This is a genomic window from Enterobacter sp. HK-058-C-ECC (genome assembly GCF_047531125.1).
Classification (GTDB): Bacteria; Pseudomonadota; Gammaproteobacteria; order Enterobacterales; family Enterobacteriaceae; genus Enterobacter; species Enterobacter quasiroggenkampii.
On record NZ_JBLKCH010000017.1, the window covers coordinates 1 to 55,233 of the forward strand.

Annotated in this window: 64 protein-coding genes and 1 pseudogene (1 of these 65 only partly in view); 8 read left to right on the plus strand and 57 right to left on the minus strand. The window is 55.6% G+C overall.

The window, feature by feature from the left end; genetic code table 11:
• Positions 1-549 precede the first annotated feature (549 nt).
• Both repA and tap read right to left on the minus strand, forming a co-directional pair.
• Positions 550-1,425 carry an incFII family plasmid replication initiator RepA gene (gene repA, locus ACMWJS_RS20995; RefSeq protein ID WP_024191793.1) on the minus strand — a complete coding sequence of 292 codons (876 nt, stop codon included), beginning with the start codon at positions 1,423-1,425 and terminating at the stop codon, positions 550-552.
• Positions 1,406-1,483, minus strand: a complete 78-nt coding sequence (tap, locus tag ACMWJS_RS21000) for a RepA leader peptide Tap (protein WP_011201829.1) — start codon at positions 1,481-1,483, stop codon at positions 1,406-1,408. The genes repA and tap overlap by 20 nt, the downstream gene beginning before the upstream one ends.
• 79 nt (positions 1,484-1,562) lie before the next feature.
• Between tap and ACMWJS_RS21005 the strand changes: the two are divergent.
• A pseudogene (locus ACMWJS_RS21005) lies at positions 1,563-1,666 on the plus strand (replication protein RepA).
• 35 nt (positions 1,667-1,701) lie between these two features.
• On the opposite strand, the gene ACMWJS_RS21010 reads toward ACMWJS_RS21005, so the two are convergent.
• From ACMWJS_RS21010 to traM, 34 genes are all read right to left on the minus strand, one after another.
• A complete protein-coding gene (locus tag ACMWJS_RS21010; protein WP_008324932.1) occupies positions 1,702-1,980 on the minus strand; it encodes a replication regulatory protein RepA in 279 nt (92 codons plus the stop codon).
• A gap of 151 nt (positions 1,981-2,131) precedes the next feature.
• The gene (locus ACMWJS_RS21015; RefSeq protein ID WP_016589852.1) at positions 2,132-2,677 is read right to left on the minus strand and encodes a phospholipase D family protein; all 546 of its coding nucleotides are present in this window, start codon (positions 2,675-2,677) and stop codon (positions 2,132-2,134) included.
• A 147-nt stretch (positions 2,678-2,824) separates the two neighbouring features.
• Positions 2,825-3,616 (minus strand): DsbA family protein, encoded by a 792-nt coding sequence (locus ACMWJS_RS21020; RefSeq protein WP_414747512.1) that lies wholly within the window; start codon positions 3,614-3,616, stop codon positions 2,825-2,827.
• Positions 3,609-4,334 carry a fertility inhibition protein FinO gene (locus ACMWJS_RS21025; protein WP_414747513.1) on the minus strand — a complete coding sequence of 242 codons (726 nt, stop codon included), beginning with the start codon at positions 4,332-4,334 and terminating at the stop codon, positions 3,609-3,611. The genes ACMWJS_RS21020 and ACMWJS_RS21025 overlap by 8 nt, the downstream gene beginning before the upstream one ends.
• A gap of 66 nt (positions 4,335-4,400) precedes the next feature.
• On the minus strand, positions 4,401-5,138 hold the full coding sequence (traX, locus tag ACMWJS_RS21030; RefSeq protein ID WP_414747514.1) for a type-F conjugative transfer system pilin acetylase TraX: 738 nt from the start codon (positions 5,136-5,138) through the stop codon (positions 4,401-4,403).
• Between the two features lies 1 nt (position 5,139).
• Positions 5,140-10,380, minus strand: a complete 5,241-nt coding sequence (gene traI, locus ACMWJS_RS21035) for a conjugative transfer relaxase/helicase TraI (protein WP_414747515.1) — start codon at positions 10,378-10,380, stop codon at positions 5,140-5,142.
• Positions 10,380-12,554: a type IV conjugative transfer system coupling protein TraD gene (gene traD, locus ACMWJS_RS21040; RefSeq protein ID WP_414747516.1), complete on the minus strand. Its 2,175-nt coding sequence runs from the start codon at positions 12,552-12,554 to the stop codon at positions 10,380-10,382. The genes traI and traD overlap by 1 nt, the downstream gene beginning before the upstream one ends.
• Before the next feature lie 370 nt (positions 12,555-12,924).
• Entirely contained in the window at positions 12,925-13,650 is a 726-nt protein-coding gene (gene traT, locus ACMWJS_RS21045; RefSeq protein ID WP_060446836.1) for a conjugal transfer complement resistance protein TraT, read from the minus strand.
• 75 nt (positions 13,651-13,725) lie between these two features.
• Entirely contained in the window at positions 13,726-14,223 is a 498-nt protein-coding gene (locus ACMWJS_RS21050) for a hypothetical protein (RefSeq protein WP_414747517.1), read from the minus strand.
• A gap of 18 nt (positions 14,224-14,241) precedes the next feature.
• Positions 14,242-17,064 carry a conjugal transfer mating-pair stabilization protein TraG gene (traG, locus tag ACMWJS_RS21055; RefSeq protein WP_414747518.1) on the minus strand — a complete coding sequence of 941 codons (2,823 nt, stop codon included), beginning with the start codon at positions 17,062-17,064 and terminating at the stop codon, positions 14,242-14,244.
• On the minus strand, positions 17,064-18,437 hold the full coding sequence (gene traH / locus ACMWJS_RS21060; RefSeq protein WP_032637297.1) for a conjugal transfer pilus assembly protein TraH: 1,374 nt from the start codon (positions 18,435-18,437) through the stop codon (positions 17,064-17,066). Before traH ends, traG begins: the two co-directional genes overlap by 1 nt.
• Positions 18,437-18,982, minus strand: coding sequence for a type-F conjugative transfer system pilin assembly thiol-disulfide isomerase TrbB (trbB, locus tag ACMWJS_RS21065; RefSeq protein WP_414747519.1), 546 nt, complete (start codon positions 18,980-18,982; stop codon positions 18,437-18,439). Before trbB ends, traH begins: the two co-directional genes overlap by 1 nt.
• Positions 18,972-19,220, minus strand: coding sequence for a type-F conjugative transfer system pilin chaperone TraQ (gene traQ / locus ACMWJS_RS21070; protein ID WP_008324126.1), 249 nt, complete (start codon positions 19,218-19,220; stop codon positions 18,972-18,974). The genes trbB and traQ overlap by 11 nt, the downstream gene beginning before the upstream one ends.
• A 16-nt stretch (positions 19,221-19,236) precedes the next feature.
• A complete protein-coding gene (gene traF, locus ACMWJS_RS21075) occupies positions 19,237-19,986 on the minus strand; it encodes a type-F conjugative transfer system pilin assembly protein TraF (protein WP_045379415.1) in 750 nt (249 codons plus the stop codon).
• 30 nt (positions 19,987-20,016) lie between these two features.
• The gene (gene trbE / locus ACMWJS_RS21080; protein ID WP_165723321.1) at positions 20,017-20,205 is read right to left on the minus strand and encodes a conjugal transfer protein TrbE; all 189 of its coding nucleotides are present in this window, start codon (positions 20,203-20,205) and stop codon (positions 20,017-20,019) included.
• A gap of 31 nt (positions 20,206-20,236) precedes the next feature.
• Positions 20,237-22,081, minus strand: a complete 1,845-nt coding sequence (gene traN / locus ACMWJS_RS21085; protein WP_414747520.1) for a type-F conjugative transfer system mating-pair stabilization protein TraN — start codon at positions 22,079-22,081, stop codon at positions 20,237-20,239.
• Positions 22,078-22,707 (minus strand): type-F conjugative transfer system pilin assembly protein TrbC, encoded by a 630-nt coding sequence (trbC, locus tag ACMWJS_RS21090; RefSeq protein ID WP_414747521.1) that lies wholly within the window; start codon positions 22,705-22,707, stop codon positions 22,078-22,080. Before trbC ends, traN begins: the two co-directional genes overlap by 4 nt.
• A 16-nt stretch (positions 22,708-22,723) precedes the next feature.
• Positions 22,724-23,710, minus strand: a complete 987-nt coding sequence (traU, locus tag ACMWJS_RS21095) for a conjugal transfer pilus assembly protein TraU (protein WP_032637387.1) — start codon at positions 23,708-23,710, stop codon at positions 22,724-22,726.
• A 2-nt stretch (positions 23,711-23,712) separates the two neighbouring features.
• Positions 23,713-24,360 carry a type-F conjugative transfer system protein TraW gene (gene traW, locus ACMWJS_RS21100; RefSeq protein WP_414747522.1) on the minus strand — a complete coding sequence of 216 codons (648 nt, stop codon included), beginning with the start codon at positions 24,358-24,360 and terminating at the stop codon, positions 23,713-23,715.
• The gene (trbI, locus tag ACMWJS_RS21105; protein ID WP_011201813.1) at positions 24,360-24,707 is read right to left on the minus strand and encodes a type-F conjugative transfer system protein TrbI; all 348 of its coding nucleotides are present in this window, start codon (positions 24,705-24,707) and stop codon (positions 24,360-24,362) included. Before trbI ends, traW begins: the two co-directional genes overlap by 1 nt.
• On the minus strand, positions 24,704-27,334 hold the full coding sequence (gene traC, locus ACMWJS_RS21110; RefSeq protein ID WP_414747523.1) for a type IV secretion system protein TraC: 2,631 nt from the start codon (positions 27,332-27,334) through the stop codon (positions 24,704-24,706). The genes trbI and traC overlap by 4 nt, the downstream gene beginning before the upstream one ends.
• Positions 27,327-27,893 (minus strand): conjugal transfer pilus-stabilizing protein TraP, encoded by a 567-nt coding sequence (gene traP / locus ACMWJS_RS21115; RefSeq protein ID WP_011201812.1) that lies wholly within the window; start codon positions 27,891-27,893, stop codon positions 27,327-27,329. Before traP ends, traC begins: the two co-directional genes overlap by 8 nt.
• Complete coding sequence (locus ACMWJS_RS21120) at positions 27,883-28,287, minus strand: hypothetical protein (RefSeq protein ID WP_284963586.1); 405 nt, start codon at positions 28,285-28,287, stop codon at positions 27,883-27,885. Before ACMWJS_RS21120 ends, traP begins: the two co-directional genes overlap by 11 nt.
• A complete protein-coding gene (locus ACMWJS_RS21125; protein WP_016674194.1) occupies positions 28,271-28,456 on the minus strand; it encodes a hypothetical protein in 186 nt (61 codons plus the stop codon). The genes ACMWJS_RS21120 and ACMWJS_RS21125 overlap by 17 nt, the downstream gene beginning before the upstream one ends.
• Positions 28,457-28,459: 3 nt before the next feature.
• Positions 28,460-28,684: a TraR/DksA C4-type zinc finger protein gene (locus ACMWJS_RS21130; protein ID WP_016674195.1), complete on the minus strand. Its 225-nt coding sequence runs from the start codon at positions 28,682-28,684 to the stop codon at positions 28,460-28,462.
• A gap of 119 nt (positions 28,685-28,803) precedes the next feature.
• Positions 28,804-29,343, minus strand: coding sequence for a type IV conjugative transfer system lipoprotein TraV (gene traV, locus ACMWJS_RS21135; RefSeq protein WP_414747524.1), 540 nt, complete (start codon positions 29,341-29,343; stop codon positions 28,804-28,806).
• Between the two features lie 21 nt (positions 29,344-29,364).
• Complete coding sequence (traB, locus tag ACMWJS_RS21140) at positions 29,365-30,759, minus strand: F-type conjugal transfer pilus assembly protein TraB (protein ID WP_414747525.1); 1,395 nt, start codon at positions 30,757-30,759, stop codon at positions 29,365-29,367.
• The gene (gene traK / locus ACMWJS_RS21145) at positions 30,746-31,489 is read right to left on the minus strand and encodes a type-F conjugative transfer system secretin TraK (RefSeq protein WP_202762246.1); all 744 of its coding nucleotides are present in this window, start codon (positions 31,487-31,489) and stop codon (positions 30,746-30,748) included. Before traK ends, traB begins: the two co-directional genes overlap by 14 nt.
• Positions 31,476-32,042 (minus strand): type IV conjugative transfer system protein TraE, encoded by a 567-nt coding sequence (traE, locus tag ACMWJS_RS21150; protein WP_016247535.1) that lies wholly within the window; start codon positions 32,040-32,042, stop codon positions 31,476-31,478. Before traE ends, traK begins: the two co-directional genes overlap by 14 nt.
• Positions 32,043-32,056: 14 nt before the next feature.
• Positions 32,057-32,362 (minus strand): type IV conjugative transfer system protein TraL, encoded by a 306-nt coding sequence (gene traL, locus ACMWJS_RS21155; RefSeq protein ID WP_045911931.1) that lies wholly within the window; start codon positions 32,360-32,362, stop codon positions 32,057-32,059.
• 150 nt (positions 32,363-32,512) lie between these two features.
• The gene (traA, locus tag ACMWJS_RS21160; RefSeq protein WP_058610053.1) at positions 32,513-32,863 is read right to left on the minus strand and encodes a type IV conjugative transfer system pilin TraA; all 351 of its coding nucleotides are present in this window, start codon (positions 32,861-32,863) and stop codon (positions 32,513-32,515) included.
• 57 nt (positions 32,864-32,920) lie between these two features.
• Entirely contained in the window at positions 32,921-33,145 is a 225-nt protein-coding gene (locus ACMWJS_RS21165; protein ID WP_008324165.1) for a TraY domain-containing protein, read from the minus strand.
• 53 nt (positions 33,146-33,198) lie between these two features.
• Positions 33,199-33,921 carry a PAS fold family protein gene (locus tag ACMWJS_RS21170; RefSeq protein ID WP_414747526.1) on the minus strand — a complete coding sequence of 241 codons (723 nt, stop codon included), beginning with the start codon at positions 33,919-33,921 and terminating at the stop codon, positions 33,199-33,201.
• Between the two features lie 188 nt (positions 33,922-34,109).
• Positions 34,110-34,502 (minus strand): conjugal transfer relaxosome DNA-binding protein TraM, encoded by a 393-nt coding sequence (gene traM, locus ACMWJS_RS21175; protein ID WP_008324167.1) that lies wholly within the window; start codon positions 34,500-34,502, stop codon positions 34,110-34,112.
• Positions 34,503-34,933: 431 nt separating this feature from the next.
• On the opposite strand from traM, the gene ACMWJS_RS21180 reads away from it, so the two are divergent.
• The gene (locus ACMWJS_RS21180; protein ID WP_414747527.1) at positions 34,934-35,410 is read left to right on the plus strand and encodes a transglycosylase SLT domain-containing protein; all 477 of its coding nucleotides are present in this window, start codon (positions 34,934-34,936) and stop codon (positions 35,408-35,410) included.
• A 46-nt stretch (positions 35,411-35,456) separates the two neighbouring features.
• Here ACMWJS_RS21180 and ACMWJS_RS21185 read toward each other — a convergent pair whose 3' ends face one another.
• The 17 genes from ACMWJS_RS21185 to ACMWJS_RS21265 all read right to left on the minus strand — a co-directional run bounded on the left by ACMWJS_RS21185 (position 35,457) and on the right by ACMWJS_RS21265 (position 46,945).
• On the minus strand, positions 35,457-35,987 hold the full coding sequence (locus tag ACMWJS_RS21185) for an antirestriction protein (RefSeq protein ID WP_414747528.1): 531 nt from the start codon (positions 35,985-35,987) through the stop codon (positions 35,457-35,459).
• Between the two features lie 626 nt (positions 35,988-36,613).
• Positions 36,614-37,330 (minus strand): N-6 DNA methylase, encoded by a 717-nt coding sequence (locus tag ACMWJS_RS21190; RefSeq protein WP_414747536.1) that lies wholly within the window; start codon positions 37,328-37,330, stop codon positions 36,614-36,616.
• A 156-nt stretch (positions 37,331-37,486) separates the two neighbouring features.
• Entirely contained in the window at positions 37,487-37,699 is a 213-nt protein-coding gene (locus ACMWJS_RS21195) for a hypothetical protein (protein WP_032648903.1), read from the minus strand.
• Positions 37,700-37,838: 139 nt separating this feature from the next.
• The gene (locus ACMWJS_RS21200; RefSeq protein WP_125885552.1) at positions 37,839-38,183 is read right to left on the minus strand and encodes a hypothetical protein; all 345 of its coding nucleotides are present in this window, start codon (positions 38,181-38,183) and stop codon (positions 37,839-37,841) included.
• A 46-nt stretch (positions 38,184-38,229) separates the two neighbouring features.
• Positions 38,230-38,523, minus strand: coding sequence for a hypothetical protein (locus ACMWJS_RS21205; protein ID WP_414747529.1), 294 nt, complete (start codon positions 38,521-38,523; stop codon positions 38,230-38,232).
• A 53-nt stretch (positions 38,524-38,576) separates the two neighbouring features.
• Positions 38,577-38,951, minus strand: coding sequence for a hypothetical protein (locus ACMWJS_RS21210; RefSeq protein WP_165723305.1), 375 nt, complete (start codon positions 38,949-38,951; stop codon positions 38,577-38,579).
• 645 nt (positions 38,952-39,596) lie between these two features.
• Entirely contained in the window at positions 39,597-39,971 is a 375-nt protein-coding gene (locus ACMWJS_RS21215; RefSeq protein ID WP_040218564.1) for a hypothetical protein, read from the minus strand.
• Positions 39,972-40,032: 61 nt separating this feature from the next.
• The gene (locus ACMWJS_RS21220) at positions 40,033-40,356 is read right to left on the minus strand and encodes a hypothetical protein (RefSeq protein WP_057069613.1); all 324 of its coding nucleotides are present in this window, start codon (positions 40,354-40,356) and stop codon (positions 40,033-40,035) included.
• Positions 40,353-41,081 carry a plasmid SOS inhibition protein A gene (locus ACMWJS_RS21225; protein WP_414747530.1) on the minus strand — a complete coding sequence of 243 codons (729 nt, stop codon included), beginning with the start codon at positions 41,079-41,081 and terminating at the stop codon, positions 40,353-40,355. Before ACMWJS_RS21225 ends, ACMWJS_RS21220 begins: the two co-directional genes overlap by 4 nt.
• On the minus strand, positions 41,078-41,509 hold the full coding sequence (gene psiB / locus ACMWJS_RS21230; RefSeq protein ID WP_032637363.1) for a conjugation system SOS inhibitor PsiB: 432 nt from the start codon (positions 41,507-41,509) through the stop codon (positions 41,078-41,080). Before psiB ends, ACMWJS_RS21225 begins: the two co-directional genes overlap by 4 nt.
• Positions 41,510-41,551: 42 nt before the next feature.
• Complete coding sequence (locus ACMWJS_RS21235; RefSeq protein ID WP_414747531.1) at positions 41,552-43,561, minus strand: ParB/RepB/Spo0J family partition protein; 2,010 nt, start codon at positions 43,559-43,561, stop codon at positions 41,552-41,554.
• A gap of 66 nt (positions 43,562-43,627) precedes the next feature.
• Positions 43,628-43,858, minus strand: coding sequence for a DUF905 domain-containing protein (locus tag ACMWJS_RS21240; protein WP_325896852.1), 231 nt, complete (start codon positions 43,856-43,858; stop codon positions 43,628-43,630).
• Positions 43,859-44,317: 459 nt separating this feature from the next.
• Positions 44,318-44,692, minus strand: coding sequence for a hypothetical protein (locus tag ACMWJS_RS21245; RefSeq protein ID WP_414747532.1), 375 nt, complete (start codon positions 44,690-44,692; stop codon positions 44,318-44,320).
• Positions 44,667-45,173, minus strand: coding sequence for an antirestriction protein ArdA (locus ACMWJS_RS21250; RefSeq protein WP_414747533.1), 507 nt, complete (start codon positions 45,171-45,173; stop codon positions 44,667-44,669). The genes ACMWJS_RS21245 and ACMWJS_RS21250 overlap by 26 nt, the downstream gene beginning before the upstream one ends.
• 401 nt (positions 45,174-45,574) lie before the next feature.
• Positions 45,575-45,991, minus strand: a complete 417-nt coding sequence (locus ACMWJS_RS21255; RefSeq protein ID WP_032635058.1) for a DUF1380 family protein — start codon at positions 45,989-45,991, stop codon at positions 45,575-45,577.
• 55 nt (positions 45,992-46,046) lie between these two features.
• On the minus strand, positions 46,047-46,271 hold the full coding sequence (locus ACMWJS_RS21260) for a hypothetical protein (protein WP_041907514.1): 225 nt from the start codon (positions 46,269-46,271) through the stop codon (positions 46,047-46,049).
• Positions 46,268-46,945 (minus strand): DNA methylase, encoded by a 678-nt coding sequence (locus ACMWJS_RS21265; protein ID WP_414747534.1) that lies wholly within the window; start codon positions 46,943-46,945, stop codon positions 46,268-46,270. Before ACMWJS_RS21265 ends, ACMWJS_RS21260 begins: the two co-directional genes overlap by 4 nt.
• 498 nt (positions 46,946-47,443) lie before the next feature.
• Here ACMWJS_RS21265 and ACMWJS_RS21270 point away from each other — a divergent pair, with 498 nt between their 5' ends.
• From ACMWJS_RS21270 to ACMWJS_RS21285, 4 genes are all read left to right on the plus strand, one after another.
• Positions 47,444-47,644, plus strand: coding sequence for a hypothetical protein (locus tag ACMWJS_RS21270; RefSeq protein ID WP_032637350.1), 201 nt, complete (start codon positions 47,444-47,446; stop codon positions 47,642-47,644).
• 189 nt (positions 47,645-47,833) lie between these two features.
• Entirely contained in the window at positions 47,834-48,685 is an 852-nt protein-coding gene (locus tag ACMWJS_RS21275; protein ID WP_045265524.1) for a ParA family protein, read from the plus strand.
• Positions 48,686-48,979, plus strand: coding sequence for a hypothetical protein (locus tag ACMWJS_RS21280; protein WP_025760326.1), 294 nt, complete (start codon positions 48,686-48,688; stop codon positions 48,977-48,979).
• A 53-nt stretch (positions 48,980-49,032) separates the two neighbouring features.
• Positions 49,033-49,221 (plus strand): hypothetical protein, encoded by a 189-nt coding sequence (locus ACMWJS_RS21285; RefSeq protein ID WP_032637347.1) that lies wholly within the window; start codon positions 49,033-49,035, stop codon positions 49,219-49,221.
• 54 nt (positions 49,222-49,275) lie between these two features.
• On the opposite strand, the gene ACMWJS_RS21290 is transcribed toward ACMWJS_RS21285, so the two are convergent.
• From ACMWJS_RS21290 to ACMWJS_RS21305, 4 genes are all read right to left on the minus strand, one after another.
• On the minus strand, positions 49,276-49,908 hold the full coding sequence (locus ACMWJS_RS21290; protein WP_320744741.1) for a hypothetical protein: 633 nt from the start codon (positions 49,906-49,908) through the stop codon (positions 49,276-49,278).
• A gap of 207 nt (positions 49,909-50,115) precedes the next feature.
• Positions 50,116-50,628 carry a hypothetical protein gene (locus ACMWJS_RS21295; RefSeq protein WP_264957205.1) on the minus strand — a complete coding sequence of 171 codons (513 nt, stop codon included), beginning with the start codon at positions 50,626-50,628 and terminating at the stop codon, positions 50,116-50,118.
• Positions 50,629-50,763: 135 nt separating this feature from the next.
• Entirely contained in the window at positions 50,764-51,213 is a 450-nt protein-coding gene (locus ACMWJS_RS21300; protein WP_032635063.1) for a hypothetical protein, read from the minus strand.
• A gap of 249 nt (positions 51,214-51,462) precedes the next feature.
• Positions 51,463-53,292: a hypothetical protein gene (locus tag ACMWJS_RS21305; RefSeq protein WP_320723667.1), complete on the minus strand. Its 1,830-nt coding sequence runs from the start codon at positions 53,290-53,292 to the stop codon at positions 51,463-51,465.
• A gap of 571 nt (positions 53,293-53,863) precedes the next feature.
• Between ACMWJS_RS21305 and ACMWJS_RS21310 the strand changes: the two genes are divergently transcribed.
• Together ACMWJS_RS21310 and ACMWJS_RS21315 are read left to right on the plus strand one after the other, a co-directional pair.
• Complete coding sequence (locus ACMWJS_RS21310) at positions 53,864-54,454, plus strand: hypothetical protein (RefSeq protein ID WP_228704953.1); 591 nt, start codon at positions 53,864-53,866, stop codon at positions 54,452-54,454.
• Between the two features lie 86 nt (positions 54,455-54,540).
• Positions 54,541-55,233: the 5' portion of a tyrosine-type recombinase/integrase gene (locus tag ACMWJS_RS21315; protein WP_086551381.1), read on the plus strand. Its footprint extends 18 nt past the window's final position; the window shows 693 of its 711 coding nt (coding positions 1-693); its start codon is at positions 54,541-54,543; its stop codon lies off the right edge, out of view.

The window sequence follows — 55,233 nt, forward strand, 5'->3', positions numbered from 1 at the left end:
GGGGCGGTCTCGCTTTTCAGTGGTGGGTCCCGGCTCAGGTGTCGCCGTTGTGCACGGTCTGCCGTTCTGATTGTTTTGTATGTTGTAACTATATTCTCGCGACAGCGCCCGTTGCGAAGCGACGGGACCAACCTATGCAGTCTCCGAACCGGCGCGGACGTGAGTCCGCTGCAAGGGCGGGCATTTTCAGGAGCCTGTTCACAGGTCAGGCGACGAACAGGTTATATATTTATATGAATTAAATAAAAGATATTTAAAAGAAGTACAGAGCAGGTTTTTAAAGGAAACCACGCACTTTGAAATCTGGTCGGCTGGCGCTCTGTAAGCATAACGGTTGTAACCTTATGGAAAGGTCCCTTGCAGTTATTTGTGGGTAACTGAATTCAGCGACCGGAAATGATGCTGGCGAGGCAATTTCTGGCCATTCTGATGGCGGAATGGGATGAATGGCAGGAAGGACGGGCGTCATTTCGTGCAGAAAACAGTCAACGGGGGACTGCAGACGAGCGAAACCCTCCGGCGCCAGCCGGATTTTTCACACAGGAAGGGTTATATGGGGACGGTGGCCAGCCGCGTGTAGTTGTTACCACGCGACATCAGCATGCGCTCTTTCACGCGCCGCTCCAGCTCACGCTGGAGAGCATCCCTGTCGCCGACGAAACGCCCTTTGGCGTAGTCACGCGTCAGCTGCTGTTTCACCAGCGTCACAATGTCCTTACGGGCTCTGTCCGCGTCACGTCGGGCGCGGGCGCGCTTCAGGCCATGCTGTTTACGTTCGGACTGGTAGCTGCGGAACCGTTCGCGCACAAACCGCCAGGCCTTCGCTATCAGCTCGTCCATCTCCAGCGGCTTCAGGTTCTGCTTCTTACGCTGCTGATTCTCCCATTCCACACGGCTGCGCCTCGCGGCCACAACGGCCACGTCAGAGACGTCGAGCGCGGAGAACAGTGCCGGCGTGAAGGTGATATCGGTCGGGATATTGCAGCCAATCTGCGGGTCATACTCGGTCTGATAGGTAATCAGCCCCAGCTCCGCCATAAACGTCAGCGCCCGCGTGGCACGGGTGATGGACAGATTACCGCTTTTCGACTCGGTGGCGAGACCGCACTCGATGGCCAGATTGGTGATGGAGCGCTGAACGCGGTTGGCCAGCGGGTCATAGTGGAAACACAGCCCCTGGAGCAGGGCATCGATGGCCCGGCGGCGCAACAGTGGCGGCATCCGGTGACGTTTACCCAGCGAGCGTAAGAACGCCACATGGATGGAAAAGTCAAAACGGGACGTGAAGCCTTCGGCTTTCGCCATCAGCTTACGACAGAACGGCAGGGTCTTTTTGCCTTCACGCGGCGTGAATGCCGGGTTCGGGTTTTTGACCTGACGGTAATGGGAGAACAGGGTCTGGGCGTCAGTCACACCTTCCCGCACTTATGTTGCACGGAAGGAGTAAATGGCACAGAAACGGGTATTGCAGTTTTCTGAGCATAAAACTATACTCCCTGCATAGAGCAACAGCTTCTATACAGTTTAAGTAGGCCCCGTTAATCTTCTCTTAGTCGCCAAACCTGGTGAAGATTATCGGGGTTTTTGCTTTTCTGGTCCCGGGTAGACACCTCATCAGAACCAGTTCCCTGCCACCTTATGGCGTGGCCAACCAAGAATTCACTAAAACGATCAGTAATCTAGCATCCAATGAGAAAACGTTCAAGAATGTGAAGTCTTTACATCGAGAACGCCGCGTTCAGAAAGTTCACGTTCGAGTAAGGTCTCAATAAACTGAGCTTGAGTGAGCCCTTCCTCTTCACAGATCGTAATCATCCAATCTTTAAGAGGATTTTTAACAAAAACCTTCACTTCTTTATGTGTTTCACGTTTACGCGCAATCGCGGCAAGCTGTCTTTCACTCGCCGACATCGGCTTACCTTTTCGGTAAGAACGCTTTTCTTTCGATGAGGAAGTTACTGCATTTTCGATCTGCGACATCTCTGCCTCCTCAAGGATCAAACTTGGATCGTTTGCAGAGAATACTACAGATATCTGAAATCAGCGACTTAACTTTACGCGTAAGTGTGAGCCATGTTGGCGCATGACTCACCTGGATGGATGTAGATTGCGGATCAAATGACGATGCGACTTAGTATGAAGAATGCCAGTCCGTTCCTCCGTCCCAGCGCGACTGCCAGTGCTGAAGGTAGGTTTGTGCCACTTCCGGCACCTCATTAATAACCAGCACATTCTCGCTATTCCGCGATGCAGCAGAGCGAGTGTAGTTAAAGCTACCAGCCTCAACTGTATGATTATCAACAATAATGACTTTGTCATGCATGATGGCGTAGCGACCGTTGGTGCGCAGCGGAATTCCCGCGTTCACCACGACGTTCATCGCCGCCTGGCTGGCTTTGCTCCGGTTGCCCTTTTCATCAAGCACTATCTTCACATCCACACCACGACGTTTTGCCCTGACAAGCGCACTAACCACCTCCGGAGACGTAAATGAGTAGCCCATCAGCCGAATTTCCTGCTGTGCTGACTCAATCGTCTTAAGGACCAGCTGCAACGCGCTGCCTTCAGGTGAAAAGCCGACCTGAACGGAGGATGCCGCTGCTGCGGGCTGAATACAGCTCAGCGAAAGGCATACCAGACCGGACACGGCCAGCTGGCGAAAGGTGAACTTACGCATTAAATAACCTCAGAAATACTGTTCGGATGTGTTAACCAGAAACGCCGGAGACGGGGAAAACTTGCTTTTACCCTTCTCCGGGGTTGGACAACTGAGCACGGCGAAGGCGTCAGTCTCTTTTAGCGGTATCAGTTGGCGGACGCCTGATTATTTTTTGGTATCACCGGCAGCATGACTGATGGCCTGCTGCAGGGCCTCCGCGCTGGTGTATCCCGGAATAACCGTCACGTTATCAGCACTGACGCCGGCTGACGGGAGAACCACCAGGGCCGGGGTACCGCTGAAGCCCAGCTGCTGCGCAAGTGTGTTTATGCCATTCAGGGTCCCCTGAACATCTGGGGCTGTTTTCGCATCGAACTTCACGGCTTTTGCGGCCGCGCTGATATCAGCATCGGTCAGCTTACCCTCGTTGTGGGCGGTAGCGTAAATCGCGTTGTGATAGTTAAGGTAAGCATCGGCCCCCTTCTGCTTCCAGATCTGAAGCCCGGTTTTCGCCGCACTGAGCGACGCCGGCCAGCGCTGGCCAAATATCGGGAATTCCTTGAACACAAAGCGCACGTCCGGGTTAGCTTTTATTACCTTCTCCAGCTCCGGCGCCAGGCGGGCACAGTAGATGCACTGGTAATCAAAGAATTCAACGACCGTCACTTTCGCATCAGCAGGACCATATGATGGTGTGCCTTTATCGTTCAGCAGCGCTGCCTGATTCTGAACCACGGCGGCCGTCATCGCCTGCTGCTGCTTCTGCTGCTGTTGGGCCTGCAGCTTCTGGCTGACCTCAACCAGCACTTCCGGATGAGCCAGCAGGTAGTCTTTCGCGATTTCACCAATGCGGGCTTCCTGCTCCGGGGTAAAGGCAGCGGCAGGTTTCTCTGCTGCCCCCGCCACGCCGGAGACCAGAAGGCCTGCGGCAAGCATGACTGAAAGGGTTTTATTCATGTTCATCCTGTGCTTTTCTCTTCTCGGTTGTTATCAGTTCGTTCCGCGCTCGGGTGGCGACGCTTCTGACCGCCCTGCGCTGTCGTTTAGCGTGCTCCTGAGCCCTGCGCTCCACGGCATACGCCGCCTCCTCCGCACTCACCGGTGCGACCGGTTCACCGGCAAGGTTTTTACGCCACGCGCCCACCGTCATGGCGCCCAGATACGCATCCGAGCGGGTCACTGCGGCAAGGCAGCGCTTCAGCGTCTTCACGGAAACCTCCAGCCCGCGCCGGCGAATGTCATTGACCATCGCCTCCCGGATGTTGACCGCCAGGAGCTGCGGCTGGCCGTCCGTCACCAGGGCTGGCCAGCAATGCTCCAGGAGCGCGAGCGCGTCCGCAAGCGGCATGACCTTCCGGTACACCGGCTCCGGGGCAGGCTTGCGCCTGGTCGCCCGCATGGCCTCCCGCTCCCGCTCCTGCGCCTGTCGCTCTGCCCACTGCCTGGCTTTCTCTGCTTTTCGCGCGGCCTTCTCGTCCGCCTGCGCCTTTTTCGCGCTCTCATCCACCGCCTGCTTCCTGACCTTCCAGGCAGGCGTCGTGTTCACCACCACGGTCTTTTTACGCGTGACCCGGCCCGGTCCCGCACTGTCCGGTTCACTGCTGTTTACGGCACGCTGACCTTCTGGCTCCGCTTTGCGGCGCAGCGTCAGCGTGGGGCGCCCCTGCTCTTTCATCCTGCCTCCGGATAAATCTGTTTCACGTGTATTCCCCTGACTGACCTTATTCTGACACGGCAGATATCACATCACCATCAGTCCGATGACGGCGAGGTGCACCGCGTAGAACAGCGGGAAAAATTCGCGGGGCCAGAAGCGCGGCACGCGGCAGCAGGTCCGGCTCAGCACCGTCAGGGTAACGCCGGGTATCACCAGACCCGCGATGGCAAAAGCAGGGCTGTCAGCGGCATTCAGCGCGAGTATGGCCAGCGCCAGACACAGCGCCAGCCCCGTGCGCGTGGTGCGCCGACCCGTCATACAGACGCCGCAGGCCAGCATCAGCATGACTACCCCCGCCAGCCCGTAGCTTCCCGCCGAAAACGGCAGCCAGGCCAGAACCAGCATCAGGGACAGCGGCCACGCGCGCGGCCCGTGCTGCTGCATCAGCGCCAGCGCCTGTCCGCTGACCACAAAGACAAACAGGATATTGCCCAGGTCCGGGCGAAGCCCGGCCAGTATCCAACCACCCTGCGCCACACCCGCCCATATCCAGAGCCGGTTCAGGGAGCGCTGCTGAATCTGCGGATGGCGGGCGAGGTTCATGGCCCAGACCAGGCCAAAGAGCGGAAACGCTCCCCTACCGGCAAGACGCAGCAAGTCATTATCCAGTCCGCACAGCATGCTGATGTGGTCGGCCACCATCAGGAGCAGCGCCACGGTTTTGATAAGGTCAGTCTGGCCCGGCGTCCACACAAGCAGACGCTGCAGCCAGCAGTCGGCCACCACCACAAGAGGGAACAGCGGATGGTTTTCAGCGCGCATATCAGTCGCCTCCCAGGGTCTTTTCACGCTCAAGGTCTCGCACCGTTTCGCGCTCCATCTGCTGCAGGCGGTCCCGCTGCACGTTCTCACGCACCACCTGAGACACCGCCTCATCCCGGCGGCGTTCTTCCGGCGCATCCGGCAGCGTGAGGGGAGATGCCGGCGTTTCTTTTATCCGCGCCATATCCCGCACCACATCCCGGACGGCAACGTCAGCCCCACCGGCCGGCCCGTCGCCGCTGCGGGCCATCTCGCGGACCGCCTCTTCAGCACGCTTATCCAGCTCCCGCTGCACCTCAGCCTCCCGGGCCTGCTGCGCCAGCACCTCCGGCGGAACCGTCTCTCCGGGCTGCGTACCGGTGCTGTCGGGCAGGCTGTCGGCCCAGACCCGACCGCCGGTAATGGCGCCGGGGTTCCACGGTCGCGCCTCGCCTTCGAGCCGCACCACCACGCCGCTCTGCGGATTCTCCCTCGCGAGCCGCACACCCTCTTCCATATCCCGCGCCAGCAGCGACTCGCCGTTACGGCTGGCCTGCAGACCCGCAAACGCCGCGTCCCCGCAGCCCATCACCCGGCCTTCACCAGCGAGCCCCTTAAGCCGCCCGTCTCCGGAGGTCAGGGCGCTCAGCCAGACGCCCGCCTGCCTGCCGTTGCGGTCAAAAGCGGGCAGCGCCACGTGCGGCTGCGGGTATTTACGCCCCGGCGAGATAAATTTCGCCATCGAGCCCTCGGGCTGCAGCCCGGCCTGGCGCAGCGCGGCGCGACCGGCAGGCACCTCACCCAGCGCTTTAGCCGTCGCCGTCAGGCGGGCGGCATTCGCGACGGCGCGGTCGCCACGCGGCTCGAGAATGTCATGCGCCGTACTTTTCGCCTGCGATTTTTCCATCGCGGCCACCCACTTATCCCGGTTGTCGGTATAAACCTGCGCGTGCTGCTTCATGCGGCTCAGCGCCACGTAGGCCGACTCGAAGCTCACCATCCGCTTACGTCCGCCGTCCGTGCCCTGCAGGGAGATGGAGAAGGGCTCGCTCGCACCCTGTGAGCCTTCAACGGTAACGGCATAGGCCAGGTCGATGTGCTGCTCTGCCTGTTCCGCTGACGGCGTGAGCGTGCGGGTCTGTTTTCCATCCGACAGCGTGACGCTGTCACCTTTTATCTCACTGACCGACCAGACGCTGTTGGCCACGAAGCCCCGCTCGTTGTCGCTTTTCGAAAAGCGCATCCGGTCGCCTTCCGACACGGTGATGGTGTCCTGACGGTAGAGCGTGACGCCCTCTGTCGCCGCCTGCGCGGGCGACAGGCTGCGGGTGTTGCCCTGCGTATCCTTCAGCGTCACCAGGTGCGCCTCCCCGTCCAGCGCCTCAATGCTGTAATACGTGCTGTCCAGCAGAACCAGGCTGTCGCGGGACGCCTCCCACGTAGCCATGCGCCTCAGCTCCCCGTCGCGGATATTGGCTGGCGTAAGGACCGGCAGCGTGACCTCTTTTTCGCCCACCTCGCCGGCATCCTGACGGGCGTCATGAATCATGGCGTTCACCTGGCGGCGGTCGGCGTTCAGGGCGGTGATAACGATGGTCTGCGCCTGCGCCTCCGGCGTACGCCCCGTGTAGTCCTTCACGATGGCCTCCAGCAGCGTCGCGGGCTCCCCGCCGGGCAGCAGGTCACCGGCCGCCATGGCTTTTGCGATGGCCTCCTCCCGTTCGCGGCTGAACTCCATGACCGAGCTGTCCGGCTGCCAGGCATCCGCCCTGCGCGGCACCTGTGCCGGCGCCACGCGCTCAATGGTCGTCAGGGCGCTGCCGATATCGCGGTTAATCAGGCTGTAGACGGCAGGTTTAAGCTCCGGCGTCTGGCGGACAATCTCCTGCATCACCGCCACGTCAATGGCGCTGCGCTTCTGCAGCAGGCGGAAGGGCTGGCCCGGGGCAATGGACTGCAGCTGGTCGGTATCGCCGCTGGAGACCGCGCGTCCCCCGCCCCCGGCAATCAGGCTGTACGCCTTCGCCATGTCGGCGTTACCGACCATCGAGCTTTCATCCACGAGAAACAGGACGTTGCTGAAGTCCGGTCGTTCGCCGCCGCGCAGCTGCTGCTGCGTGTCGTGAATAAAGGCCGCCAGCGTCTGCGTTTCGGGTACGCCCGCATCTCGCATCTCGCTCACCGCCCGGTGGGTGGGGGCCACGCCGATAACCCGCGGCTGCTCCCGTTCCGGCAGCGTGCCGATGGCCGACATGACCGCCCGGAACTGCGTCGTCTTGCCCACGCCCGCGTAGCCCTGGACCAGGGTAAAACGGTCGGGGGACTCCAGTATCATGCGCGTGGCGTTTTGCTGACCGTCGGTCAGGCCCGCCAGCTGCGCGTCCGGAACCTTATCCATCAGCGGGGTGACGGCCTCCTTTCCCTCAAGGACGTGGCGGATAATGCTTTTTTCAGCGTTGTACGACTGGCGTGAGACCAGCAGCTGCAGGCCGTTTCCCGGCGATACCGGCACCGACAGCAGGTCGCCGCTGCGCACCTGACGGTCCGCTTCCTTTTCGATGGCCTGCAGGCTGAGGCAGTCCTGCTCAAATTCTTTCGCGGCGGCCATCAACTGCGGCTTCGTGAACGCCAGGCCGTTCCCCTCCAGCACCGGAATGGCCAGATGGATAGCCTGCTGCTCCGGCGTGTGCAGACCGGCCTTCTGGTGCGCCAGCGCATCGCCAAGAGCATCCTTCCCGGCGGCCTCCTTCACCTGCGACGTGACAACGTTCCAGGCCGACTGACGCGACAGCTTCTCCGTCGTTTTCTGCGCCGTCTGCGCGGAATAGAGCTGCACCGCCCGGCCGCTGAGCGCCAGTTTGTTCAGCGTGGTGTTATCCAGCTCGCGCTGCGACAGCGAGGCAAAGACCGTGGCGCTGTCGCTCACCGAGCGGCCCGGCGACTCCACCCAGCCCTGACCCACCTTCGCGGCGGTAAACGGACTGTCACCGGCGGGCAGGACCACGTCCGCCTTACGCCCCGGCAGGCTGACGACGAGCCCCGCCTCCCCGAGGGCCTTAACGGTCACCGTATCGCCTCCCTTGAGCCGCACCCCCTGCGCCTGACCCAGCACCGCCAGACGGTCGCCTTCGGCCACCTGCAGCGTGCCGGTGCGGTACAGCGACCAGCTGCTGTTGAGTTCAGACAGGCGGGTCACCCGCGTCTCCCCTTGCGCGTTGCGCAGCGTCAGGCTGTTGTTGCGGCCCGTCACGCGGTCAATGACAAAGCGCTCCCGGCTACGCTCTTCGGCATCCCAGCGCTCCATGACCATCCCCTCCCGGTAGTGGTCGCGCACCTGCTGATGGCGGCTGTCGAGCCAGACCGGCTCCAGCGTGGTGATACTGACCTCCCGCTCGCCCAGCACCTTTTCCGCCTTAAGCGCCTCGCGGACAGCGCCTGCCAGTACGGCCTGCTCGCGCGGGCCGGAGACCTGCGCCACGCTGTGTTCACCTGCGCGGACGCTTCGGGCAAAGTCAGCGGCCAGGCGGCCATACCGCTGCCGCCGGTCAGGCTCGCTGATAACCGAGACCTGCGTCTTCTCACCACCCTGCCACGCGAGCGTGCTCACTCCCGTCTCCTTCATGACGGTCAGGGCGCTGCCGGTCCCGGTGCGCTGGCCGCTGTCGGCTATCAGCAGCTGGACGTTATGGCGCAGCGCGCCGTCGAGCAGCGTCAGCGTTTCTTTCAGGGTCAGCTTCTCCCCCTGGTCAACAATCAGCGTGCTGCCGGGCGTAAAGGCCATACCCTCCGTCAGCCCCCGCCTGTCGGTGATATGCTCGCCGCTGAGGCGCTCATCCTGCATAAGGGCGCTGCGCGAACGCCTGTCGGCGGCGATAATCTGCACGTCACGCCCCTGTTCGCGCGCCATCATCGTCAGTTCCGCCACGCGCTCACGCTGGCCGGCCGCGCCGCCCTGACCCGAAATGATCGCCACCGGCGGACGGTCCTGGGCCAGGACACTCACGGCATCGCTGTATGACCGGCTGCGGGGCACGCTTTTATCCGGAAAAATGTCGGCCTGCCCCGCCCGCTGTAAATCCCGGGTCATCGCCGACACCGACAGCTCGTCCAGCACGTGGATGTTCGAGGTAAACAGCCCCTTCTCTTTATCCAGCGGGATGAGTTGCTCATTTTTTATCGCCGCATCGATGCCGTCACGCGCCATCTCCACCATGCCCGGCCGCGCGGGCAGCTGCCCGAGGGTGGTGGCCAGCAGTTCGGAATACGTGAACCGCGCCCGCCGGTCACTCAGCATCGCAATGGACTGTCCGACACTGCTGTTAATATCAATGGCTTCAGGCGCCGTGACGGGAATATTCCCCTGCACAACCCGCAGGTCTGCCGCCTCGCGGTAGGCTTTAATGTCAAACCCCGTCGCTTTCAGGGTCTGCATCCACTCGGCCATGCGCTGTTCGGGGTCAACCCTCTGCTTCGACTGGCGGGTATCGAGCGCCGCCACGTCGCGGGACTTCAGGGACGCGTCATCACCGACCGCCTCGCTGATGGTCCTGCTGCGGCTGGAATACGGCTCCGTCGGTACGCCCTTCAGCTCCCACATGCCGTGTTTGCCGACCGTCTCAGTCTCATAGCCCATCGCCGCGACGTCATCCTTCAGCGCGGCACGATACAGGCGGCCAAAGGCAATCTGGTTGGCGTAGATATTCTCAATAAACCCGGTTTTGCCCACTTTGTCGCTGCTGAGCGTTCGCCACTCATCGCCATGCTGAGTGGCATTGGCCACCACCGCGTGGGTGTGCAGCTGCGGCTCCTGGTCGCGGCTGGTATCGTGGTTAAACAGCGCCATCACCAGGTTGCCGGTCAGCTGCGTCTCGCTCCTGCCCTCCGTCATAACCCGCGTGGAGGCCATCGCCTCTATCTGCTTAATGGCGGTCTCCACCGCGCGGTTGTGGGCCTCAATAAGACGCTTGTCGCCACCGAGCATGGCCATCACGGAGACACTTTTGGGCGCAGAGAAGGTGAAGTCGTAGCCCGGACGGTGTTTGTTCGCCCCGTCCTGAGTCCGGCTGAGGTCGCTGCCGTCCGGCAGGCGTCCCTCCAGAACCTTCGTAAAGACCTTCTGGTCCACCCCGCCGCTGAGCCCCAGCGCTTCAGCCCCTTTTCCGGCCCAGCGCTCGCCCATACTGCCGATAACGTAATAGTTGTCCTTGTCGGTGTAATAATTGCCCGCGCTGCCGGCGGATTTTACCGATCCGATGCTCATCATCAGATGTATCCTCCCGGCTCAAGATCCTTTTCAGGCGCCCGGTGAACGTTGATGTTCACTTCTTCACGACGCTGCCTCTCCTGAGGAGACAGTTCGTCCTGCTCCGCCTGCCACGCCTCCCATGCCGCCATATCCACTACTTCACCGCTTTCATCGATGCCGGGCGGCAGCTGCTCTGCCTCTTCCGCCTTTGTCTTCAGCTCAGGCTCCACGCCGCCGGCGCCTGCCGCACCTGCTACGGATGCCGCGTCTGCAGCGCGGGGCGCGGGCGTCAGTTGCTGTGGCTGCTGTGGCTGCTGGGGCTGCTGGGGCTGGCCAGCATTCTCCGCACTGCCCTCTGGCGCGATAATGTCTGCATCCGGTTCAAAGAGCATGGCGATGCTGCGGGATTCATGTTCACGTGCAGCCAGCGCGGCATTCAGGCGTTCCTCCGCTTTCCCGTCGATGGTGCGCGGAATGAATTCCGGTGCCACCTTTGGACGCTGCTGATACTTCAGCGCCATTTTCACGGCAGGATAAGGTCCGGGAAGCGTGACGTAGCAGGAGAGATCCGGCAACGTCTGGACGTCGGAGTAACTCACCAGGGTGACGCGCTCCATGTCCTTACCGACCGAGGTACCGTCGCGTACCGGGTCCACACCGTAGGAATACTGCTCGGACGCCTTGAGGATTTCTTTTTCACCGATTTCGCCGGCGGCGAACTCGGCGATATTGCGCGACGGCGAGCGGAAGAAGGCACGGGTGTTCAGCACGTCGAACAGCGTTTCCGCCGGCTTCTGCCCGTAAATATCTTCCAGCTGGGCGTAGGACTGAATGCCAATGACGTAGCAGCCGCCAAACTTACGCGCCTCCGGCAGGATCTCAACCAGGTCCGGCAGCTTGTGCAGGGTCGGCAGCTCGTCGGCGAAGATCCACACGCGGCGGTTACGGTTTTCCCCCATCGCCAGCAGCCCGCGAATGGCGATGGACAACCACATGGAGATAACCGGCTTGAGGGAAGCGTGGGTGTCAGCATTGGAGGAGATAAACAGCCAGCCGTTTTTACCATCCTCACGAACACCGCGCATCCAGTCGCGTATGGTGAATGACTCGCCGTTATTTTCGATGCCCTGCAGATAGCGGATGGCCTTGACGTAGTTGGTCAGCACGGCGCGGATGGAGATGGCTGTTTTCTCGATTTTCTCTTCCACCAGGTTCGCCGCCGGGGAGTTTTTCAGGTACGAGCGCAGCTTCTCAATCTTGATGGAAAGCAGCGTGTCGACCAGCTTGCTGTAGCTGCGGTCCTTGTCGTTGCGCATCAGATAAGCGGCTTCGGCAAAGATGGTACGTCCCGACCCCTGCCAGAAGGGGTCTTCCTTCGTGCCCATAGGAATAAGCGTGTTGGACACGTTGTCGAAGTCAGGCTGCGTCAGGCACTCCCGCCACAGGTCCCATGCAGCGCAGCGCGCATCCAGCGGGTTAAGGATTTTATCCGTAGCCGGATCATAGTAGCTTTTGACGAACTCACAGGAGCGGTCATACACGATGACCATATCGCCACGCTGGCGGGCGTAGTTCATCAGACGGCGGATAACTTCTGATTTACCGGCCCCGACGGTACCGTGCAGACAGAAGTTCTGGATCTCCGAGTCCTTAATAAGCGGCAGCTCACCGATTTTGATGTCGGATGCGAGACCGTCGCGCCTGAGCATTTTCGCCACCGCTTTCGGGTCATCAGTCAGCTGGCGCCCTCCCGTTATCTCGTCCTCACTCTGCTGCTTACCCTGATGGCCCAGAATCCAGGTGGTGACAAAGAAGGTAATAACGCACACCACGGCCGCGATGATGGCGGCAAGAATAAAGGCCGTCCAGACCTGGTCGGCGCACCACTGGATATATTTGTCCTGCAGTATTTGCTGCGCGTTGTACTTCAGCTCATGGCCGTAATAACGGATGGTATAGACAGGCTGGGATTTGAAAATATCGCGCATGGGGGCCAGCGTCTGACACCAGTAATAAACCATGCCGTTCACGAACGTCTGCCAGGTCAGTTTAACCGACAGCGTAATCGCGACAATGATGCCGAAGAGAATGACGAGACAGTACACGATGATATTGGCGATCTGACTGAACATACGGATGCGCATGCTCGCGATCTGACCGCCCTGGGTCATATCCTTTGCATTAAAACTCATGATGTATGGGTCCGGTATAAATGGGTTTTAGACGGTTATGATAAGGCTACATTCAGGAACGGCTACTTACTGGCCTGGCAAATAAGAGGTCACTTACGGAAAAAGAATATCCACAGCAGTATTAACAGAACTGAAAATGGAACAGCAAATAAAGCATTCGGATAATCACTTTCGATACTCACTACTAATGCAAATACCGACATATTAATTCCTTTATTCACCGGCCCTGCCGGCAACCCTTCACGGTAGCACAAAGGATTTGCGCCACCGCTCAGCGTTTTTCTTATATCAACAGAGAATGAGGAGAACAGATGCTATTCGGACTGAGTGATCCAGAGAAAAGGGCGGAAGAAACCGCCCCTGGTATTAATTAAAGAATGTTCGCGATAGATTTAGCCAGCTGATCTTCAAGCACAGGCTGGGCTTCGGGGAATTTCAGATTAACCTTGTTCGCATTTGATACCACACGAGTCTGATATTTATGCTGGTTCCCCTGCTCGGTGCTGGTCTGAATTTTGGCGCCAGAGGTTCCCTGGCGAAGGGCGGCGATGTTGTCCGTGGTCACGGTCGCTTTGGTACGCTCGGCAATCTGCACATCCGTGATCATGGTGTAGTTGATGTCTTCGACCATCGCATCAGCGGCCATGCCAACAAGGCCGGCAGCAAGTCCTACGCCCAGAGTGGCTCCGGCAGAGCTGGAATTATAGGCGGTAATACCGGCACCCAGCGCGGCCCCTGCCGCTGCACCTTCGTAGCCACGGCTGAGCCAGCTTTGTGACTCACGAAGGTCCATTTTGTCGGCCTTAAGTACGTTCGCCTGAATCCAGTAGTAGGCTTTATCCGGCGAGGTCACGACCTGGTAGCCTTTGGCTTTAACAGCTTCGGTAATTTTAGACTGGAGACCGCTCATGTCTTTATCAGACGTGTTTTTGATCTGCAGGAAAACGGTACGCTCGCTTGATGGTTCAAGCCAGACCGTTTCGCTCATCTGCGTTTTGACCTCAAGGTTACGTTTCTTAATTGCTGTGCTCATCGCACCACACCCTGAAAGGGCCAGCGTGGAACTGACCAGAGCCACCATCATCATCTTTTTCATTAACGTTATTTCCTTTGTTTATTATATCCATTCATAGCTTGGCGATTGCCTATAATCTAATATAAGTAAGGGTATCTAACTGTCCGAGCGTCTGTATGATTCAGATGAACACCCATAAAAATTACCAGAAGTATCAACTAGCCCGCACATTGGCAATCCTGTAGCTGGATTCAATCCAGCTCCCGCAGAATCGTGTAGTCCTGATTCATAAGGAAATGGATCACTTTGAAACGCACGGTCAAAATAAAACTGATCTTTTAGAGATTCATCTCCAACAGTTACACCACTTATTACACAGACCCTGTAGATCGAGAGCCCGAAAAATATAAATAGGGCCAACACAGGGAAACAGATCGCGGGGACAGAAAGAACCATGTATATTACTGGCGATACATCTTTCTGACTATACAAACACTTCTGCTTGCGAACTCGATAATTAATATATGCAAATATACCCTGCCACATAATCAACAACGCAAGTATCAAGAGCATGACGGATGTTGCCCACCCTGCAAGCGAGCAGGCGATATACTGTATAAGCAGAACCCACATAATTCGCATCAGCTCTTTCATATCCGAGAATCTCCCTGATCATTTCTTGTGATTATTCTCCAGTTTCTTTGCTTTTTCCAGAAGTTCTTCAGGACTGTCAGCTCCCGGAATAGCCTTTTGTGATGCTTTCTCGTTATTGTACTTAGCACCCTGATTATCCGCTTCGGACTGGTGATGGCGCTCCAGTGCTGAATACTGATTATCGACGGACGCTGAAGCTCCCTTTATTTCACTTTGTGTTCCTGAGATATTATTTCGCGTCTCAGTCATCATACCGTCTACCGAGCCTTTCACATTCCCTTTAATACCTGCGTCTGACGTTGCACTTTCAATGGAAGCCTTATGCGCTGCATGGTCAGATAACACCTCCTGACGCCCGCCCCCCGCAGACACATTGTCCATACTTTGACCCAGCCCATCTTTCGCATCCGAATATGCATTATCCACCGAAGGCTGAACCTGACTTTGTACAAATGACCAAGCCAGTTCTCTTCGTTTCGCTGCAACCTCTGGTGAACCGGTATCCGTTAGCAAAGAATCGGCATCATGCGGTGCCTGTTTACGAACGTATTGGGCAAACTGCTGGTTGAGATCTTCGTTAACCTGCCCGCTCATGGTTTCGGTTCGGGATGCCATTTCAGCATATTCCTTGCTGCGTGCCTGACTCGTCGAGTACTGTTCAAGGCTTTGTTTTGCAGAACTCAGTGATGCAGACAACTGGTCCGCACGTGATGCGGCGTTGTTATCCGTATGACTGCCTGATTCATTTATCTTGCGGCTGGTAAAGTAATCGCTGGCCTCCTTGAAGTCTTTGGTGGATTTTGCATCAATATCATGACGCGCATCCTGGCTCGCTCGCGTGCTGCTGCTTGCCTGATGAGAGTCTAAATCATCAAAGTCGACGCCGGCTTTAGCACCAGCCCTGAAACTAACACCACCACCTGTACCGAAAGCCTTAATCCCTATACCACCATGTGCACTTGCATCGCCATAAAGACCAGCGGAAGCACGAGAACTACGTGAAGCCAGTTCCTGAGTCGCCTGATCATTACTGATATTATGCGCCTTCGCGTAGCTCTCCACCGCAGTGCGCATCTTGCTGGCCATCATGGAGTCCTGCGCACTCATCGTGCTGTCGGCGCCTTGCGTCATCGAGTCGCTGCTCCCTCGGTTGGTGCCAAACTGGCTGAGGGTCTGCCACGTGCTTGACATACTGCTACTAAAGCTCTGCATCGCGCTCTGGGACTGCGTCTGGGCCTCGCGCGCCATCTCCTGCTGCGCTGAGGCCAGTTGACGGGCAAAATTAATACTCACGGGCAGCTTACTCGCGGCCTGAGTGGAGTCTGTCACCGTACTGCCGTCACGCATCTGTGTGGACGTCGCACCATTGCCCAGTTGCTGACTCATCTGTCCGAACATGGTCGAACTGTTGGTGTTCCAGCTGTTGCCGCTCACGTTCTCGGTCTGCATGTTGGCGTAGGAGTAGTTACCATCAACAGCACCAGAGGCAGCAGTGGCTGCAGGGCTGATAGCGGAAGAGGCCAAATGGCTGTAGAGATTTGAGAACCCCGCCCCCAGTCCCTTCAGCATTCCCCATGCAAGCGGTGGGATTAGCATGGACAGATAGCCTGCCGTGGTAGCGAGGTCTGAGTATTTTATCTGCACCTGTGACAACTCCGAGAGAACCACTGGTGAACCGTTGGCCTTCGCATAGAAGGTCATGCAGCTGTTGAGGATGGCGTAAAGCAGTGGCCAGCTCTGCACCCACATGATAGCCAGCACGTACCCCTTCAGCACATTAAGGGTGACGGCGTTAAACATCCCGCCCAGCACCATCAGGGGGAATATTCCGATGGTCAGACCGACAATCAACGTCTGAGACATAGGAAGTGAGCGTAATGCCACCTGGCCGACCGTCGCATGCGCCAGCCGCTGCTTCTCCATCGATGACGTAGTGGCGATATTCAGCAGGCTTGAGGTATCACCGTTGCGGGCGGCGTAGCTCATAATACCGTTTCGCAGCGCGTTCATCGTCACATTCTGACGGACAATCGACGCGGCGCTCTGACCGGCCCCATAGAAATAGTTATAGCTGTCCCCGATCATCTGGCTGAACAAAATGTCAGGATTCGGACGTCCGCCAAAAAGCTGACGCACGTAGTAACTCCATGTTTTTCCTCCGGTCTGAGTATCCAGGGCAAGCTTTGGCTTAATTACCGCAGCGGCTTCTTCACAGGTTAAAAACTGATTATTGTTGTTGAATATCCCTCTCAGCGGACTCGGCTTTGAGAAAATCAGCGTATACGGGTCTGCGCTGTTCATTAGATCTTCCATGGTATATTTTCCGTTCAGGAAAATATCGCCCATCACGCAGTTCTGCACATAGTCCGTGAATATCGTAGTTATCTCTGGGTTCTGTGATAAAAAGTCCGTACTGCGTGAAACCAGATTCGCCCCAAATATCATGCCGGTTTTGCTGTAGGTGATGCTGTCGGGCTGTGAAAAGACCATTTCATACCCCTGAACAAGGGCATATCCGATTTTGGTGGTCAGCGATGCAGGCAGAGCCAGCCCGACGGGCACGTTATCGACTTTATAGACCTTTGTCTGATTACTGATATCGATTATTTGTACGGAGGTGCGAACACTGACCAGCAGCGACATCAGCACAATGACGCCTGCCCAGCCCAGCATATCCATGATGTTGTGCCGTCGTATCCACGAAATGGCCACAACCAGCACAGAGAAAGCCGTCGCAATACGCCGAATAACAACCCAGTTCTCCGTCGACATGAACGTGACGATGGCATTCAGCGTCTGCGTCAGCCAGTCGCCGCCCGCGATGACATAGATTTCCTGCATCAGCGCGCCCCCCCGAAGTGATAGTTGTTCTGGTAGCGCTGCAGCATGCGTGCCGAGACCTGCTGGCGCATGTAGCTCATCTGGCGGTCAACAACCAGAAGCGCATCCTGCTGTACCTGCACCTGTGCCTGGAAGGAGGCTATCTGCCGCGTGGCTTCGTTGAGGTTATTATTGATGCTGTCGATAACCGCCTGGTCATAGTTTCCCGTTGCCACCATTGCACGGGCCTGCTGGACCAGCTCCTGGATGTACTGGAGCAGAATGTCGTAGCCGATGTAATCGGTTAGCTGATAAACGAGGCTGTTAGAAACCCCCAGCATCTGGGGATCAACCAGATACTTGAAGACCGGGATGGTAGTACTTGTGATAAATCCCTTCTCTTTCTCGGTTAACTTTAGATCGGCAACGGCTTTATTCTGAATGCTGGAAAGGATGTCTTTTATCTGATTTTTCAGTGCATTTTTTTGGCTGATCGTGACATTAGCATCGGCAACCACCTTCAGACATTTATCGCTGTCATTACAGTGATACACCCGTGCAGTCCCCCCCTCCATCATGGCCCGAATAAGGTCGCGATCGGTCGTTCTTGCCGGAAGCGGGGTTATATTACCCTTCTCATCAAAGACCATTGTTCCGGTCAGGGTCATGATGAACTCCTTAAGCTCTTTATTCCCGTCAAACATGCGGTTCTTTCCGAGCGCATTCCAGATGACATTGATATTCTTCGTTATGCGCTCTTTATCCTTATCACTGGCCTTATCACGGACCTTATCCATGCTTCCCCCCACCGTGCAGCCCTGGCGGGATGCCGCCCAGTCCGCAAACATGTTGCTCTCACCGGCAATGTCCTGGCAGACCTTCTGCTGGGAGACCTGAGTGCGCGGAAACAGACCGCCGACAATCCCCTGCGCCGCCTGGCAGGAGCTGAGGTTCATGCTGTTAATGTCGCTGGCCATCTTCTGCAGGAAGTCTTTAGCGGTCTTGATTTCCGGTACCGTGGTCTGCAGCGCCAGATCGAAGAAGTATCCGGCCGCATTGGACATAATCTGCTTGGCGAAACGCTGCAGCTGATCGCTGTTAATAAAGCTGAAGGAGCCCAGATAGGCATCGATGCCGCCGCAGCCGGCGTTGATGTCGGGCAGCGTCATGGAGATAAGCTGGACGGTTTTCACCTGCGTACGGGCATATAGTGAGCCACCCGTGGCGTAGCCAGCGGCCTGCCCCTGCCAGACCTGTGGCTGGCTGGTATTGGAGTCAAAGCCCAGCTTATTAAAGAAGGTGTTCATGTCGCTGTTCACGTCCGCACTAACGGTTGTTGAACAGACGAGAAGCATGCAGCCCAGAAGCCTGCGGTGTCTGAACAGGTTTATCATTATTTCACTCCGCGCATCTGAAGGACCGTATCCATGCGGGCCATAAAGCCCTGTTCGTCGGTCGCGCCCTGCAGCAGGGGCAGGGCTTCAAGGGTGTTTACGTTGACGAGAAAGGTGGTTGGCGTGGCCACGGGCAGGTTAGGGAAAAAGGTTTTCATCACCTCTGGCGGCGCGGGCAGCGCATCGGGAAAGGACGCATCCCCCTGACCGTCGATGGTGTAGGCCATCACCCCAAACCCCACCCGTGCCGACAGCGACTTCAGGACCGGATCAAACTGGTGGCAGTACGGGCAGTGTCCCTGCATAAAAAGCACGACCTTCCAGTCGGCCAGATTGACCTGGCGGCCGTTGCTGAGGCGGTACCAAACCGCCTGCTTCGCCGGAAGCGGCTTAACTTCAGTGTCTTCCGGGGATGTTGGCAGAGATCCCGACGCTCGCGCCCCCTGTGGATGCCATAACGATTTGATCTCGTCCATTGTGGAAGCCTGTGTGGCCAGACTGAGCGTCATGAGCGCCACGGTAAACACGGTATGTCTAAGGTTCATGTCGGCATCCTCCGGCATCACGGGCCTTTTCGGCCTCACGGGCGGCATCAATCCAGCGGTTGATGATGCGGTAGCCCCCCCAGAGCGCCATCGATACGCCGATTATCTGTGCCAGAAGAATGGCCATCTCCGGCTCGCGCCGGACCAGGCGGGAAACAATGTGAAACCATATCCCGAGGCTCAGCACCCATAATCCGGGCACGTCGAACTCGGGCAGGCGAAAACGGAATTTACGCATGCGAACTCTCCCTGTATTAAAAGTTGGGGGCAAAATCTGTGGAAACGTTGAGGAACTGCTTCGCCAGGTCATCCTGGCTGATAAAGCCATACGAGACGGGTTTGACCGTCCCGCTTTTAGGATCGGCCAGCATCAGCGCCGGGAAGTAACGGATACCCAGCCGGCTGGCCTGTCCACCGTCCATTCGGGTATCCGGCAGGAGTGGATTCACGATTCCGTCCACGGAGACCGGAATGACGCTGAGGTGATACGTCTCGCGGAAGTTTTTAATGACCTGAACCAGCTGGCCGTCGATCGGGTCCTGTCCGCGGTAGAAGAACATCACGCCATAGTGCTGAGCCAGCGTTTCAATGGCGCGGCGCTGGTCGGCAAAGTCCGCCGCCAGCTGGTTGCGCACGGTACCGTTGTAGTGGCTGTGCTGCAGGTTGTAGTCCAGTTCGGGGTGCTCGAGCATCGCCTTTTTAGCACTCATCGAGAACAGCCCGGCCTGCTGCGTCCAGTAGTTCTGCAGGCGGAAGTAGCGGGTAAAGTTCTCCACGCCCGGATACAGAATGGCCTCGTACATGGCGCGCTTCGTGGCCTGCTGAAGCGTGGCAAGCTTCTCCATGATGTCCGGCGAGGCCTGCTGAGGCTGTGCTGAAGAGGATTTGTCGTCCTCCGGCGTTCTGTGCGATTCGTTGTACCACTGCCAGCCGGCATCTTTTCCTGTGGCGGAAAAAACGCTGCCAAGAAGCAGCAGCGCTAACGCTGTCTTTCTCTTTTTCACTGGAACCTTCCTTATCCCGAAGCAGGTCGGTTATCGTTTGAAAAGCGGGTTTAACAGCCACGCCAGCAGAACTCCCGCCACGAAAAGCACAACCATCAGCGCCATAAAAAACACATCGATGCGCGATGTTTCATCAACGATATTCCCGCACCAGTAAAGCACCGGTGAGGCGACAATCAGGCTGATGATAAGGCGTCCAGTAAATCCTTTAATTTTCATGATGGAGAGTCCTGAGTGAGTGATGAGTGGCTTACTGTTTGTTCTTCAGCTGCGCGGCGATTTCCTCTCGGACGCGCTTCGTCAGGGTGTCGTTATCCGGGATTTTCTTGTTCTTTTGCAGATCGTCGAAAAAGTTCGAGAAGTCGAGCGCTTCAAAATTAATTTGCTGCAGCTCGGTCTGGGTAATGCCGCGACAGTCCGGGCTGCTGGCCTTGCCAAAGCCGACGTGAAGCTGACCGTTACGTCCCTGCTGCTGCACTATCTGAGCCAGCTTAGAGTCAAACTGACAGTAGCTGCGCTTCTTCTCCAGACAGACGCCGAGCACTTTTTTTGAACAGAACTCACCGATACTGACCGTGAGCTTATTCTCTTTGGCCTTGCCCAGCGCTTTCTCCTCGCTGCTGCACCTGGCAAGCCCGACGTCCTGGCCCCAGCCGCCGTCTTTACAGCAGTTGCTGAATCCTGCCGCAAACTTCTTGCAGAACTTCGCGCTGCCGGTAAAGGCGCGCACGTTAACGCTGTTAATGGCGGCCACGTCCTTGCCCGCAGCGGCTAGCGCGGCGAGTGCCGAAACGACAGGTGCAAAATCGTTGTTTTTACCGTTCTGCGCCCGCTCACAGTCACCATCGAGACAGAAGGTATCGCCGCCACATATCATCACCTGGCCGGAAGTACGCGTTTCACAGGAATACGTCGCGTATTCATGCAGGCAGCCGCTGCCGTCTTCTGCAGTGAAGGCGCAGGTGCGTGAGGCAAGCGTACAGGCCGGATTGTTCATATAGGTTTTGCAGGTGCCATTGTCAGCAGCCTGGGTCATATAGGTGTCTTTGTACTTCCAGCATGCCTGGGTAACCTGGTAGGGCTTGCCCTCAACCACGACAGTCTTAGTACTGCCCGGTTCAATACACTCTGTTTTCTTGAGCGTACCTTCGCTTTTGCTAAACGGACAGGATTCACCCCATTCCACTCTGGGTATCCAGACCCGGCTTTTAACCTGCATGATCAGAGTCAGAGTAAAACGCGTTTTTCCGCTGGCCATATCGTTATAAATAATATTGTCGACTGTCCCCGTACAACTGCCGTTTCCGCTGCAGCTACTACCCTGTACGGTTTGACCTTTAGTCAGAGTCAATCCCGTTGCTCCTGTGAGGCCAATAGTGGCATTCCAGCCAAGATTGAATATGGTATTCATAAAATTAGCGCGGGAATTCCAGAGATAATTTTGTGTGGTGACATTCAGGCTGGCACTGTTCACCATACCCGCCTCAGGAGAGATAAAACTGAAGACGATTTGCTTGCCGGATCGACTAAAATTAAATGAAGTGATGGTGTAGGTTTTAGTCTCAGTGGTTTCCTTCCAGTCACCTGTGATACTGGCTGTCCTGGTACAGGCCTGCTCAACCAGCAGGTCGCGCTCGCAGGTATAGTTGGTGAACTCGCTGCGGCTGATGTTCTGCGCTTCGCACTGCGTCTGCCCCGTTTTGCCGATGATGGTATCGGCGCGGGACTGGACATCCTGGCTGGCCTTAATAAACGGCGCGTCGGGTGAAATGGGCTCCTTCGGGTTGTTAACAAACGAGTCGGTGACGGCCTTTGTAGCCTCATTAGTAGTCCAGCCCGTGGTACCGTCCGCTTTCAGCGCACCATCACCGGTCGCCGTCACGCCGCCATAGTACTTCTTCTCACCGGGTGAGGCGGTATAGTTGGGGATAGACGCTGAGGGGTTAAAGTTTTTCAGGCTGCTCTCCCCCTGCCCCTGTACCTGACGGGCAAAATCAGCCCCCGCCCTGTACTGCGCGTCAGCATCGGCAAATGCATTCACGCCCGCCATCGTGGTGGCAATGGCCAGCACCGGCATCAGTATTGCTCTTTTCATCGGGCCTCTCCTTTATTAAGCAGCTCTTGCGCCTCATCCCTGCACTCGCCCTTCTCCACCACCTTTTCCAGCGCTTGCTTCAGATGAAGATTGCCGCGAATCACATCGTGGCCCGCCTCGCAGTACACCACCAGGGACGGCACGCTGGTGATCCCGTACTCACGAAAGCGGGTCGGGTCGATGGCGACGCCGCTGGCTGAGCCGTCCTGAACAAGCGCCATCACGGCGGTTGCCGTTGTTTTCATGTCGTTGTTGACCATGCCCCGCAGGGTGGCGGGAATGTCGTAGCGGCGCGCCTCGGTCAGCATGCGCTTAAGCCCCGCCTGCGGGATGGCAAAGGAGACGAAATACAGGGCGCCGTGCGTCGGTTTATCCTGATGGTCCTCGCGCTGGCGCTGTTTCAGCTCCCCGATAAAATGGGCGTCGTCTGCTGAAAGAGGGTTCTGGCGCACCTGCTGCTCCAGCATCTGGCGCAACGGCGCGTTATCCTGCCCCCTCAGCTGCTGGCTGAAAGATTCCTGCTGACGAATAAACTCGCGGTTCGCCTCATCAGCTCCTGACGCCAGCGCAGTGTAACAGTATGCTGACAGCAGCAGCGCCGCCGTCAGACCGGACAGAGTTTTCATGGAAGTTTCCTTTTTCTCAGAGGAAGACGCAGTTGCGCTTGCGCCAGAGCAGATAGCCGTAGTTTTTCTTCGTGTTCGGCGGGTTACGCCCCGTTTCCCAGCGCATGACGGTGCGGCCGAAAGGATGGCACTGCGCCGCATCCGGGAACATGTTCACCATCTGATAGCGCCAGCGCTCTTTCGGGATAATGGGAGACGGGTATTCGAAGCAGACCGCGCGGTCCGCCCCCACGCTCTCCAGTATCTGACCCTGTCGGTGCAGCTTGAACGCCATACGCTCGCTGACCAGAACGGAAGACTGCAGGGGGCTGGACTCATTGCTCACCCAGCCGTTGAAAGGGTACATCGAGCCCTGCGAGCCAGCGCACCAGAACAGCGGGTCGAGAGGCTTATTTACCGCACTGGCTATCGCGTCGGCCGCACATGCGCCCTGCGCGATGGGGTTGGCAAAAATGACCGCCTCCGGATTCAGAATGGAGGTCAGGGCGCTGTCCCCCCATGTTGGGTCAATTTCAGACAGGTATCCGATATCCAGATCGCCGCCCTGCAAACACCCGAGAGAGGTGATGATGTTGAGCCAGTACGTCAGCGGATATTTGTACCAGTGCACGTGGTAGAACGCGCCATTGACCTGTTTGTCATCTTTTTTGGCGGTGCCCATCCCCATTTTCCCGAGATTAACAGTGAATCCGCCGAGGTTCACCATGCAGCCCGGAGAACGCGCCACATCGGTCATAGCCATCGGCTCCCAGTACCCTATTGCCAGGCCGACGCGCTGAAATACCGGGGGTGGCATGGGACAAAACTGTATAGGGCTACCTGGATTGGACGTGTCCGGTAAATCCCCGCCCGTGACTTTTGTGCTGCCGAGCGACAGGGGAAACATGCAGCGCCAGCAGATATCGGTGATCGGATTGACGAAGCGCCCTTCGCAGGCGGCGTCCGCCGCCGCCATGTGGCTGTTACCCCACAGAAGCAGTCCGAACAGAGAGACGGTCAGCATTTTCACCGGACACCTCCTGCGTCATGCTGCGCCATATCGGGCGGAATGATTTCCACCTGCAGGCGCTTTCCGCTGGGTGCCGCCGTTACCCGTGCCGGTACCTGGCTTATGCCGAACCGGGTGGTCAGCACCCCGTTCTGGTCGAAGAAAATGCGGCTGTCGAGCTTCTCCGACGTCTGCGGAATATTGCCCTGCACCAGAATGATGCGGGTGATCAGGGTGTCAGGCTTCTGTCGCTGTACCCACGCGAGCTGATCCGCATCGTCGCCGTTGATAAACAGCAGCGTTTCGTTAAACGGCACCACATCAAGCGGATTAAAGACCTGCCCCGCCTGAGCAAACACGTTGCCCTTGTCGTCGGCAAGCGCCTTGTCCACCCGCACGCTCGGATCAAACCAGCGCCGCTCGTAGCGCACCGCGCGGGTTATTCCCTCAACGGCAGGCGGGCGCTGGCTGTTGCGCACCACGCGCGCCTTAAACTCCGCCATCTTTTTGTCCATCTCGCCGGACTGCGCCAGCGTCTGCAGCCGGCTTTCGATAACGGTCAGCATATCCGGCTCCGCCACCGGCCAGAGATCGCCCCACGTCCCGAGGTCAGCGGCCGTCACGCTGCCGGTCAGCAGCGTCAGGCCCAGGGCAAAGGCGCGCATCACGCCCCCTCCTTCATCCGGCGGGCCACGTCAGTCTGGATTTCACGCGTGATATCCGGCGCCCCCTGCACCACGGCAGGTGCGACAAGGATGAGGGCACGATGGCGGATCTGCCAGTCCCGGAGGCTGGCCTCCAGTGACGCGTTAAAGCGGTCTGAGAGTGCTTTTGTCTGCGCCTCGTCCAGCGAACGGCGACCGGCGCTGTCAAAGAAGGCATCCACCGTGGATTTCATGTTGAAGGCCACAACCACAGGACGGTTAAGCTGGCAGACCAGCCAGCTGACGCCTGCGCTCGCAGCCAGCGTGCCGGCAATCAGCGCGGCGTTAATGAGTACGTGTTTTTTCATGAGATGGTCTTCCCTTCATGCTCGTGAAGCCAGCGCTCCAGCGCGGCCATTTCCGGCCCGGATTTTTTCCACGCCAGCTCCCAGACGGCTTCGTGAATACTCAGCCCCTCCCGGCGTCGCTGCTGCAGAAACTCAAAGTCCGGACCGTCCGAGGAGTACATCGCCCGGCTGAGCGGATCGACGAACAGGCGGTGCCAGGACGTCAGGTGCTCAACCGACAGCATAAAGCTGCTGAACCAGTTGTCCTTCGCGCTGCCAAAACCCTTAATCATGTCGCGCTGCAGCTGCGAATACTGGTCCGGGTACAGCTGGTTGTACTTGGCGAACTCTTTGGCGGACTGCTTGAGGATAATTTTGTAGGACGAGTTACCCCATGCCGCGCGGGCGGCGCTGGAGGCCGTTTCCGAGTCAAAATCGACGATGTTCTGCGTAATGGTGATGTACGAACCTGTATGGCGGCGGGCGGTACGGTAGCCCTTCTCGATAAACGCCCCGACCTTGTTGTTCTTGAAGTCCAGCAGGCGCCAGCCTTCGTCTATCACGTTGAGCTTCTTCAGGCTGCGCGGCGTGCGGTACATGCGGTTCTCAATGTAGAGAATGAGTGAGAACATCACCGCCACCAGGAGGGACGGCCTGTCCTCCAGTCCGCCGAGCTCAAGCACCACCATCCGGGCTTCGTCCTTCAGGGACGGTTCGTCGGAGTTGAAGTAGCTGCCGTACACCCCGTTGCGGGTGTACTGGGTCAGCAGCACCACCATCTCATCGAGGCGGCTGCGGATGGTCGGTGATCCGCTGTACTCCTCGCTGTCGCGGGCCATCATCAGGTAGTCCACCACGTCGTCAATGCGCGCCTGGTTTTTCTTCGTAAGCCAGGTGGCCTTCACCGCCTTGAGCAGCAGACCTTCGTGCACCTCGTCCAGGTTGCCGTTGGGGCTGGCCATCACGGACAGCTGGTCCCGCAGGCGTTCGGCCATCTCATCGATGGTATCGTCGGTGACGTTAGCGAACGGGTTAAACTTCAGCGTCTCGCCGTCGAGGTAGACACCGCCCATGTTCTCGCACAGGGACTTGTAGCCGTCGCCCATGTCGAACACCACGGCGAAGCCGCCGGAGTCGATGACGCTGCGTATCAGGGGCTGGATAAGCCCGGTTTTCCCCGCGCCGGAGGTGCCACAGACCGCCATATTGAAGTTGGTGTTACCCATGCCGCGGCTGAACAGGTCGATAAACGCCAGCTGGTTGCGGTAGGTCGGCGCCAGCAGGCCGGAAGTGGCCAGCGGACTGTCCGCCACCACTGGCATCAGATTGGCGACATTAAAGCTTTCGGCGCGCTGCAGCACGCCGGACTCGCGCAGCTGCTTAAAGAGGCCGCCGCCCGCCATAAACGGCAGATTCACGAGAAAATTGCGCATATGGTTAAAGCGCGGGGAAATCAGCTCGAAGCCATTTTTGCGAAAGCTGTTCAGCACGTCCTGCTCGACCTTCAGCGCAGTTTCCTGGTCATCGCGGCAGAAGAGGGTCACGTTCAGAAAATAGCTCACCAGCGAGGACTGCCCGGACGACAGGCGCTGGCGCAGATCGCCCCACTCTTTTGCCTCCTGCGCCACGCCCGGGAAGAACTTGGCGTAGCTGGTCTTGGACTTCTTCTCAAGATCCATGAACTTCAGGTTGGCCTCGTTCTGCGCCTTTACCTGGTCTTCCACGCTGAGGACGAGCGTCAGGATAAACGGGCACGAAACGGACAGTTCCGGGTTGAGAAGGTTGCTATAGTTGTCGGCCATATTCCAGAGGAAGGCCAGCTCCGGATTTTTGGTCAGCTGAAAGTTCATGATGCGCGCGGTGCTGTTGCGACCGTTACCGCGCAGCCCCAGCGTCATGTAGTCGGCCTTCACCTTCAGATCAAAGGTATCGTCCACGCACTGGTAGTTCAGATCCTTGAGCGGGTCCAGTTCCCGTTCGGTGGGATACAGCGCATCCGGGTTATGGTTAATCATTTCGCCCGTAATGCGGATAAAGGCATCCGCGTCCACGCTGCGGGTGGCTATCTGCGCCCCCTGCAGTGAGGCGCGGATGATTTTGACCTGGTTTTCCATCTCCATCACGCTGGCCTTACTTCCGCGCTTGCGGGGGACGCAGCAGGAGATGTACACCCGGTAGTTACGCAGGGTTAGCGGCAGGTTGAGGTGATCGGGCAGCGGGAACCCTTCTTCTGCGGCCCTGAGATAGTAGGCGCGGGTGATGGCGTTGAACGTATCGGCCTTTTCCCCCGTCCAGGAGAGCTCGCGCAGGCCATACTCGATATCCTGACCCACCAGATGGCTGGACACCAGGTGAACGGCCACCGGCACCTCACGGGGCAGCTTGGTGCGCATCAGGTTTTCCAGTGACGACACGATAGTTTCGTTGGCGCCGTTGATGGGCTGCGCCTCCAGCATAAAGCCCATCGTCTTCTCGTTCATGAAGAGGCCGGTTTCCGCATCGTAGTCGCGGTACGGCAGCACACGGCTGAACTGCGGGAAGCGCATCTGCCCGAGGACATCGTTCGCCTCAGAGGACGCATCAGGCATCTTCAGCGCCGTCAGCAGCGAGTTGACCGTGCGGGTGACGGTATCCAGTGGATTACTCACGGTTATCCTCCTTTTTATTGTCGGCCGTTTTTACCGTTTCCGTCGCAGGGGCCGGGCGGCTGGCAGGGATACCGTAGCGAAAACGTGCTGAGCGCATCTGACCATACAGGCAGAAATACGGACGGCATCCCATAAGCAGCGCCGCCCCTGAAAACACAATGGCCATCACAATCCACAGCAACTTAAACGCACTCAGCGCTCCGTCAACATGACCGGCATATCCTTTAGCATCGGTGACGACGCTGCCCCGGTTATGGCAGACAGCTGAGGGAGCATCATGCAGCGTGAGGCCGGAGGACTTGCCCTGCGGGGCTGGAGGTATAAAGGGGTCTAAAGGTTCATCGCGGCAGGCCGCAATACGAAACTCGCCACTGCTGACGTTATGCGTGACGGCTATAATTTCCTGCGCCATCGCCTCTCCGGGCGTGGTGTTCTCCATCCACAAAAGCATGGCAACCAGCAGCATCAGCGTGGCGGCAGGCCAGATAATCAGATAGTGAAAAGCCCAGGCAAGCCATCTAAGGCAATACAGCAGGACGGACAGAAGCTTAAGCATCATTCCCGTTACCTCCGGGATTCAGCGGAAACCAGACGCTGCAGTTGTGTCTGATAGCCTCCGCCAGCCTCTCCCCGTCCTCTCCGCTGTACAGCGCTTTAATCCGGCTGACGTCAGACTTCGCCAGGAAAACCCGGGTCATCTGCTGTTTTGTTACGCTCATGCCTGAGCCTGCTTTACCCAGGAACAGACAGTGCCCACGCTGCCGTTGCATTATGTGTTGAGAAATCCCAGCCTTCCCGTCGAGGGCGGGAGCGCTCTGCTGAGACGCTGAAAGCCAGAAGTCGCGCTCTGCGGCATTAACACAGATGACACGCATCCCCTGCGCCTCGCAGCAGGCCGTAATATCGTTAAGGTGACGGGTTTTCCCCGGACCACCGTTATCCCTGGTTGTCATGATGTTCGTCTCCTGGTTTTTTGCCATCGTTCTGAATGTCTTTGCGCAATTCACGCCAGTCGCGGAGTTGTCGTTCTGATAAAAAGGTCCGCATAACATCAACGCTGATGGCTGTCTTACCGCTACCGGTTTTCCCCACGACCATCACATTGGTTTTTCTTCTTCCCATCGGTCACCTCAGATACTGTTTTTGTCGTATTTCCAGAACCCGCTGACATTCCGTGCAGGTACGTACGCCCGGGATGGCCTGCTGCCGCCTGAGGGGGATGCGATTGCCACAGCATTCGCACCGTTTACGGCTTTTGCCCTCCAGGCAGGACCGCTGCCTCGCGGCCTGTATATGAAGCTGGTTCAGCAATTCGTCCTGCTCCTGCAGGAGATCGAGTTCGTCTGCCATCAACGCTCCCTGCTCACACTGTCCGGACACGCTACCGCCCATCCCTTTTCACGTTTCAGGGCACGCGTGATAACGACGGATTGTTAAAATGGGCGCCACACGCGGTGGCGGTTCAGGATTCAGTTAACGCGCGGGGTTCCCCACGCTGAGGGTTTCACAACAAAAAACACCCGCGTCGGCTGGTGATAAACGTCCTGCGTATCGATATAGGGCGCGATCCACAGCCCGGCCGTCTTTTCACCGACGCGAAGCGGCCTCGGGTCCACGATGGACTCGCGCCCTGGCGGCGGCACAGTAACCGGCGTGACCGTGGAGAGCGGCGCCCGTGAGGCCGAGTGCGGCTGCGGGCGGGGGAGAGTCGGCGCGCCCGTCAGCGGTGTATTTCTGGATGCGACGGCATGCACCGGTTCAGCCGTCAGCGTCAGGGGCTGCACGGACCGGGTCCGGAAATTACCCTCAGCCAGGCGTGGCAGCGATGTCGCACCCGGCTTTACCGTGCTGGCCTCCTCCAGTCGTTTGGCTTTCTCATTGGCCTGCTCTATGGTCATGCAGGTATCAGATGTCGTCGCGTTACACTCAAAATCGCTCGTTGTACCGGCACATCCCGACAGCGTCAGGAGACTGGCCAGCGTGAGCGCAACAGGCACTGTCTTGTTCATTTGCGGTTCCTTTACGTGGGGTTATTGTGAGTCGGCCTTCGGCATAAACTGGTTCTGGTTAAGCCTGCCCAGCTGGTTGAGCATCTGGTCGGTACTGAACCCGTTCATGCCGCCCTGCGGGACTGACGGCGGCGGAACCGGACTGCGGTCGCTGCCCTCCGCTTTGCTTCTGTCATTCTCGTGCGCCAGCTCTTCAATGGTTTTCAGCTGAAAACCGTCCTGAAAGACAACGGTCACTTCGTTACCCGCCCCAATAGGAATGACGGGGTGGTACTGCTCTGCGCGTTTGATGTAGTAGTCGCTGAGGGTCTGGGCGGCTTTGGAGGCGCCTCCGCCAATCCCCATCTTCATCACGTCACCCGCGCCGAGGGATGCCGTGGCGCCGAGTCCGACCGAAGGCTGGGACGCGGTCTGCACCCCCTGACCGATGCCGTCAACAAAACCCGCACCCCATGCCCAGCCGAGGATTTTGCCGTTTCGCATCACCACTTCGCCCTTGATGCCGTTTTTACCCCGGAAGCTCACGTGTCCGGCAATGGGCTGGTCGATGGTGACGCCGTGCTTCAGGCAGCTGATGTTGCGGGTGCGTACGATGGCGCGTTCGCTGGACACGTCGCCCCAGGCCTCAAGCCCAATGAAGCAGCCGGTCAGGTCGTAGCTTTTGCTGTTGGGCATTTCCACCCTGCCCGTAATGCGCAGCTGCATCGGCACCGTGGACTCGTTACCGGTTACGGAGGCGTTGGCATCAGCCCCCTCAATCAGCATCGATTTGGCGAAGCTGCCCGATGGGATGTACGGCAGGGACGGACCTTTGCTCTCGTCGCTGCGGGCAAAAGACTGCCGGCGCAGCTGGTTGGGTACGGGAATGGGCTGGTACTGTACCTGCGCCGGCGGCGTGACGCCGTTACCCGGATAGAACGCGGTCGGCGGCGGGACGGCCCCCGTCTGCGGCGGGAAACCGGTCGGCTGCGGCTCACCTTCAGGCCCCGGCGCAGGCACTGGCGGCTGCGGGGCAGGCTCGCCCGATGCGGTGACGGGTTTCGCCCCCAGCGCGCTGACCTGAGCGGAAAGCGCCGCATTATCCTGACTGAGTTTGTCAATCTGGTGTTGATAGCCTGCCTGCCCCTTGCTGAGCAGCTCAAGCTCGCGGCGCATTTCGGCATACTGCTTCTGCATCTCGGAGGCCGTAGCCTGCATCTCGGTCGTGGCATGCTGCTGCACCTTCTGATCAAAGGTGCTGTCCACCACGCCGGTCATATCGGGCGCAGGCTCGCCGGCGGCTGCCGCATCGCTGCTGCCCTCGTAGCGTGCATCCGCCAGATACCAGCCGCCGCCGCCCACCACGCCCACGGTCGCCAGCACGATACCCAGCCAGATAAACTGCTTGCGCTTCACCACTGAATTAATGCTGGCCATCAGCCGCACCTCCGCTGCTGATAACGAAGACCTGCAGGGCGCCGCCCGCCATCAGCTGACGCGAGGCTTCACCAAACAGCACGCCGCGAATACCGCTCTGCCAGAAGTCGCTTTCCGCGATGTTGCGGGCCATCCCGGTATTGTTGGTGACGCGATAGCGCACCACCTTAAGGTGATTACCCACCCAGACGCGCTCGGGGACTGCAGAAAGTCCGGCGGGCGCGTTGAGGGCTTCATGCGTAACGGGGATAGCCTGCCAGCCGGACGGAAGCTGCCCGCCCAGCAGATGCTGGCTCAGGGAAACCAGCGTGGCCTCGTAGGGGGAAGACTCTTCCCAGGTGCGCGCCGCTTCGCCCGTGCCGGACAGCTCGCTGACCAGCTGGATGGTTCGCCCCGCGCCCGCTCGCGGCACGGCCTGTACCGAGAAGTTGAGGCCGCGTTCTGTTTCCAGAATGAACGTGAAGGGCTTTTTGTTGAGGGTACTGACAATCACACCGCCGCTTGCCGTCTGCTCCTGCCGCGTCAGCTCACCGTCGAGGCTGGTCAGGGCCGTCACGCGGTCACCTGCGACCGTAAAAAGGTTCGGGTCGGTGTTGCTGACCGCGATGCTGGCCTGCCCGCCGTTCGTCAGCGGAACAATCGTGGCGGAAAGCGCAGCGGGTGCGGCGACCGTCTGACCGGACGCGAGCATCAGCAACGCCAGCAGCGCACGGCGACTATTTTTGTTCATCGGTGATTTCTCCGAAGTGACTGAGCCAGCTGATGCCGTCCTCGCGCTCGAACTTGAGAACGTACTGTTTCAGCTCGGGATACGGTTTCGAGTCGCCTATCCAGGTCTTCAGCTGGCCCCGCACGTCCACGCGGCTGCTTGCCGGGTAAACCTTCACGCTGGTCATATAAAAAGACGAGTTAACGTTGTTGTCCTTAATGCGCTTCGCATCCTCAGCAAGCCGGATTTTCAGCTCGTTCTGCGCTGCGGGTTTGACATAGGACAGCAGCTGCTCATGAGAGGCATCAACGGTTTCCGGGGTGACATTGAGGCGAAGGGCGATAAGCGACAGGGCCATCTGTTGCAGATAGGAGGCATCTGCCTGGTTCTGCGACACGGCAAACGGCGCGTTGAAAAGCATTGGCGTGACGATAGACTTCTGCTCATTCTGAAGGCGGTAGTTGTTGACGGCCTGAATAACATTGGTGGTGATGCTTCCCAGAATCACCACCCCCATGGCAATAAAGCCGATGGCAATAACCCGCTGTGTACTTAATCGTGCTCCGTGTTCCATCTGATTATTCCTGTCTATTTAATCCACTGGCGGTAGCATGAGTCGGGTACATCATGAAAAATCCCCCTCAGCAGTGAGGTCGGCATATACCAGTAGACCAGGTCCCGCAGCCATGAACTGCCCCGCCCTTTCTTAAGCTTTTTAATTCCGAGATAGGCCAGTACGGCAGCGATAATTCCGGGAATATAATGCTGGGTCCAGAATCCCCACCCCAGGCAGATAATGGCCGGAATAAGTTCATCCACAGGAAGGCCAAACCAGCGGCTCTGATTCGTCAGGGTTTCGGGAAAGCGATATTTTTTGAGAGATTCATCTGCCATATATGTTCCGTCTCCGGTACAGCTGGCAGTATGGAAATACCTGCCAGCCGGATTACAGGCAAAGCCCTCCCGTGAATGCTCGTGAAGGGCATTCAGAATTAAACCGGAATTTAATAGTCGGAAGTGGCTCTGAACGGCTGTCGCTGGATATCAGTATCCTGCGACAGACATACCTACCGTGACGAATACGGACAGGATCGCAAAGCCCGCCAGGAACTTGAGGTTCTTGGTCGTCATATACATCACGGCCCCTACCAGGACTTCGGCAAGAATAACCCACTTAACCACGCTGGAATCTTTACCAAATGTACCTTTAACGGTTGCATCGCCGCTGGACATCAGATCTTTACCCGCAGTCGAGGCCAGAACCGTTTCAGGGAAAAACGCAGCAAGGGCTGCGACAGGCAGGGCAAACTTCAGCGCTTTGAGTAACGCGACTTTGCTGAATTTTTTCTTTGCAGGGGTCGCGGGTACAGCGTTAATAACAGACACATCAGTCATATTCATTAATCCTTTAATTACACCGGATAGATTTGTTGAAATAAAAATCCTAAAAAACTAGTTTTGTGACTTGGGTTCAAGATTGTTTGGGATCACCTCCGCCATTTCAGAGTTATAGAAATCAGGGAATTTTTCCAGGTGGTCACGTAACCGAATCAGCGCTTCAGCTGATTTAGAACGACCACTTCTGTCCTTCGCCTTCAAAATAAGAAGATCGGTTTGTGGGTCAAGGTAGATCGACATAGTTACCGTTGGGCCACGAAGCCTGTGACGTCTAATCATGTTTTCCCTCTCAACATATTCCTGCGTCAGGATAGTGACACGTGAAATACAATTTATTCAATACCGAGTTTTCTACACTGTTTTATTAACAAAGATTTAACATTAAGCACCTTGAGTACTACTGACGTCATTCTTATATAAACACCATTCTTCAGACAAAAGAATCTGAAGTCATCATAATCAGGGAAATGCTTTCTAATTTCTTTTTTAACACTAGCAAGCCTATTAGTAATCGCAGATTCAGAAACTCCAAGGCACCTCGACATAGTATGAAGCTGAAATCCGAGAACAGAAAAACATAAAGTAATCATTTTTTTCGTTGTCATTTCAGAAAGAAAAATGTCCACATCAAAGCTGTCATTCAGTACCTTAGTGTTTACCTTGAATAATGCCTGGTAATCTGGAAAATAATTTATAAGCCATATAGCATAAAGATCCCCATCAATTAAACGTATTTCGACTCTCAATTGATAAAACTCACCGTTAAAGTTAAAGGTACGACATAGTGCTGTTTCAGGTCCCATAACAAATGCCTCTAATTCAATAGATGATAGTTCGAGTTCAACCTCGTCAGAATCGAAGCTTATACCTGAAAATGATTTCGAAAGTGGATGAAAGAGGTCGGAAAAAGCATCATTTTTATAAATTACTTTTCTGGATTGATCGCGAATACAAAAAGGTAGTGATGAGGAATTATAAAGGCCATTAAAATGACTTAGAACATCATCTAATGATTGACTTGATTGGGAGAGATCTCTAGGATCGCGCGGGTGCATTGAAGCCTCCTCTGAAGGTTTCTGTGTATAGTCGGTACACTCGGGGTAGTAGCCCGGTGTACCGGCGACCCACCAAATTGAATGGCGGGCATCAAATTTTACTTATGTCTGCATAAAATATATCAATTACTGACGACAAAGTCACTCAAAAACAGCAGATCTAAATCCTATTTATCAAACATTTTCAGCTAATTATCTTGAGACTCTTCCTCCTGTGGGAAGAATTTTTCAACAATCTGTTGCACATCTTCACGTATACACGTAACCATATCCCTGAAATCAAATTTTTCATTTCCAGCAAGATGTGGACTCAGCGACTCCATCGCCAGCAGCTTGCTGACAATAAATTGAGTTTTCATTACATTTTCAAGGATAGTTTTATTATAGAGCGCCTGATTAAATGAAGACTCTTTTCTTTCCATCTGCGCTTCATAGACCCGAAGACCAAGTTCGACCAGCATTGATGCAATGCTCGAAAAACTTACATCTTTATCTCTCGCTCCTTCAGCGCGACGTTTTTCCGCGATTACTCTTATTTTCTCTGACACTTCATCGCTTACATAGACCTGAACTCTGGCCATAATATTCTCCTTATTTATATTTCCAAAACTTCTGTACAACAGAATATTTTGAAAAGCTAAAAATACACGACTCGGCACAGACTCTCTGCCAGAAAACAGACGACTTGCATGCCGACACACACTGTAAAAACTCACGACTCGAATATAGACTCGCCGTAGTAGTAACTCAATGGATTTATTAAAAATAGTCACAAATGACTCTGAGTAGAGTTTTTACCGAGTCGAATAGAACTCACTACCGAGTCGTTTACACACATTAAAATAAATTATTTCACATTACTTTTTCTCTAACTGCATGATTTAAAGAGCCAATCAGCAAAATTTTAATTTTGCGTGGGGTGTGGTGCTTTTGGTGGTGAGGAGTGCATATTAGTTGAGTCTGGGCATGGGATGGGTTAACGTATTTCCGGCATGGTGCCCGGAGGGAAGAAATGAAACGGATTGCTCTTACGTTTTTAACGTTGGCTTTTTCTGGAATGTTGAACGCTGCTGATTGTTTTGATCTGGCAGGAAGGGATTATCATATAGATCCAGATCTGCTTCGGGCAATCTCCTGGAATGAATCGAACTTCCGCACAGACGTTAAAGGCCACAATCCTGTTTCGGGCTTTGGCTCCGGACTTATGCAGGTGGACTCCCAGCACTTTAACGAACTGGCTCGTTATGGAATAAAACCGGAGCATCTTATTTCCGATCCGTGTATGAATATCTACACCGGGGCTTACTATCTTGCAATTGCATTCAAAAAGTGGGGAGTCAGCTGGCAGGCCGTGGGCGCTTATAATGCAGGTTTCAGGAAAACAGAAGAACAGGCGCAGAGAAGATATGTCTATGCCAGAAAAATTGAGGTAACATATCGGGCGATAAAGAATAATAAAAATGCAGCGCAGACTTTTGCAAAACAGTAAAAAGACCTCAACAGGAGGTCTTTTTATTCATCCAGTATTTATGCCGTCAATCAATAGCCCGATAAATTAAATCTGCTTCAGGGTGTTTTATGATACTGATGTAGTCTTTCAGTGCATCCTGACGTGCGACGAGGTGTTTACAGACTTTCGAATATTCAGGCCCCATATCTGCAACCTGCCAGGACAACCAGTTCATGATCATCAGGGTCGCAATAATTCCGGCAGCATCGGCACTGACCGCTGCTTCAAAGTAATTACCGGGAATAACCATGTTATAGCGCTGTTCACCTTCCGGTGCGATATATCCGGTTTGCGTCGTGGTGAATCTGACACAGTTCGGAGCCACGTTTCCTCCGGTGCCCTGCGGAATAATCCAGTAATTCCAGAAACCGCCATCATAATCTGAATGCTGACGTAACCAGCTGGCAATCATGTTATCAGCAGAAGGCGTAAAAAAGAGCGCAGGAATAAAATCCAGACGTTCATCACCATCTGTAACAGAGTAGCGCTGGCGTTCATCGATTTTAAATTGTTCGGCTGATTCACGAGTGGCGTTTTTGACGTTTAATGTGTGCATTCTGGTTTTCTCCTCATTGGATTATTACATCGTTCGACTTCATCACTGAGCGGCGAAGGGCAATGAGCAGCTGACAGAAAAGAAATAAAGGGGCGCGCAGCGTTTATATACCCCTTTATTTCTTTTCTGTCTGATGCTAAAAGCAGCCCTCCGCGAACTGATGAAATCGGACGATAGTCACGCCAGGAGAATACACACATCCCGTAACGGAAAATCGGCGTAAGACGAATTATCGTTACGGGCTTCAGAGTGGAGGTAATTTATTACCGCCACGGTGAAAGCGGTGCATCCATTCTGGATGCAGCAAGCGTGAATTTGAATTTGCGTCAGGATGGACGCCCGAAGGGCGGAGACGGTTTACCGGCTCCGTTCACGACAGCCGTGTCCCTTCAGGGACGACGCCCGGAAAAGAAAGGATAATATCCATATCAGCGGCAGAATAATAAAGACCATCGCCAGCAGGAAAATGAAGAATAGTAATCAGCTGACCAAAAGACAGGAACCTCAGACAACCTCGCGCCGGAATAACGCAGGCAGCGCGTCAGCGCAGCCTGCTTATTCTGCGCCGCAGGCGCGCGGCCTTAGATTCCACGAAAGGCAGGCTATTCCCCTGCCCTTCAGGCTGGCTATGCGGCTTTATTCATGCCGCGCAAAAATTCGCGCATCGCACTCACCCGGCGCTGGTCTTCCAGGCGTTTGTCAAAGTTGTTGATATAGTAAACGGGCGTATAGCGAACCCTGTTAAGCTGCATTGTGAGCGTATTACCCGTGACCACCTCGGCAGGAATACCCAGCAGGGAAAGCTGAATAAACGCCATATCGGCCGCAACAGGATCGATATCGATGCAGCTCCCGAACATATGTTCAGACGGGTTATAGCCCGCCTCCAGCAGATATTCCGCATACGCCACAATCATTCCCGCCGCACCGCTTGCCGGATCGCTGACGGTAACGAATCCCTCACGGCGTATCGTTTCGTCAACGTCCGGCATCAGCAGCCTCGCCAGCAGTGACTGGACGTGATACGGCGTGAAATACTGTCCGTTACGGTCGTCACCAAGCTCAAGCTCCATGAAGATCGCGCCGAGGAAGTCGTGGAATTTGGCCTCCAGCGCGCAGACCATCAGGCAGAAAAGCGTATGCAGGTTGCTGATATCGCTCGCACTGTACTTCGCGCAGATTTCACGGCTGCGATCAATGTTCTCCGGCGTTCTTATCCGCGCCATATCCAGCTCGCTGGCCGCCAGCGTGATAAAGTCGCTGAACACCTCCCAGCGGCGCAGGCTGCGGGCGGTATCCATGAACACGCTGATAAACTGGCGGCGTGCCTGGTCGATTGTCATCATCCGGTGCGGTATCGGCTGCGCATTCACGGTGGGCAATACGGGTTTAACGGGTGTTAAGGGTGCGGCTTCTCTCGCCTGGTCAAAGAAGCTGGCAAAACTGAGTTGAGACATCGTTCCTCCTTAAATGCCGCCCCGTAAGGAGCGGCTCAGTTATCAGTTAAATGCCCGCTTCAGTTCGAGCGTGCGTAACACCTGCCCCCACTCGCTCACTCGCATGGCAGGAATACGAACGGAGCGCCCCTTCTTCCGGCAGTGCGCAATGTGACGACCCAGCGCCCGCATTTCGGCGCTGATTTCGTCACGGTCGATATCACTGCGTTTAATACGCACCTGTTTTTTTACGGGCGCGTTTTCCGCCTCAAGCATATGGACATACAGGGCGGTCGGTGTAACAATTGACGCTCTACCGAAATGATTCATAGATATTTCCTTTTGGTTGAGGCCGGATTCATCGTTCCTAGGCGAATAAATCCGGCGGGATATGGCAGACGAAAGTCTGCCTTTTTCATTTCTGGCGCTGCTCAACCTCCTTAACGCGTGCCAGAATCTCCGCGTGGTCAAGGTTGCTGTAGTCACGCATCCGGTAATAACGGATACCGATCCGTGCGTAGATTTCGGTGACGTTGCCGCAGACCATTTCCGCCAGCATGAAGGTTTCACACTCGCCGTTCTGACTGCTGCGCCAGTTCATCGGATACATCAGCCCCAGCGCATCATGGAAGGCGTGCACGTCGATTTCGACGGGCGCGGTCAGGTATGACTTTTCGCGGCTCAGCCAGTACGCGCGTTCGGCCTCACTGGTCGCGTAGATACCTGCTTCGGCACTGGATTCGGTCAGATTTAAGTGCATGGTTTATCTCCTTCTGGTTAATGGCGTTGATGTTTCGCCGTGGTGGTTATTCGTCGAACGTGATGCCGGAAAAATGCGCCATCAGATGCAGCATGTCGGCAATGTCATCTACTTTTTGCTGAATGGCTGGCGTGGCTTTCAGGATGCGCGTTACAGCGGTTCTGAGTTCGCCCATATAGCGGTTTGCAGACTCGCCCAGCGCCGTTTTGTCCGTATTGTTCTGGTACTTCATCAGGGCTTTACTGACGAGGGTTTGCAGGGTATCAAGCTCTCTGAGCGCGTTTTTCTCCCATGCGTCGAAGCTGGATGTGCTGTTCGTGTTACCGTTGCTGATGCTCATGATGTTTCTCCGTTGTGACTGGTGGCATCCCCTGCTACCAGCCGATTAAGTAATCAGTAATCCGCCGCCAGTTCGTTCATCAGTCCGGCACACTCACCATGTGCACGGTCTTCTTCCGCCAGCGTCAGCGTGTAACCCCGCTTCGACGCCGCACCGATGAAAACCGGACGATCTTTAAGCGGCAGTTCGACGAGATAACGCATGGCCATTCCCAACAGGCGGGACTCGTAAATCTCGTAGTGCAGGCCACATCCCCGGTTAGCCTGTATTTCCATACGGGCCAGCACCACGTCCGCGCGAATAACATCGAACGGGTTACGAGAATGGATATTGCGCACAAAGCCATCAGTACGCAGGGACGAGGTTTTCACCCATCTTTCGGAAGATTCTTTGGTGGCGGTTTTGACGTTGACGTTCTGTGTGTTCATCCTGCTTTTCCTCTTATCTGGTGGTTAATCCATCTCTCGGTGAGTTCCCTGGCGGCAAAGGGCAAAGGAGCAACGGCGAGGCGGCAGGAGAAGGGCGGAGACAAAACTTTTTGCGGTCCTTCGCAAAAACTTTTGGCGGAGTTCATTTCACCCTTCGGATGACGACGCGACGGTGCTACGACCAGCCCTCCGCCCGGGAACGGACGCGAGATGGCTCACCAGAGGTATGAGAAGAGGATGAACACACCCGACACGGCGGAACGACGTGGCGTCACCTGAGTGCCGGCGGCTTTATCGCCGGCATGGTGAAAGCGGCGTGACCGGAACGGTCACTGCGAGCAGGTGTTGACGTTGCGACAGTGGGATGGAAGCCCGTCAGGGCGGAGACGGTTTACCGGCTCCGTTTACGACAGCCCCGGTTTCCGTCAGGGAAGTCGCCCGCAGTCATGGCCAGTGACCGCGTCCGACGACAGGCAAATTTGAAAAGATGATACAGACAACTGCCACCATAATTCGCAGCGTCCGTTCTTCAGAGGAGATTCACAGCAGGGTATTACAAAGCGTAAGGGGCATAAAAAAGAGCCGCTATACCGCAGGCATAACCGCTCTTTTTACTTTCCTGCCCTCACGCTGGCGTATTCTTTGTTACCTTCGCCGCCAGAACACCCAGCCACTGACCAGAAGCAGAACACCGCACAGCACCGCCAGATTCGGCAAGATGGTGTCGAATGCACTGCTGAAAACTTCATCGGGGTTATGTTCCCCCCAGAATTCCAGCTTGTATCCGATGCCCCAGACAGAAAACGCCAGTCCAGAAGCCACAATTCCCCACTTAAAGAGAAACACGAGCACGTTGTCCAGCATACCAGGCGGATCGCGCCAGGTGATAACCAGCGCAATCAGGGCACAGATTGCCACCCCGGCATAGTACGCCGTACTTCCGAACATCTCCGGCGCCGCGTAATGTATGACCAGCGTAAACAGGCCATTTAACAGCGCGACCAGTATCCAGTATCTCATCTCTAAACTATCCCTTTTAAGCACCCTGCCGACCGTATTCTGGCAAGATATGATATCAGACTCAGTGAGGCGACTTTCCCCGAAAATATTCAGGCCGTGCCGTCAGTTCCCGCTCAATCAGCTCATCAGCAAACAGGGGCGCGATCCTGTTAACACGACGCGCCAGATTCCGTCGGCGGGTGGCCGCCTTACGCTCGTCGGTCCAGCGCCTGATCTGTCTGTCACACAGAAAATCCACGCAGACGGCATATCCGGCTCCTGCCACCCACAGTGACATCACGGACTCAGGGGCGGGTTTCCCCGCCTCCACCACTTCTGACGCCAGTTCAGGTTCACCGGGACAGGGACCGGGACGCTTCCAGCGCAGCGAGTAACGCCACTTCATACCCGGCTCCGCATTGTCAGCTTGTTGGGTACCATCCAGCGCTCCAGCTGCCTGACAGACTCAGTGCTTTCCCTTGCCAGCGCATCCGTTTCGGCCATCACCGTCCAGAAAGGCTGACTCTCCATCGTCCAGCGCTCCATTGGCTCCAGTGACGGGAAACGCTCGCTCCAGCGCCAGAACATCTCCTCCAGGTCGTACTGGCGCAGCTCAGTCCCCGACCAGCGCGCGCTCCAGCTGCTGACCGTTTCCGGCGTATGGAATGCCAGCTCAATCTCCGCCTGCCCCGCCAGCGCCTGGTACGCCCGCTCACGCTGACACCGTTCTTTGTGCCGCTGGCGGGTGTATTTTTCATCCCGCAGGGCGTCCTGACAGCGAACCCGCTCGGTCTGCTGAAAGGCCACCTCCGGAAAGAGGCGCTGTCCGGCACCGACAGGAAGTGGAAGCCAGCAACGCGTCCCGCGACTTTCAATCAGGGCATCGATGGCACTGAGCCAGCTGTCCCTGCTGCCTCGCAGCTCCCGCGCCGTCAGCACCGGCGCAAAATGATGGATTTCCCTGAGTGAGATGCGCGTGCTGCCCATGAGCCGCCGGAAAAAGGCGCTGGCATACGGATACGCCGTGGACACCGCGCCGCGCGACCGCCTGCTCTCAACTTCCGCGATGGCCTCCATCGCGGCGCGTCGCTCAGGGCTGAAGGGAACCAGTGACAGGTTTGCAGGTATCATGCCGCGCCCTCCGCTGCCAGGATACTGATGATGCTGGCCTGACTGTATCCGTCCGCATCAAGACGCGCCGTCAGGCTGACGGTGTGGCTGACAAGCTCCGGCTGGTAGCTGTTCAGGGTACGAATGACGGAGAACGGACGACCGCTGGCGGGCACAAACACCACCATCCACGCCGGACTGATGGCACCCGGACTGCACACGGCAATATGGTAGTTGCCGTGCGGGGGCGTAAAGCGCACCTGCACGGGGAAGAAGCCGCCGAACTCGCTGCGGTACTCGCCGTTCACATCCCAGTTTTCAGGGCAGGACAGGTCACGCATGACGGCGTGGGTCAGTTCGCGGCGGAAGTCTTCGCCGCTGTCCCGCCAGTCCTCAAACTCATCACAGGACATCGTTTTCAGTACATCGGGGGTCAGAATAGTGCGCATGGGTATCTCCTTATTGCCGCCCCGCAGGGCGGCTCTCCGTTATCAGGCGGCATGTGCCGTGTTGGTGGTGTCGTTGTCAGTGCTATCGGTATCGGAAACCTCGTCGTCAGCACCGGATTCAGCCGCTGGCTCTGGTCCTTTCAGCCATGCCGGAACCCAGCGGGTGTGCTGCATAAAGTGCTCCGCATGCGCTGCTGCATCGCCCTTCTTCATCTTCTCCGCGTCACCCGCCGCGCCCGTCAGCCCCGCCTCTTTAAGGGAGGCCACAATCTGAGGATGTTTCAGGCTGCCGAAGTAGTTGTCCTTCGTCGGCTGCCACCAGTCGCGCAGGTGGAAGCCGATTGCCGCCTCGACCGTATCGAGGGTACTGCGCGAGGTGTGCCCCATATCGCGGGTCTGTACCCCGTCAACGGAACAGGCCGTGCAGAAGGCCATCAGCGACATCAACACCCCGCCGTCAAGGGCAAAGAAGGTGGTGAAGTCCTTCTCCCACCCTTCCGGCAGCAGGGCTTTCAGCCTTGCCTGTTCGGTCATCAGGATGTTAAACGCTGCGCCATCCTTACCGGACGGGGCGTTCTCCGTCAGACTGCTGTGGGAAACAGTCAGGCTGATTCGGAACGGGTGCGTCGTGGTCAGACAGCCTGAAAAGACGCAGGTACACATGCGCCAGACCATCAGTGCCACTGCCTTTTCGGGCTGCTGCATCAGCGCCGCCTGGGCTGCCAGCGTACGCTCGGAGGTCATTTTCGTGAGCAGCGGAACGCTGATCCCCTCTGCGGCGTCGGGCTGGCGTGAGGTGAATGGCACCGTTACGCTGCTGGTTACGGTTTCTTCCGGCATATCCGCTTTCAGGCGCACACCGCGCTGCACGTACACCTGCCCTTCGTACAGGCTGACCATCACTCCCGCGCCTGACTTCATGTCGTCAGTCCACGCGCTGGCCTCTGCCGCCTCCTGAATGGCGAGGATGTCCGCTTCGATCGCATCTGACTCGTCGCAAACGCTGTCATATGTGTCGTACTGCTCCCGCAGCGCATCAAGACGCTGCTGTTGTTCAGGGGTGTACACCGGATCGGGTTCAGCAGGCTGAACGAACTCCTGACCGTCTTCGCCGTGGTACCAGATGCGGGCTGCGCGTCCGCGACTCCATGCCCAGCCCTCACGCTGCTGAATGTCCTGCGCGATACGCTCCAGCTTCTCCTGCACCAGACGCTCAACCAGCACGCTGTCTGCCGTGCCGTCGCCCTCGTCCTGGCTGAACAGATCTTCACGAACGTAACCCCCTGCCGCCTCATACGCTTCGCGCCCGATAAACCGGAATTTGGTGTTGTCGGTGCGCATCTCGGTTTCGGTAATGGCGCGTTTAATCAGGTGTGCGGGCGCGTTCGACCAGCTGACCTTCACGCTTTCAAATACCTCAACCTGACGGGCAGGATCGTCCTCGAGACAGAGCGCCTGACACTGCTCAACGGTCAGTTCGTCCTGTGCGAGCTTATCCATCAGGGACGGGGCGAGGTTTGCCAGCTTCAGCATGCGCTGCACGTGGCGGGAGCCGAAGCCGAGCGCATCGCCAATCTGCGCGGGGGTTTTGCCCTGCTCTGCCAGCGTACGGAAACCTGCGATCTGCTCGGCGGGATGCATGGCGGCGCGCTGCTCGTTCTCAGCGATGGAGGCAAGGGCAGCAATGTCGTCTGAGACGCGTTTCACCATGACGGTATGATCGGCCGCAAGACGGTCTTCCTGCGCCAGCAGATTCAGGGCAGTCAGTCGGCGGCCACCTGCGGCCACCCCGGATTGCCCGTCCGCAAGGGTGTGAACAATCAGGTTCTGCAGCAGTCCGAGCGCCTCGATGGAGTCGGCAAGACCGCGAACGCTGTCCACGGAATACGGGATGGTGCGCACGTTCAGCGGGGATTTAGTGAGACTGGACAGCGGAACATACTCGATGACAGCGGCCTCAAGGGCGGCCTTCAGGGCTTCTTCCTGCGCCTTCGTGATTTTTTTGCTGCTCGCTTTTTTGGGGGCTTTTGCTTTAACATCGGTTACTGACATAGTTAATACCTCACTGATTGATGATTGTCCGGCCCTGCGGAGTGGCTGCTCCGGCAGGGCACCTTCTTACTGCGGCTTACGGATGCCGTAGTCCGCGATATAACGGTTGAGCCAGTACGTGCCGCCCGGCTCGAAGTTCCACGTGCGCCAGACCATCTCGCCGTCCTGACGAACGACCAGACGAAAATGCGAACCCTGATCGTCCTCTATCGCCACGTTGGTGTACTGCGCCGCAACGGCCTCAGCCTGTTCACGGGTAAAGGTGTTGTCGGGTAAAACCGCCAGCGCCTCGCTCATGTTGCTCCTCCTTCTGAACCTGTTTTGCTTTTAAAAAACCATCACCCGTTGAGTTGCCGGGGCCGCGGTTTTGACGTTTTGCGGGGACCTGCTGAACGCCCCCGCTGGTTGTTACCTTCACCCGTTTGAGAGCCGTTCGCCGCAGGGGCGTAAACCAGCGCGGGCGATGGCGGATGTCCGGGGCGCGGTTTACCGCGTGCCATTTACCCTGGACAGCTGACAGCGGCTGTGCTTGTCTCAGCCCCGGCGAAAGGACTCAAAAGGGGGAAATAACCAGGCAGGGAATGAGCAGGAACCCGCCGCAACGACGGAACGCGCGGGCGCGAAACGGCGTTGCCCCGAAGAGGCCCGGCAGCATGACCGCCGGGCTGGTGAGAGCGGCGCATCCGTAAACGGATGCCGCAAGCGTGATGTTGAACCTGCGACAGTGCGATGGAAGCCCGACAGGGCGGAGACGGTTTACCGGCTCCGTTTACGACAGCGCCGGTTCCCGCCAGGGAAGTCGCCCACAGTCATATCGCCCGGGAAGAAAAGCCGACAGGACAGCGATATCAGCCAGTACGCCACCGGTATGGCCACTATTGCCAACGGCAACGGCAACGGCAACGGCAACGCAGGCATTATCGCCAGAACAGAAATAACGCCGACCCGCTGCAGCACACCGGTATTCATACCCTGACACCACAGGTACATCAGACACTCGCGGAGATGCGCGGCGCCGCAGGCGCAGCGAACTTCGCCGGCAGGCAGAGCCTGCCAGGGTTTTGCGCGCGGGCTGACAGGCGGCTGAACCGCCTGCCGGGGAAAATCAGTTGCTGAAGACGTAGCCGTCATGGAATACATAACCGTTGCTGAACAGGTCACGCGCCCAGGCTTCAAAATCGAAATAGCTGCGCAGCGGCTCCGGCACCTCATTCAGCAGGCCGTTGTCTTCAGCCATTTCACGCGCATAGTCCTCCTCGCTCTCCGCCTCGCCGCGATACGCATCGTCAAACGCGTCATAGTCACACTCGCCGGTATACTCCGCCCAGGCGATAAACGCGGCCTCCCTGTCCTCTTCTTCAGCCTGTTTGTACGCGGCGATAAAATCCCAGTCGATGGAGCTTTCAGAGACGAACTGCGACGGAATACCTTCCCAGTCCTGGAACATAAACTCGGCATCCCATTCATCGGCGTGCAGCGCTTGGCAGGCCTCGTAAAAATCCTCCCTGCCGTCAAACTCCGTCAGGTCAAACCATTTGCCAAAAATGCTGCCGCAGTTGTATTTGTGATACGTACCCACATAAACAGCAGGTGTGGTGGTCGTAGTGCGCATAAAAAATCCTCCATAGTCGATGTTGTCTGAGTTCCGGCTTACGCCGTGCCGACACGACAGCCCGACAGGGAGCGAAAAATGCAGGGGCGATGCATGAAGCCGCAGCGCCGGTAAAGAACGGAGAGGGTCTGGACGGTTAGCGAGCGAATATTGAGCGAGATAACGACGGGAAGAACCGCGACAGGCATTTAAACATACGGCGACCGGGTGAAAGCATCGACGTCAGTGAACCCTTGCATTTGCAGCGTTCGGGCTAGAGTAGAGGCACGGCGTAAGCCGCAGACCGCTCGGGACGTTACTCACCGCGAAGCCGGAACAGCGTGGAGGATGAGCCAGAAAAGCGGAGCGGCCGCGCGACATCCGAAGAAGAAAAAGCCGGAGGCTATCCCTCCGGCATCGCCTCACGCTGCCAGCAGCGCCTTCAGCACCTCCACGTCCGCCATTCCCTGACGGATACGCGCGGGTGTCGGCCCGCCCGCCTCCCATGCCAGCCCCTCCTGGTGAACCAGCTCGCGTTCTGCGTCATGCACCAGGCGCGAAAGCACCTGCGCCGGGACCATCACCTGCCGATTAATCGCTTCACGATGGCGGGTCAGCAGATCGCACACCGACGCATCCGTGACGCCTTCCCGGCGATACACCTTCATGTCGCTGTTGCCGACCGTTTCCAGCAGGGCCGTAATCTCGTCGTCTGTAGGGCGCAATTCCCGGCACGCGGAATGAATCCCCTCCTCCGTCCAGACCAGCAGGGCCAGAGGTTCATCATGGGTAAACATCCGCGCCAGTTCGGTACAAAGCGCTTCACGGGTTCCGTGCATATCAAGTTCCTCAAAATCGGGTAAGAAGGCCGGGCGGCAAACCGCCCGGTCGCAGTCAGTCGTGAAAACAGTCGCTGAACGCCAGTACGCGCATGTAAACGGTCAGATACTGCTCGTTGAGATTGCGCAAGAAATCAGCGGCCAGCGCATCAACCAGCGCGGGGCATCCGTCGTGATACTTCACTTCCAGCGCCCGGATATGCAGGCGCAGGTCGCTCATGGCGTTGGATAGCGCGGCCATGTCGTCACGCAGTTGTTCATGTCCCTGATAATTGGTCATGCTGCCTCCGGCAGGTCGTCGTTAGCGGCCGGGTACTGCATGGCACGGTGAACCGCTGCCAGCCGCTGCTGCCCGGTCCGGTGGTACTGCTCCAGCAGTTCGATACCGATGTAGCGACGGCCTGCCAGTAGTGCTGCCACGCACGTTGATCCACTGCCAGCAAAGGGGTCGAGCACAATGGCATCAGGGCGCGTGAAGGACTCGATGAGCGGCTGAAGGCTCGATACAGGCTTCTCCGTTGGGTGATGTTTGTTGCCGGTGTACTTCCAGTGCAGCACGTCCGGGAGCGGATTTTGCGGAAGGGTCGGACGGCCTTTTGCCAGCAGATAGGCACATTCATGGCGGTAGCCCACATAGGCGGACTTCGATGTGTAGGTTTTGGTAAAAACCAGGTGGCCAACAACGCTGAATCCGGCATGTTTCCAGGCGGCCATAAAGCGATCGACGCGGTTCCAGCCGTAGAAGCTCACCATCAGCGCGTCTTTTTTCAGCACGCGGTACATCTCATGACAGGCAGGTTGCAGCCATTCATCCGTTTTATCACCGGCAATGGTGCGGCCCTGACGGTCACGAAAACCAACGAGGTATGGCGGGTCAGTCAGTATGAAATCGACGGCCTTCTCAGGAAAGCCAGCCATTACCTGCACACAGTCACCCAAAATCAGACGGGACATAATCATTCTCCTTTCTCAAATGCGGCGCCAGTTACGCCGTGCCGATACGACAGCCGGGCGAAAAGCGGAGCAGACAAGGGCACCACCGCAAGCCGCAGCGCAGATAAAAGCAGACGCTGACTGGACGGTTTGACGGCGAAAATTGAGCCGGAGAACGACGGGAAGACAGCGTAAAATGCATTTTGAAATCACTGCGACCGGGTGAGGATGGTGGCGAAGCCTCCCTTTTCTGCACAGCGGCCCGGCTACAGTAGCGGCACGGCGTTCACAGCAGAGCGGTATGAATGAGGAGCGCAGCGACATCGTATTTTCATCGTCGCTGTCCACAATTTCGGTGGGCAATTCTGTGTATAAAATGAGGGTATTCCGCGCAGGTCGCTACCAGCACGGATGACAGCACGCCTGACAAGGATGGTCATCTTTTAACCATCCACGCAGACTTCACTTTTCCTGGTGTGGTATGTTGATGCTGAATGTACACAACCGGAGCGGAGAAAGATGGACAGAGAAATGCTGGCTGAGTGGCTGCGGGATATTGCCCAACATATAGAAGAGGAAAGCCCACTGATTCGTGATGTCAGTGTGGATGATGCCCTTTCCGATGAGGGGCTGGCCAGAAAAATCATCACCATCACATTCAATGCACCAGGTCGTGCCTCACAGCCTGAAGAGAACATCAGCGATATTTCCCGGCATTGAAAACAGCGCTGCTGATACACCCCGTGCAGCCCTCTGTCGTCAAGGATCTGACGCATGAAATGGAATACTTGCGTAGTTCAATAAAAATACTTGTGTATTACATTTGTAATGCTATAGTAATCACACACGGCGATACTCTATTGTCGCTAAAACGTAATACACCTGTATTTCATTGAGAGAGGAGTTCTCATGTCTGAAATTCCAGTGCAATCTCAGCTGACACCGCTGGTTAACACCGTGGCCCGCATCATTGCCATCATGAATAACAAGGGTGGTGCCGGTAAAACCTCCACGATCACCAACCTCGCCATGAGCCTCGCACATGCCGGGCGTCGGGTATTGCTTATCGACGGAGACCAGCAGGCCAACTCGACTGAGGTGATGGCTAACGGGAAAAAATACTACGCGCAGTATGGCCACACCATCTGCGATTTATATAACAACCCGCGCTTCAGTATTTTTGATGCAATTATCCCGGCCGTCAGTGGTGAAGAGGTGATCGATAACCTTTATATCATTCCGTCAGATCCGTCGTTTGAACGCGTCATGGAAAACTGCCTGACCCGGCACCATCGGGAAAAAATACTGTCCCGCCATCTGCAGTCGGTGATGGATAAATTCGATTATATCCTCATCGACTGTTCTCCAGGTCTGAACCTGTCCACCACGAACGCTGCCTATACCGCGGACCATGTACTTATTCCCGTTGATGGCGGCAGCTTTGCTCTGACCGGGCTGGATGTTGTACTGGACTATCTCGATGAGATCCGTGAAACCCGCTTTACCCGGTTCAGCGTATTCCGCAATGAGTACAATGGTGCCAAGAAGAAGATGAACACCTATCTTCATGAGCAACTGGCTTCCAACGAGCGAACCCGTGATAACTACCTGGAAACCCGTATCCGGGCTGATGAGAACATCTCCCAGGCACAGGTTGCCTGCGTCCCGCTCTGGTATTACAACAAAGGGTCCCTCGCCCTGAACGATTACCGTGCGCTGATGCGTGAACTTGAAACTCTCTTATCAAACGAGGCTGCATAAATGGCTAAAGGCCCTCTCGCGCGTCCCGCAATGGTCAAACCTGAAACCACACAGGGAGAGGCGAAAACCCGCCTTTCTAACGTTAAGGTCAACCGCAACAGAACGACCAGCGAAAACCCCAAAACCATCCGTATGACACCAGCGGAAAAAGTGATGTGCAGCGAACTGGTTGATGAAATTCAGGATCTCACGACAAAAACTATCACCGACTCAACCGTGCTGCGTGCAGCTCTGTACCTGGCCCGGGAAGCCGGACCGGAAAAAATGCTGGAGATGATTAAGGAATATTTGTAATACATAAGAATTACATAAGTAATCTTTCTGACTTACAAAAAGGAGTGCAAGTAATGCCCACTGTTACCGTGACCACTGAGTTAACTGACAGCCAGGCAATGGCGCTGGCACAATTTGTTAAGCGCTTAACCTGGTCAGAAATGCGGGCCTGTGCCGTCGACGATGATGAAACCTGGGTGATGAAAGATGCCATCCAGTCACTGCAGAAATCACTCACTGACGCCGGTTTCAGTCCTCGCTGATTACGGCGGTTAAAATGTAGTTCTTATGTATTGCATAAGAACTACATTAATTTCTTATTGTATTCTTTTCGCAGCAAACCACGCATCAAACTGCTTATGCCGGCTTTTAGGGATAGCGTCCCTCATATTGAAATACTGCCAGGGTTCCAGAAGCCGTATTTGATCAACAACGTTAGCCTTGCGGGTGTTGATTTTAAAATCTCCGGAATTAAAGGTGATCCGGTGGCTTTTACAAAGCACCGCAATCATCTTTAGCTGACTGGCGGAGTACCCGACATCAAGATTAGCCACCCATTTCGGATCGCTGAACCTGTCAGGTGCTTTGATTTTTAGCTGTGCCAGAACCGATTTTGCGCGTTCCTGCCTTGAGGTTGCCCTGGCGGCCGCCATAATTTTACGTACTTCGGCTTCTTTTTCTTCTCCGAGCAGCTCTCTGCCGCCGGCAAAAACAGGGACGAACTTGTTAATACAGGTAGAACCCACCCAGAGTGAGTAATGTGTGAGCACGTTGGTTATCTGAAACTGATAGCGCAGTCCTTCGTTGTCACACAGCTCGCAGGTTTTGTTGATGGAGTGCGAGTCTATAAATCCTCCGGTGACCGACCACTCTTTCATTACCGCCGGCCAAGCCTGACCCGAAGAATATCGCAGCATGTTATCTCTGGCTTTATCTAACCAGCTTGCCATAACCCACCTCCGTCTGAATAACGCCCATATACGATCCAGAATACCGCAACTGAGCGCTGAGAGCAGCGTAACTGTGCATTTCATACAAGAATCAAAATGCAATACTAATATATTACACATGTAATGCTTTTTAACTACATTTAACCGGTATTTCACTGTCTTCAGCGGATAATTAGACAAAACAGGTATTCTGTGCAAAATTTGTGATTATCGTCGCCAGAATTTCCAGGTGTTTTTTTTATTCATCCCCTCGATTACCTCCTTTTCACATCGTAGTTCATCATTCGCATTAGCCTGAAACTGGCTCACTGCTTTTTCTGCCGCCGCCCGAACAGGAGCTTTTTCATCGCGATCGGCTGTTCCCATTAAGCAAGCCTGAGATACTGCTAAGTAAGCATCAAAGGCTAGTTGTCTCATAACATGATTAGTGGTCATGAGGGATACCGTTTCATGCAGTCTTGTATATTCAATATAATCTTCACCATCAGGTCTGAATGGAGATATCATATATTTCTGCATCATCATTCGTGAGCTTGATAAGAAATCAATGTAGCGCCCGGCTTTCACATCAAAATCCTTACGCCGCTGAATTAAAGCTTCTTTCCTTAACTCATGCCGTTGAGATAATTTTAGCGTCAAATACCCGCCTAGTATTGTGAGCACCGATCCTAGTCCAATTTTAACTGCATTATCAGCCACATCCACCCACTCAGTCGCCATCTTCTACCCCGTTCTGTGATGATTATGGCTGTCAGTATAAATCCCCGTTGGATTGTACAGACAGCACTTTTTGCCAATCAATGTTAAAGACCAAGGTATTATTGCCTCCCGGAGCCCAGAAAATAACCATTAAACTTACTCACTTTTTATATTTCTTTCTAATAATTTCCTGGATTTTTCAAGGCGAGAAACAATAGAACTAAAACGTGGCCCGGCCATAACACCGCTACCTACAGGTAGGTTATTTAATCTATAAAACCCTTCCAACTCTGTAATGTAGCGCTCAATAATATCAACTTCGAGTTTGTAATTTTTATTTTTCCTGGCTAGAATGGCGACTCTTTCAAAATAAAATGGTGCAGCAACCTGCCCGATTTCATTCATTTTTTCTAATTCAGACTCACAACACAACAACATTATTTCAATGTCATTTTTATATTCAAGAGCAAGCTCATATACAGGTTTACCATGGACAAGAAATCGTCCACCGGTTAATTCAGTTATAATTTCCCCATTAGTTTTGTTCATCAGTGATGACGATTCGATATCTTTTCTACGTTGCATCAATCGGTTAAACCAATTCATAATCATCCTTACACCCTATACATTACAGGTCCAGCTTTCTATTACTTCACTCATTTACCTGCAAAAAATATTTTGGTAATGCTACGCAATATATGTACTACCGAACGCCACCAGAGAATTCAACTACCTTCTCCCAAAGAAGGTCCGCATCACACTGGGTATACAGCATAGTGTATACCCCTCATTGAAACCAGGCGTACAAATTGATAGATAGCAGCAAAATCAAAACCACCATGTATTACATGAGTATTACTTGTGTAATTTCAACCAGGCCTTAAGTTTTGAATCTGCAGGGGTTATTTTGTTCTGACCTATCAATGACTCAATGCTACGGTGTTCTCCGGGGGGAATGCCAAATGTAGGCTCCAGCTCATTTACCAAAATTTCGTACATGTGAAGGTATCTCTGGAAAGCCTCTTCCGGTGAGCGAATAACAGGAAGCATTGATGCGGTATAAAACATGGCATTGATCGTGCCACGAAGATAGTGTTCAAGATTGACGGTCAAAAACTGAATGTAAGGATTTGACTCTGCATTATGGACAATCGTATTTCGCAAAATATAAAGTCGATAAATGTGACGCTCCACTTTTTCTGCGTGGCGGATAATCTTCTTCCCCAGTTCACGTGGCTGGACACAAAGCCCCGTAAACTTCCTCAGCATGTACGACGCATAGGGATAATCACTTAACGCATCCCCAAACTGCCGGGTGAATTCGCTGTCCTTCAGGTAAGTGTAGATATCATCTAAATCAGACTCGCCTGGAATAACCCGGCGTCCATCATGAAGGTGCAACTCCAGTCTCAATTGTCTGGCTATACCTCTCAATGAAATCAACTGCTTCACTACATAGTCGAGTCCCATACAGGGTGGGGTGGTAAAAACAACATGCTCATCGTGATCAAGCTGGCGGGAGGAAACATCCAGTGTCAGCGCCTCCAGGGCTGACCAGAATGAAGTAAACTGGTTTTCCTGTGTTGTCTTGTTAATCAGACCATTGCGCAAAAAATGGAAGGCAGAACTGACTTTTCTCGCAGATTCAGGTGATGCCCTGGTGAACAGACCTGTGATAGCCGACATAAAATGGCCAAACTCGCTCATCGTCAGTCGGTCGCTGTTCGTCAGGATCTCATTACTGAATCCCGGTATGATTGTCTCATTCCCGGCTTCATCCCTGACCTGAAAGGCGCTGCGTGTGTTGATTTGTCCACGCCCAAGCATATATGCGACGACATCAAGAGAATCCTTGAGAACAAAATCGGCCTTAACTTTCGCCGCGAGAACAGAGACAGCCTGAACCTCAATTTCTGTTCTGACAGAGGGCACATCTTTATCGCTGGTAAAATGAAAATACCGGCATCCGTTGAATAAGATAGGCTCTCCGGTCTGTTGTAACATGTCATGGAATTTTTCATTTTCCATGGTAATGCTGACAATATACTGTTGCGATCTGACATTCACCTTTTCTGCCCAGGACCTGAAACGGACGTCAAAGGTTTGTCTGTCATTCATCAGGATACGTGAATACAGTAATGAGCATTCCGTCAGCGGCATTCCCAGGGTAAGAAGAAAACTCATGATGTTATTACAGAGCGACGTTATACAGGCATAATCACTGTCAGACGGGAATTCCCCCTTGCTGATTTCAGCCTCCAGGCGCTCCAGACTTGCCGGTAAATAATGCGCTTCCAGGGTCAGTTTTAACTGAGTGAATAAACTCTCCATCAGTCCCTGGTGTTTTTCCACCGGGCTACGTTCTTTATCCGACCAGGCGTTTTTAATATCCAGCATATCTTTAAGCTGATTGGGTATGCTTTCAAAACGGTCATCAGATAAAACAACATCTTCTTTCAGCAGTTCAAGCAGCTCCTGTGCTGCTCTTTTGCGTTTATCCTGCCCTTTAAATTTATTACCCTGCGGAAACAGTGAAAGGAGCTCATTAATCGCATTGAGGATGTTATTGAATCCGACCCTGTCAGTATCCGTGCTTTCTTTATGCGCAAGACTTCCCCAGCATTCAATGAAAAATAACTGACGTGGGGAAAGGCCGTTACGTCTCAGGCGAACATCAATCCTCATGCTGTTGCGTCCTTTCTGTGTAGTGTTATAATTACCGTATATTAGCGCATTTGAATACGTTGCAGAACCTGCAGCGTATCGTACCGAAAAAAACGGCTCTCTCCTGCTTGACTGTGGTTTTGTCCCGGACTGGTTAGGGCCATACCTTTAAAAAACCGCCTCTGAAGGCGGTTTTTTTTCGCCTGAACGCATTCATTCCCGTCGATGTAACGAAACAGGCAGAGTGTTTCACCGGCCTGCCTCAGGCAACTTTTCTCGTCCGGCCCGCATCCTGTCCGGTTCCACGGCAGAACAGGGCATTTTTTCTCCGACACGACAGATACCAGGCCGAAAAAAGCCATGTACCAGAACTCGCATATTTCGAATTTTGTTACCTTACGGAAACGGCTCCGGCGAATTATTCCCGTGGCATAAGGGCTACGGAGGTGTCAGAATAAGTACGAAAGCCGGGATTACGCTACGCGAATAATTTATAACTGGCAGGGGTATTACCCGACAGAATTTGCACAGCGCACCTGTGTAATACAAATGAATTACACAAAAAATGATACCTCCCCACCCCGGGATACCCATGTTGTTGTTCCTGCCGGGCCGTGGTTTTGTTTTTATTCAGCAACAGGAGTGCAGCATGGAGGTTAACATCAGCCTTGAAGACCTGTTCGGCGACAGCATCAGAGAGATGCGGGAGCGGGATAAAGCGTTTTTACCTGAACCAGAATGGTTCTCCAGGATTGAGACAGACCTGGACACCTTTATGCAGACCTATATGACGAAGTATCCCTTTACGTCCTTTGAGGCGATCCCCGGGGACGAGTCGGGCCTCACGTTCCCGGCTTTTGAGGACCTGCAGTTTTATCTGCCGCAGCCGCTTCGCCATCTGCCGACGAAGATTGTTGAGGTCGACGGACTGGCCTTTCTCAGCGTTCTTGGTGACGGTGCATTCTGCATCGACCCGCGACGGTGGCACAGGATCAAAACCTACATCGCGAAAGGCACTGTTGAATACCCGCAGGTTTCAGTCACACACTCTGGCGTATCGGACGGCCGCCATCGCACGTTGTTGCTGATGCAGCTGTACAACCGCAGAACAATCCCGGTCGTCGTCCCAGAAAGCCATTACGGGACGTTTATGGCTGAGGCGAAAAACATGGGTGCGATTTAACTGGTCTGAGTGGGTGTTTATGTAATTCATTAGAATTACATTTGTATTTTAAATGTATTACATCAAATAAAAGGGGGGAGGGAAGAATGCTGATGACAGCGGGCGACAGCACTGTCTCTGCGACAAACTATGAAACAGCCATCGCGCTGCGTGGTATGGCGCTGCTGCAGCCCTATCTCCCTAAATATCTGCTGGCGCCCGAAGTTGCCGTATTACTGCATTATCTGCCGGATGAGCGCCAGCGCATGCTCTTTGCCACGCTGTGGAACACCGGAGCACGTATTACTGAAGCCCTGACCATCACACCCGAGGATTTGCAACTTGATGGTCCACGCCCCTGCATCCGGTTACGCACACTGAAACAACGTCAGCGGGGAAGGGGACGACCGTCAGCGGATGAGAAGATAGCCCGGATAGTGCCGCTGCTCGATGCCGCATATGTCGATCAGCTTCGCCGCTATCTGGCCACGTTCAGAACCGGCCGTCGTCGCCCCTTGTTTGCCGTCAGCAGGAAAACAGCCTGGCTGTGGATGCAACAGGCGATCGACAGAGCCCGGGAGGAGGGGATTGAATTTGCACTCCCGGCCATCAATCCAAAGACGCTGCGGCACAGTTTTGCCATGCATCTGTTTTTCAACCACGTGCCGCCGAAAGTCGTCCAGGCCTATATGGGGCATGAACGCTATGAAAGCACGGAGGTGTATCTGAAGGTTTTTGCACTGGACGTTGCACCACAGCTGGGTGTCACATTTTCGCTGGATCACCGCGATTACAGCCAT

Coding starts and splice junctions, on each gene's coding strand:
- tap (WP_011201829.1), bottom strand. CDS start 1,483: ATGCTCAGAAAACTGCAATACCCGTTTCTGTGCCATTTACTCCTTCCG.
- ACMWJS_RS21010 (WP_008324932.1), bottom strand. CDS start 1,980: ATGTCGCAGATCGAAAATGCAGTAACTTCCTCATCGAAAGAAAAGCGT.
- ACMWJS_RS21015 (WP_016589852.1), bottom strand. CDS start 2,677: ATGCGTAAGTTCACCTTTCGCCAGCTGGCCGTGTCCGGTCTGGTATGC.
- ACMWJS_RS21020 (WP_414747512.1), bottom strand. CDS start 3,616: ATGAATAAAACCCTTTCAGTCATGCTTGCCGCAGGCCTTCTGGTCTCC.
- ACMWJS_RS21025 (WP_414747513.1), bottom strand. CDS start 4,334: ATGAAAGAGCAGGGGCGCCCCACGCTGACGCTGCGCCGCAAAGCGGAG.
- traX (WP_414747514.1), bottom strand. CDS start 5,138: ATGCGCGCTGAAAACCATCCGCTGTTCCCTCTTGTGGTGGTGGCCGAC.
- traI (WP_414747515.1), bottom strand. CDS start 10,380: ATGATGAGCATCGGATCGGTAAAATCCGCCGGCAGCGCGGGCAATTAT.
- traD (WP_414747516.1), bottom strand. CDS start 12,554: ATGAGTTTTAATGCAAAGGATATGACCCAGGGCGGTCAGATCGCGAGC.
- traT (WP_060446836.1), bottom strand. CDS start 13,650: ATGAAAAAGATGATGATGGTGGCTCTGGTCAGTTCCACGCTGGCCCTT.
- ACMWJS_RS21050 (WP_414747517.1), bottom strand. CDS start 14,223: ATGAAAGAGCTGATGCGAATTATGTGGGTTCTGCTTATACAGTATATC.
- traG (WP_414747518.1), bottom strand. CDS start 17,064: ATGCAGGAAATCTATGTCATCGCGGGCGGCGACTGGCTGACGCAGACG.
- traH (WP_032637297.1), bottom strand. CDS start 18,437: ATGATAAACCTGTTCAGACACCGCAGGCTTCTGGGCTGCATGCTTCTC.
- trbB (WP_414747519.1), bottom strand. CDS start 18,982: ATGAACCTTAGACATACCGTGTTTACCGTGGCGCTCATGACGCTCAGT.
- traQ (WP_008324126.1), bottom strand. CDS start 19,220: ATGCGTAAATTCCGTTTTCGCCTGCCCGAGTTCGACGTGCCCGGATTA.
- trbE (WP_165723321.1), bottom strand. CDS start 20,205: ATGAAAATTAAAGGATTTACTGGACGCCTTATCATCAGCCTGATTGTC.
- traN (WP_414747520.1), bottom strand. CDS start 22,081: ATGAAAAGAGCAATACTGATGCCGGTGCTGGCCATTGCCACCACGATG.
- trbC (WP_414747521.1), bottom strand. CDS start 22,707: ATGAAAACTCTGTCCGGTCTGACGGCGGCGCTGCTGCTGTCAGCATAC.
- traU (WP_032637387.1), bottom strand. CDS start 23,710: ATGCTGACCGTCTCTCTGTTCGGACTGCTTCTGTGGGGTAACAGCCAC.
- traW (WP_414747522.1), bottom strand. CDS start 24,360: ATGCGCGCCTTTGCCCTGGGCCTGACGCTGCTGACCGGCAGCGTGACG.
- trbI (WP_011201813.1), bottom strand. CDS start 24,707: ATGAAAAAACACGTACTCATTAACGCCGCGCTGATTGCCGGCACGCTG.
- traP (WP_011201812.1), bottom strand. CDS start 27,893: ATGATGCTTAAGCTTCTGTCCGTCCTGCTGTATTGCCTTAGATGGCTT.
- ACMWJS_RS21120 (WP_284963586.1), bottom strand. CDS start 28,287: ATGACAACCAGGGATAACGGTGGTCCGGGGAAAACCCGTCACCTTAAC.
- ACMWJS_RS21125 (WP_016674194.1), bottom strand. CDS start 28,456: ATGGGAAGAAGAAAAACCAATGTGATGGTCGTGGGGAAAACCGGTAGC.
- ACMWJS_RS21130 (WP_016674195.1), bottom strand. CDS start 28,684: ATGGCAGACGAACTCGATCTCCTGCAGGAGCAGGACGAATTGCTGAAC.
- traV (WP_414747524.1), bottom strand. CDS start 29,343: ATGAACAAGACAGTGCCTGTTGCGCTCACGCTGGCCAGTCTCCTGACG.
- traB (WP_414747525.1), bottom strand. CDS start 30,759: ATGGCCAGCATTAATTCAGTGGTGAAGCGCAAGCAGTTTATCTGGCTG.
- traK (WP_202762246.1), bottom strand. CDS start 31,489: ATGAACAAAAATAGTCGCCGTGCGCTGCTGGCGTTGCTGATGCTCGCG.
- traE (WP_016247535.1), bottom strand. CDS start 32,042: ATGGAACACGGAGCACGATTAAGTACACAGCGGGTTATTGCCATCGGC.
- traL (WP_045911931.1), bottom strand. CDS start 32,362: ATGGCAGATGAATCTCTCAAAAAATATCGCTTTCCCGAAACCCTGACG.
- traA (WP_058610053.1), bottom strand. CDS start 32,863: ATGACTGATGTGTCTGTTATTAACGCTGTACCCGCGACCCCTGCAAAG.
- ACMWJS_RS21165 (WP_008324165.1), bottom strand. CDS start 33,145: ATGATTAGACGTCACAGGCTTCGTGGCCCAACGGTAACTATGTCGATC.
- ACMWJS_RS21170 (WP_414747526.1), bottom strand. CDS start 33,921: ATGCACCCGCGCGATCCTAGAGATCTCTCCCAATCAAGTCAATCATTA.
- traM (WP_008324167.1), bottom strand. CDS start 34,502: ATGGCCAGAGTTCAGGTCTATGTAAGCGATGAAGTGTCAGAGAAAATA.
- ACMWJS_RS21180 (WP_414747527.1), top strand. CDS start 34,934: ATGAAACGGATTGCTCTTACGTTTTTAACGTTGGCTTTTTCTGGAATG.
- ACMWJS_RS21185 (WP_414747528.1), bottom strand. CDS start 35,987: ATGCACACATTAAACGTCAAAAACGCCACTCGTGAATCAGCCGAACAA.
- ACMWJS_RS21190 (WP_414747536.1), bottom strand. CDS start 37,330: ATGACAATCGACCAGGCACGCCGCCAGTTTATCAGCGTGTTCATGGAT.
- ACMWJS_RS21195 (WP_032648903.1), bottom strand. CDS start 37,699: ATGCTTGAGGCGGAAAACGCGCCCGTAAAAAAACAGGTGCGTATTAAA.
- ACMWJS_RS21200 (WP_125885552.1), bottom strand. CDS start 38,183: ATGCACTTAAATCTGACCGAATCCAGTGCCGAAGCAGGTATCTACGCG.
- ACMWJS_RS21205 (WP_414747529.1), bottom strand. CDS start 38,523: ATGAGCATCAGCAACGGTAACACGAACAGCACATCCAGCTTCGACGCA.
- ACMWJS_RS21210 (WP_165723305.1), bottom strand. CDS start 38,951: ATGAACACACAGAACGTCAACGTCAAAACCGCCACCAAAGAATCTTCC.
- ACMWJS_RS21215 (WP_040218564.1), bottom strand. CDS start 39,971: ATGAGATACTGGATACTGGTCGCGCTGTTAAATGGCCTGTTTACGCTG.
- ACMWJS_RS21220 (WP_057069613.1), bottom strand. CDS start 40,356: ATGAAGTGGCGTTACTCGCTGCGCTGGAAGCGTCCCGGTCCCTGTCCC.
- ACMWJS_RS21225 (WP_414747530.1), bottom strand. CDS start 41,081: ATGATACCTGCAAACCTGTCACTGGTTCCCTTCAGCCCTGAGCGACGC.
- psiB (WP_032637363.1), bottom strand. CDS start 41,509: ATGCGCACTATTCTGACCCCCGATGTACTGAAAACGATGTCCTGTGAT.
- ACMWJS_RS21235 (WP_414747531.1), bottom strand. CDS start 43,561: ATGTCAGTAACCGATGTTAAAGCAAAAGCCCCCAAAAAAGCGAGCAGC.
- ACMWJS_RS21240 (WP_325896852.1), bottom strand. CDS start 43,858: ATGAGCGAGGCGCTGGCGGTTTTACCCGACAACACCTTTACCCGTGAA.
- ACMWJS_RS21245 (WP_414747532.1), bottom strand. CDS start 44,692: ATGACGGCTACGTCTTCAGCAACTGATTTTCCCCGGCAGGCGGTTCAG.
- ACMWJS_RS21250 (WP_414747533.1), bottom strand. CDS start 45,173: ATGCGCACTACGACCACCACACCTGCTGTTTATGTGGGTACGTATCAC.
- ACMWJS_RS21255 (WP_032635058.1), bottom strand. CDS start 45,991: ATGCACGGAACCCGTGAAGCGCTTTGTACCGAACTGGCGCGGATGTTT.
- ACMWJS_RS21260 (WP_041907514.1), bottom strand. CDS start 46,271: ATGACCAATTATCAGGGACATGAACAACTGCGTGACGACATGGCCGCG.
- ACMWJS_RS21265 (WP_414747534.1), bottom strand. CDS start 46,945: ATGTCCCGTCTGATTTTGGGTGACTGTGTGCAGGTAATGGCTGGCTTT.
- ACMWJS_RS21270 (WP_032637350.1), top strand. CDS start 47,444: ATGGACAGAGAAATGCTGGCTGAGTGGCTGCGGGATATTGCCCAACAT.
- ACMWJS_RS21275 (WP_045265524.1), top strand. CDS start 47,834: ATGTCTGAAATTCCAGTGCAATCTCAGCTGACACCGCTGGTTAACACC.
- ACMWJS_RS21280 (WP_025760326.1), top strand. CDS start 48,686: ATGGCTAAAGGCCCTCTCGCGCGTCCCGCAATGGTCAAACCTGAAACC.
- ACMWJS_RS21285 (WP_032637347.1), top strand. CDS start 49,033: ATGCCCACTGTTACCGTGACCACTGAGTTAACTGACAGCCAGGCAATG.
- ACMWJS_RS21290 (WP_320744741.1), bottom strand. CDS start 49,908: ATGGCAAGCTGGTTAGATAAAGCCAGAGATAACATGCTGCGATATTCT.
- ACMWJS_RS21295 (WP_264957205.1), bottom strand. CDS start 50,628: ATGGCGACTGAGTGGGTGGATGTGGCTGATAATGCAGTTAAAATTGGA.
- ACMWJS_RS21300 (WP_032635063.1), bottom strand. CDS start 51,213: ATGAATTGGTTTAACCGATTGATGCAACGTAGAAAAGATATCGAATCG.
- ACMWJS_RS21305 (WP_320723667.1), bottom strand. CDS start 53,292: ATGAGGATTGATGTTCGCCTGAGACGTAACGGCCTTTCCCCACGTCAG.
- ACMWJS_RS21310 (WP_228704953.1), top strand. CDS start 53,864: ATGTTGTTGTTCCTGCCGGGCCGTGGTTTTGTTTTTATTCAGCAACAG.